The following is a 56191-nucleotide window of genomic DNA, read 5'->3' as shown; positions in this document are numbered from 1 at the left end:
TCCGGATGATGACTGCGTCATGACCACCGACGATCCCTGAAGCTCGCCGCCACCAGCGGCCTGACCGGGGGCGTTATTGCTGAGAAGGCATCGACGCGGCGGCATCCGGAGCGCCGGGCACGCATGCGCATTGACGCTCGGCGACCACGACCTTGAGAGACACATGGGCTTTTTCGACACATTGATGGCGCCGTTCACCTGGGCGGTGTCCTGGCTGTTGAGCATGTTCCACAACCTGCTCACCCTCTTCAGCGACGACGGCGCCTGGGCGGATTCCGGCTGGAACTGGCTGCTGTCCATCGTGATGCTGGTGATCGTCATCCGCATCATCCTCATCCCGCTGTTCGTCCGGCAGATCAAGTCTCAACGCGGTATGCAGGAGATCCAGCCGGAGATCCAGAAGCTGCAGGCCAAGTACAAGGGCAAGAAGGACCCGGTCTCGCGTCAGGCGATGGCTCAGGAGCAGCAGGCGCTGTTCAAGCAGCACAAGGTCAACCCCTTCATGATGTGTCTGCCCATTCTGGCGCAGATGCCGATCTTCCTGGCCCTGTTCTGGATGCTCAACCGGATGCGGCAGGACCAGTACCAGCAGGAGGGCTACGGGGCCCTCTCTGCCACAGAGGTCCAGTCCTTCGACAGCTCTGAGATCTTCGGCGTCGGCATGTCCGACATCTTCCTGCCGGCCTTCAACTCCAGCCCCACCGAGTGGAACGTCATCATCCTCACCGCAGTGATGATCGCGACCATGGTGCTCACCCAGTTCTTCACCCAGAAGCAGCTGATGAGCAAGAACATGTCTGAGGCGGCGATGACCGGTCAGGCCGCGCAGATGCAGAAGGTCATGCTCTATGCGCTGCCGCTGGTCTTCGTCATCGGTGGTGTGAACTTCCCCGTCGGTGTGCTGATCTACTGGACGGCGACCAACTTCTGGACCATGGGTCAGCAGTGGTGGGTCATCCGGAACAACCCGACGCCTGGCTCTCAGGCGGAGAAGGAGCTCAACCTGCGCCGTGCCGCGCGTGGGCTGCCTCCGATCCACGAGAAGAAGACCGAGGCGAAGAACGTGGAGGAGAAGCCCAAGCCCACCGGTCAGCACCGGGGCCAGAGCGCGCAGCCCTCCCGCAAGAAGAGGAAGAAGTGACGATGAGCGAGACGACCAAGGCCGTGTCTGAGGACAACGGTTCTGAGGAGACCGTGGAGACCCCGGATCAGCTGGACTATGCCGAGCAGCATGAAACCGCGGAGCTCTCCGAGCAGCAGGCAGAGGAATCCTCTGGGGGCAGTGTGGTCCGGGATGATTCAGCCCAGGACGGCGACGAGGAGCCGGAGTCCGATGAGGGTGCCGAGGATGAGGGCGATATCGCCGCTGACTACCTCGAGGAATTACTCGACATCGTCGACCTCGACGGCGATATCGACATCGAAGTACGCGGGGATCGCACGTTCATCTCCGTGGTCGCCGAAGGCTCCTCCGATGAACTCGATGATCTCGTCGGCGCTCGTGGTGAGGTCCTGGATGCCCTCCAGGAGCTCACGCGCCTGGCCGTGCTCACCGCCACCGGTACCCGTACGCGGTTGGTCCTCGACGTCGCCGGTCACCGGGAGCAGCGTCAGCAGCAGCTCAAGGAGCTTGCCGACGATGCCCTGGCTCGGGTCAGGGAGCATGGCGAGAAGGTCCACTTGGAGCCCATGAGCGCCTATGAGCGGAAGATCGTCCACGATTTCATCGCTGAGGATGGACTGATCAGTGAATCCGAGGGTGAAGGGAAGCGGCGCCACATCGTGGTCTCGGCGTCCTGAGCGTATTACTCGTGATCGCTGCCCTGCTTGAGAGGATCGGCACACTAGACGATGAGTTCTTCGACACCGCCGCCTGACAGTGATGTCTCCGCCAGCCAAGGTCAGTCCGGGTCCTTAGGCGATCAGGGGGAAACCGCTGATGCGGCGGCTCTGCCTCAGGGAGGGCCGCCTCCGGCCCTGACAGGCACAGAACAACGGGCTGCCGAACAGATCTTCGGTGACCGACTCCCTCTGGCTACGCGATATGTGGCCCATCTCTGCTCGACCGGAATCGAGCATGGGCTCTTAGGGCCTCGGGAGATCCCGCGGATGTGGTCGCGTCATGTGCTCAACTGTGCGGTGTTGGCCACCGAGCTTCCTTCCGGGGCGACAGTGGCTGATGTGGGTTCGGGTGCGGGCCTTCCCGGGATCGCCCTGGCGGTGGCCCGTCCCGATGTCATCTTTCAGCTCATCGAACCCATGGAACGTCGTGTGCAGTGGCTGGACACTGTGACTCGGGATCTCGGTCTGGATAATGTCACGGTGATCCGGGCTCGTGCGGAGGAAGTCGCCGATGAGGTGATGGCCGATGTGGTCACGGCGCGTGCTGTGTCAGCTCTGAAAAAGCTTTTACCTCTGACAGCACCGTTGATGGACGACGGCGGTGAGCTTCTGCTGCTCAAAGGCCGCAGCGCTGCTCAGGAGATCGATGCTGCGGCGAAGGTCCTGAAGAAGTATCGGCTCAGGCGGCCTCAGGCCGAACTCCTGGGCGAGGATCTGCTCGACGAACCCACTACCGTAGTGCGGATTCCCCGTCGCTAATCACCCGAAATCCCAGGTCAGCGGCATGTCATATCTGTGCCCTAGACTCGATCGATGGATGAGCCGCTAGCAGGCGGAGTACACCGCAGCGTAGCTGAGAGAGGATGTCCCAGTGGCAGGTCAGGATGTTTCACGGGAAACGCAGAGGCCGAGCGGAGCCGGCGGATCGATGATCGATGAGGTCGACGACTCCTCCCCCCTGGGTGCGGAACTGGCTCAGGAGAACCGACGACGGCGCGCCCTGGCCGAGACCACTCTTGAGCGCCCAGCACAGCCGCGAGTGTTGACCGTCTCCAATCAGAAGGGCGGCGTCGGCAAGACCACGACGACGGTGAACTTGGCGGCGGCATTGGCTGATCAGGGCTTCAACGTGCTGGTGGTGGATATCGACCCACAGGGCAATGCTTCGACCGCACTCGGGATACCTCATGGCGCGGATCGTGACTCGATCTACGAGGTGCTGATCGAGGACTTTCCCATCGCCGACGTCATCCAAGACTGTCCTGACATCGAACGGTTGCAGGTCGTTCCGGCGACGATCGATCTCGCTGGGGCTGAGATCGAGTTGGTCTCCCTGGTGGCACGGGAGCAACGCCTGCAGCGTGCCCTGACGGCATACCACAGCTACCGTGCAGAGCAGGGGCTGGACCGTCTGGACTATGTCTTCGTCGACTGCCCGCCATCCTTGGGGCTGCTCACCGTTAATGCATTGGTGGCCGCGCGTGAAGTGCTCATCCCGATCCAATGCGAATACTACGCACTCGAAGGTCTGAGCCAGCTGCTGCGCAACATCGAGATGATCCAGAAGCATCTCAACAACGAGCTGGAGATCTCGACCATTTTGCTCACGATGTATGACGGACGAACACGCCTGGCCTCTCAGGTGGCCGATGAAGTACGGGAGTACTTCCCCGAGAACGTGCTCAAGACATTGATTCCTCGCAATGTCCGCATCTCGGAGGCGCCGTCCTATCAGCAGAGTGTCATCAGCTACGATCCCACATCGACCGGTGCCTTGGCGTATTTGGAGGCAGCTGCGGAGATCTCCCAGCGTGGGGGTGAGCAGGGGCGCTGACTCCCACAGTGACCGGAGGACGAGGCCACCACCCTTTGAGGGTGGTGGCCTCGTGTCGTTTCACGTGGAACATCGTGCCGTGAACAGGGGGAAGTACCGTGGAACTTATGCGATGAGTCGGTCATCGGTGGATATGCAGTAGTCGTTGAACTGCTCGTCGAGATAACGACAGTGATCATTGGTCAGGCACCCTTACCGACGTCAGGTTTATGGCTGCTGCTGTCTTTGAGGACGGTGATCGGTGAGCAGCCGACGTTCGGAGCGCTCAAGACAGCACACATCCTGAGGTGTGGATCAGCGAGAACGTGGAGCAGCTAGTGCGAGTGCCTGACGCAGATATGGTTGCTGCTTCCTTGGCCAGCTCAGCGGAGCAACTCCGGGGCCGCGGGTATCCTGCGGGATCACTCGTCTGGGATGGCTACTTGTTCCACGTGAAACACTACGTCTCTCCCCTGGGGCTTTCACTATCTCTGATCTCTACGGTTCGATCGACGATCACGTCGCGCGTTGGAATATCCGCAGGTAGTGCCAGGAGATTCGAAGCATTCCAGACCAATGGTCCTTCTGCGTATGGATGCATCGTGGACAACTGCGTAGGACGGAGTCATCTGAGTAGTCGACACAGCTCGGATGTGCCTTAGCCACAAGTGCAGTCAGCTCTGAGCGCCGTTCCGCGGGGAATCTCCTCGACACTTGGATATCAAGAGTGTCGAGAGAACGAGTGGACCGTTGATGCACAAGGACAGCCGGGCAGTGGTTGGCCGGGAGTGTTTCACGTGGAACAGCACCTTGGGGGGCACTTGTCGTCTAGACGCGCAGCGGTCACGTCCGTATTCAGAAGTCGATCGTAGCCCGATGCAGTGGCAGTCAGGACATTGATGATCTCAGGTCGTATGTTTCCCGTGAAACCTCGCACCGGCTGGAGCGTTAGAAGTGTAGAGCCCCGATGCTCACAGAGAGCAGGAGTGGACCCCGCGACTCTCACCCACCGCTGACCGCTCCCACAGTGCTCAGATGTCCGGGTTGTCAGACTCCATCATTAGAATAGGAGGCTGACAGACAGGATCTCTTGCGGGAGATCTGCGATGAAGGGACGTGGATGAGCGAACGTAGGAGACGGGGTCTGGGACGAGGACTCGGAGCCCTCATCAACAGTGATTCCCGAGAACTGGAGGAGCAGGGTCACGTCGCTGAGGAGACATCGGCCGCTGCCCCTGCTGAACAGGCGGCGTCATCGGGTCAGCCGGATTCCCCCGAAGGCAGTGGAGAGCAGTCGGAGGTCGTTTCTGAGGCCGCATTCTCCGAAACCGCTAATCCCGGGTTGGCGAGTACGTCTGGACAGCCCGACGTGGACACCACGGCCCCCGCATCGGTCACTGGGGAAGATGCCCCTCCAGAATCCAGTGATCAGGACGAGTCTCTGGCGACTGCGGTTCCACGTGAAACATCACCGGCTCGATCGAGGAGGAGTTCCGAGGGCGGGGAAGCCGAGGATCCCGGTGGTGGCGAGGAGACGACCTCCACAGAGGACACTTCTCCGACAGCGTCTGATCCGCGCCCGATCGACGTGTTCTTCTCGGCGAAGTCACATCTGGGGACCCATCGGATCAGCCGACGTCCCGGACCGAGCAGCGGACGGACTACTGCCCGACGTCCTGCTAGCAACGGCCGCGTAGAGATGCCAGAGATCCGGGGGGCACGACGTTCACCCAGTGCGACGTCGGCGGTATCCCCGGTATCAGAGGCACCAGAGACAGTATCAAAAAGCTATGAAGACCATGACAGCTATGCGGTGAGCCGGGAGGCGGCGGTCTCCCGCAGCACCCCGAGGCACGACACGGCACCCTCTTCGGACGGTGAAGTCCCTTCAGACCCTTCAGCATGGACGGCGTCGATCGTTGCTTCTGGTGAGGTGGAGGGCGCAGAGTTCAGGGCTGTTCCTGTCAAAAGCATCTCCCCCAACCCACGGCAGCCACGTACTGAGTTCGATGAGGACCACATGGCCGAACTCGTGCATTCCGTGCGGGAGATCGGTGTGCTCCAGCCCGTGGTTGTCCGTCCTCTGGAGGAGGGCACCTATGAGCTGGTCATGGGTGAACGCAGATGGCGGGCCTCCTGTGAAGCAGGCCTGGAGACGATCCCCGCGATCATCCGGTCCACCAAGGACGATGAGCTGCTGCGCGACGCACTGCTGGAGAACATCCACCGGTCCCAGCTGAATCCTCTTGAGGAGGCCGCGGCCTACCGACAGCTGTTGGACGATTTCTCCTGCACCCAGGATGATCTCTCCCACCGTATCGGTCGCTCACGCCCGCAGATCAGCAACACCTTGCGTCTACTCCGGCTGCCGCCCAAGGTTCAGCGTCGGGTGGCAGCCGGCGTCCTCTCCTCTGGACACGCGCGCGCGCTGCTCAGCCTAGAGACCGAAGACTCCATGGATGAGTTGGCGCAGAGGATCGTAGCCGAAGGTCTTTCCGTCCGCGCCACGGAGGAGGCCGTGACCTTAGCTAAGCAGGGTGATGGGAAGGTTTCACGTGGAACGGCGGACCGGTTGCCTTCGACGGCGCGGTACCAACAGCTCGATGAGTACGCCGACGCGCTGACTGACCGTCTCGATACGCAGGTGAAGATCACCCTCGGCGCGAAGAAGGGGCGGATCGCCATCGACTTCGGTTCGATCGAGGACCTGCACCGTCTGATGGAGATGATGGGACCCCGCTCAGCGTAGTGTTCCTGTACCGCAGTCGTACCTTCATTGGTCGGGGTTGGTTGGTATTGGCAGTGGGGTCGGGATGGTCCGATCCGTGGTGTCACGACGAAGGGCCGGTCACACGTCATGGTGACGTGTGACCGGCCCTTCGTCGTGCAGGGACAGCTGGGAGATTCAGCTGCGGGGCTCAGCCGAGGAAGTCGGCGAACTCCTGCTCCATCGCGCCCTTGGGCTTGGCACCGATGGAGGTGTGGACGTGCTCGCCGTCCTTGAAGCCGTAGACGGCCGGAATAGAGGTGATGCCGAACTTCGCGGCGATCCCGGGATTGTCATCGACGTTGACCTTCACGACGTCGACCTTCTCGGGGTTCTCCTCGGCGATCTGCTCCAGCACCGGGGTCAGCTGGCGGCAGGGGCCGCACCATTCCGCCCAGAAATCCACGATGACGGGTTTCTCAGCCTGCAGCACGTCCTGCTCGAAGCTGTCGTCGGTCACATTCTTCAGGTCTGCCATGATCGGATCCTTTCAGCAGAGGGGGAGGGACTTGAAAGTCCTGGTCAGACGGTCTCGCCGACCCACGGGCGTTCCGCGATCTGCGAGGTGTGAGTATCAGCGAGGTAGTGTTCGACGTCGAGCGCGGCCACACAGCCGGAGCCGGCAGCAGTGATCGCCTGACGATAGGTGGGGTCCAAGACATCTCCGGCAGCGAAGACACCCGGCAATGAGGTCCGCGAGCTGCGGCCCTCGACCTTGACGACACCCTCACCGGTGAGCTCGAGCTGGTCCTTGAACAGCTCCACCCGAGGGTCATGACCGATCGCGACGAACAGTCCTGTCACATCGAGTGTGGACTCTGTGCCGTCGGCGGTGTTGCGCAGCGCCAGCTGGGAGACCTTGCCGTCGCCGGTGACCTCGGTGACCTCGGTATTCCACAGGAACTCGATCTTCTCTTCAGCCATCGCGCGGTCCACCATGATCTGCGAGGCGCGCAGCTGGTCACGACGGTGGATGACCGTGACCTTCGAGGCGAACTTCGTGAGGAACAGGGCCTCCTCCATCGCCGAGTCACCACCGCCGACCACAGCGATGTTCTGCTCGCGGAAGAAGAAGCCGTCGCAGGTGGCGCACCAGCTCACGCCGTGGCCGGAGAACTGCTTCTCACCCGGCACGCCCAGCTCGCGGTAGGCCGAGCCCGTCGCCAGAATCACCGCACGGGCATGCAGCACGGACCCATCACCGAGGGTGATCTCCTTGATCGGCTGATCCAGGCACAGCGCGGCAGCATCCTCATGCCTGACATCCGCACCGAAGCGCGTGGCCTGCTGCTCCATCTCCATCATCAGGTCCGGCCCCATGATCCCCTGCGGGAAACCGGGGTAGTTCTCCACGTCGGTGGTGTTCATCAGCTCACCTCCGGCTGTCACGGAGGAGGCCAGCACGACAGGCTTGAGATTGGCGCGCGCGGTGTAGACCGCGGCAGTATAGCCAGCCGGGCCGGAGCCGACGATGACGACGTCGTGGACCGTATCGGGAGTCTGTTCAGTCACTGATGATGTCCTTCGGTTCGTTCTGCAGGCCGGGCCGTCATCGACGCCGCAGCGGCGTCAGCCAGACCGGCCTTCCGCAGAGGGGAACCATCCTGGCCGCCGGAGTATTCCGGCAGGCTTCCCGTGCGCTCAGCTGACGTCGAGTTCGCGCAGATCCAGCCGATACGGCAGATCCGGGTTCTCCGGTTCCGAGTTCTCCGGCAGCTCGGTGACGTTGAGGATCACGTACTGCGCCTCAGCGGGCTCAGAGAGCTCGACGACGGCGGGCTCCTCACCGAAGCTTCCCTCGCCGACATTGGTGGCCCCCTCCAGAGTGGGCTCATCATTGACCAGCACCTCGAAGGCACCGCCCTGCTGAGCCGGATCCTGGTCCACGGTCACCTGCTGCACTTCACCGGGCTCCTCGAGCTCAGCGATCACGGCCATCTCCGAGGCGTAACCGCCGTAGGTGGCATTGCCGTAGTTGTACGTGCTCCAGGCGGTCGACTCGTCATCGTCGAGGAGGTTCTCCAGGTCCGCATCGAACTCCTCACCGAGCTCGGCGTTCTCCGGGACCTCGCGGGTCACCGAGGCGATGGAGAGCTCCGGCTGCTCCTCGCCGTCGTCGGAGCCCTCGGCCTGACCGTTCTCCTCTTCTTCACCGGAGCCCTCATCGGCGGTCTGATCCCCGCCGCCGAGCTGGGTGAAGATGATGATCGCAACGATCAGCAGGACCACACCCAGCAGGCTCAGCGCGATCCACCGGCCCGGCCCGGCACCGGTGCCTGTACTGCCCGTGCCTGTACTGCCGGCGCCGACGGGTTCCCGGCCGTCGCGGGGCTCATCCTCCTCGACGAAGGCCGCCGTACCGGGCTCCGGCTGCTCCGGGTGCAGTTCGCCGGAGACATCTGAACCGACGGCGGCAGAACCGGCGGCACCCAGCCCCGCCGCGGCGCCAGCGGAACCACCACGGTGCCTGTCGTACTCGGTGATCGGCTCGGCGGGTGGGTCGTCGATGACGTCCTCAGGGTCCGGATCATCGGCCCAGGGATCGACGACGGTGTCACCTGCGGGCTGAGCGCCCCGTGCCTCCTCGTGATCCCCCGTGGCGCCGGCGTCGTCGGGGGTCTCGCTCAGGGAAGGACGGGCGGCCTCGGCCTCTGACAGCGGCACATACTGACCGTCCTGTGCTGCGCGCACACCGAAGGCCTCCGGGGTATCAGCGGCGGCGCCGACCTCAGCGATGCTCAGATCAGCCAGAGCCGGGATGCCCGCCGCGATCCCCGAAGTCCGCTCCGGGCGACGGCGAGGCCGTGTAGGCCGTGGTGCGGGTACTGCCGAGACACCGGCCGCGGAGGCGGAGAACTCTTCGGGCTCCTCGGGTGCCGCAGGAGTGTGCTCCGGGCCCTCCTGGGGAGCCTCGGGAGCCTCGGTAGACGTTTCGGCAGGGATCTCCGCAGGGGAGTCAGTGTGGGAGTCAGTGTAAGACTCAGCGTGAGAGCCAGCGTAAGACTCAGCGGAGGACTCTTCCGGCAGCTCGACCTCCGAGGGCGCCGAACCTCCGGTGTCCTCGGGCAGATCGGTGAGCTCTTCGGGTTCCTCAGCGGCGTCGTCGTCGATGTGCTCGGGCAGCTCCGGCTGCGGAATCTCCGGCAGCTCGGCATCACGGTAGGCCGCCACCGGTGCAAGGGGCTCCTCAGCGATCCCGGCCCGCTGTTCCAGGGCCTCCTGGCCCTCATTCACAGCCGCTTCGGTCTCCGCGCGCTCCTGCTCAGCACTGGACGAGCGCGGCAGCTCCTGCCCGGGTTGCTGCCCGGGCTGTTGCGCCGTGCCAGCATGCTCAGCGGCCTCGTCATCTGTCCGCTCAACCCACTGCCCGGAGGAACCCGCGCTGGCGTGCCGCTCCGTCGACTCCTGGTCACCTCGCCAGGACGAGGCGACGTCGTCGTCACCAGTGGACCCCTCAGCCGCGGGGACCGCCTGCTCGGCCTCAGACTGCCCAGACTGCTCGGGTGGCCCAGGCTGCGCCGCCGCTTCCGCCTCATCCTCCCGGTTGCCGGCACCGCGAGACTCCGAGGTACCCAGCCGCCGGTTCAAGGTATCCGAGACCCGATCCAAGAACCCCGGACGGCGCTTCGCCGGACGACGACGCCCCGTCTCCGACTCAGACTCTGTCAGCGCGGCGTAATACTCCTCGTCGTCGTGATACGTCTCCGGTTCCATCACCCGGGACTGACCGAAGATCTCCGAACCCAGCGAATCGGTGAAGAACGGCTCCACATAGGGCGCGGCATCCGGAACCACAAGGTCCAGCAACCCGTTCGGATCCGTCAGCGAGGCGATCAGATACGTCCGATCCTCAGCCAACCCGAGGTCCAAGACCTGCACATCCGAGACCCGCTCCCCGGTGGCCAGCTCCTTGGCCGACGTGGCCACCTGCTTGGCATTCGAGCGCGAGGCCAGCAGAATGCTCACCTCACGGTTGAGCACCTGATCGGTCCCCTCGAAGACGATGTCCTGATCGGCCGAGGTGACCACATGGTGGGTGATGCGATAGCGACCTCCGACCACGTCGCCGACGGCGAAAGGCTGGGGCACGGCGGTCCTCCTGCGGGGCTGTCTCGGTACGGGTGCGGGCTGCGCCTCAGCTTACCGGCTCAGCCGGGCCAACGCCGGAATTCGCCGGGCCAACGGAGCGACGACGTCATCGAACTCCCGAACCCGCATCGCACGCAGCATCACCACGAACACCAGACCCATGACCACACCCACCACAGCGCAGGTCAGCAACGCCGTGGGGATGGACTGCCAGGCGAAGCCCCAGGTGTAGCCGCCGAACAGCCACAGCACCCCCGCACCGGCCACGCCAGAGACCAGCGCAGCCCACCCGGTGCGCGAATAGGCGCTGATCACCGAATCGAAGTCGAAACCGCCCCAGCGGCGGACCACCCACCGGTGGACGATGACGTACTGCACCACATGGGAGAAGGAGAACAAGCCGATCACCAGATACGGCAGCACGTGATTGGGCAGGAACGGACTGAGCCCGTAGGACACCGTCAGGCACATCGCAGCGATGATCCCGTGGACGACGAACGGCGTCTTCGCATCCTCCGCCGAATAGAACACCCGGATCAGATAGAAGTTCGCCGAGCGGAACGGCATGCCTAAGGCCAGCAGCACCAGCAGCTGACCGATCGCCGCACCCGAGAGGTGTGCGGTCTCCGCCCCACCACCGAAGAGTCGGCCCAGCGGCCCGGCCAGCACCAGCACTGCGACCATGCAGAACATCACCGGGATGGCGAACATCCGCAGACCCTCGTTGATGAGCTCCTTCGACCGCTCATACTTACCGGTGTCCATCGCCCGAGCCAGCTGATTGAACAGCACCGTGGCGATGGAGAGCACGAACACCGAATGCGGCAGCACCGTGATCAGCTGGGCCGCATTGGCCGCATACTCACCCGGCACTGAGGCCGCCGCCGGGCCCAGCTCATCACGGCTGGCCGTGGCGCCGGAGATCAGCCGCATATACGCCAGATTCGCCAGATTGCCGATGAGCATCGTCGCCAAGGTCCACCCGGCGATCTTGCCGGCCGAACGCAGACCCATACCCTTCCAGCCGAACTTCGGACGGACCGGGAACGGCAGCTGGCGCAGCGGCCAGAACAGCAGCAGCGCCTGGGAGATGATGCCGACAGTGTGCCCGGCACCGAGCCAGATGGTCTGCGTGGTGGTCCACTCCGCCAGCTGGTCACCCTCAGCGTGGTACGCGCCGAAGATCACGATGTAGGAGACGATCACGGTGATCGCGATGATGTTGTTCAGCACCGGCGCCCACATGTACCAGCCGAACTTCGCGTTCGCGTTGAGGATCTGCCCGACCACCGCATAGAGCCCGTAGAAGAACACCTGCGGCAGCGTCCACAGGGCGAAGGCGGTGCCCAGCGCCAGCATCTCCGGAGACCAGTCCAGCGTCAGCGCCGAGATCACCGGATAGGCGGCCAAGGTCAGCAGCGTGGTGGCGATACCGAGGATGATGACTGAGAGGGTCAGCAGCCGCGAGGTGTAGTCGGCCCCCTGATCAGGACGTTTGGCCGCCTTGATCAGCTGAGGCACCAACACCACGTTGAACATGCCCCCGGCCAGCAGCATGTAGATGATGTTCGGGACCGTGTTGGCCTTCTCGAAGATGTCCCCGACCATCGCCGTCGAGCCGATGGCGATCGCCAGCAGGGCCGTGCGTACGAAGCCCAGCAGGCGTGAGACCAGCGTGCCGGAGGCCATCAGGGCGCTGGCACGTGCCATGCCGCCTTCAGGTTCGTGGGAGGGGCGCGTGGACTCTGGCGCGGAGGCGGAGGCGGACTGACTCATCGGCGATGACTATAACGCGTGCGACCGGACAACAGCTCGACCACCTCTGCCCTACAGCGTGTCCGCGATGACCTGGCGCGCCATCGTGACGATGCGCCGCTCATTGGGGAAGGACAGCGTGCGGTCGAGATCCTCCAGAGCCACCCAGGCGACGTCGACGGCCTCATGATCCGGGTCCTTCTCCGTGGTCAGCTCCCCGCCGACGGCCTCGAGCAGGAAGTGATGCACCGTCTTGTGCACCCGGTGGGTGGGCACGGTGAACCAGTACTCGATGCTGCCCAGAGTGGTGAGGATGCTGCCGGAGATCCCCGTCTCCTCCTCCACCTCACGCACCGCGGCGCGGGCGAAGTCCTCCTCACCCTCCGGATGGCCCTTCGGTAAGCACCATTCCAGGCGTCCACCGCGGTTATAGCGGGCGATGATCGCCACCTCGAAACCGTGCGGGCCGGGGCGGATCACCACACCGCCGGCACTGACCTCCTCGACCGTGGGCAGGCCCCCTTCAGGGCGCGGCGGCTTCGGTACGGGCGCGCGGCGAGGACCCCTCTGCATGGTGGTCTGCATGGTCAGAGGGGTGAGCGGTTCACCTCCGGCACCCTGATCGTTCATGCACTCCACTCTAGCGGTGAGGTGCACAGGGAGCTGCGGTGGGAACCTGACCAGGGCGTTGCTGAGGGTCGGCGCAGGGTAGTGCAGGGGTGGCGCAGCGCCTGCGGAGGGCGGTGAGAAGCTGTGGGAGACTGAGAGGCGCTATGCCCTACCTCCCTGCTGGATTCCCCGACGGTGCCTGGCTGCCCGACGTCGTCGTCGAGCTCGGCGAACAGTTCGCCGCCCACGGCTTCGAGCTCTCTCTGGTCGGCGGGCCGGTGCGTGATCTGTTCTTAGGACGGACCTCTCCGGACCTGGACTTCACCACCGACGCCACACCCGATGAGATCATCGCCACGGTCCACGGCTGGGCGGATGCCCACTGGGACATCGGCCGGGACTTCGGCACCATCGGGATCCGCCGCGGCGACGACACCATTGAGGTCACCACCTACCGCGCAGAAGCCTATGATCTCACGTCCCGGAAGCCGCAGGTGCATTTCGGCAGGGACCTCGGTGATGACCTGGTGCGTCGGGATTTCACGGTCAACGCCATGGCGCTGCGGCTGCCCTCCCTGGAGCTGGTGGACCCGCACGGCGGAGTCCGGGATCTGGTGGCGAAGCGGCTGCGGACGCCGGCCACCGCTGAGGAGTCCTTCTCCGATGACCCGCTGCGTATGATGCGCGCCGCGCGTTTCGCCTCGCAGCTGGGCCTTGAGGTCACTGATGATGTGCGGGAGGCGATGACAGCGATGTCCGCACGGCTGGAGATCGTCTCCGCCGAGCGGGTGCGTGAGGAACTGGTCAAACTGATCTGTGGGCAGTACCCCCGCCGGGGGGTGGACCTGCTGGTGGAGACCGGGTTGGCCGATGTGGTGCTGCCGGAGATCCCGGCCCTGCGGCTCACTGATGACGAGCACCGACGGCACAAGGACGTCTACCAGCACTCGCTGCAGGTCCTGGAACAGGCCGCTGATCTGGAGACCGATGCCGAAGGGCCGGTTCCGGGGCCTGATTTCGTGCTGCGTTTCGCCGCGCTGATGCATGATGTGGGCAAGCCCAAGACCCGCCGGTTCGAATCCGGAGGCGGGGTGAGTTTCCGGCACCACGACGTCGTCGGGGCGAAGCTGACCCGCAAGCGGATGCAGGCGCTGCGTTTCGATAAGGAGTCCATCCGGGCGGTGAGTCGGCTGGTGGAGCTGCACATGCGGTTCTATGGCTACGGCGAGGCCGGGTGGACTGATTCGGCGGTGCGCCGCTACGTCACCGATGCCGGGGACCAGTTGGAGCGGCTGCACCGGCTGACCCGTTCCGATGTGACCACGCGGAACCGGCGCAAGGCTGCACGGTTGGATCACGCCTACGACGACCTCGAGGAGCGAATCGCGGTGTTGGCCGAGCAGGAGGAGCTGGCCAAGATCCGGCCCCACCTCGACGGCGAGCAGATCATGGCGGTGCTCGACGTTCCGCCCGGCCCCACGGTGGGGAAGGCGTACCGCTTCCTGCTGGACCATCGGATGGAGCACGGCCCGATCCCCGAGGATGACGCCGTCGAGCTGCTGCGGAGCTGGTGGTCCGAGCAGGCCACATGACCTCCCCCGGATATCGAGAATCCCTGGCTTTGTGAGTTCTCCCGCCGTATGTTCCACGGGATACCTCACAAACCCAGGGATCACCGGTCGGCGGTGTCACCCGGCGTCGGGCGAGAACAGATCCTCGATGCGGCAGTCGAAGGCGCGAGCGAGGTCGAAGGCCAAGGGCAACGAGGGGTCGTAGCGGCCCTTCTCCAGGGAGATGATCGTCTGGCGGGAGACGCCGAGCTCATCAGCCAGGCGCTGTTGTGACCACCCCAGTTCCCGGCGGTGTTCCGGCAGGGAGTTCTCCATCAGGACTCAGCCCGTTTGATCAGCTGGTAGTGGACTGCCCAGGCTCCCCAGATCAGCAGCAGCACGGCGGTCAGCACCAACGACGTCGGCGGTGCGGGCCACCACTGGCGCGCCTCGGCGATCAGGAACAGCGGGATGGCGGGTCCGAGGATGATCCCGACGGTGTAGAAGCATCGGACGGCGGCCTTGTCGAACCAGTCGTTCTCAATCGTCCGTTCCGGCCTGCTCACCGCGCCGCGCACCGTCGAGCGGTCGACCAGTGTCGCCCAGACGCCGGCACAGGCCACAGGAGCCATGACCGCGGTGCCGATGATGAGGAACAGGCCCAGGTGTTCCGCGGCTACCAGGGCTCCGAGCACCAGGCTGAACAGTGCCGCGAGCACGAGCCCTCCCAGCAGCGAGGCGGTGATCAGAGCAGTCTGCCCGCCGCCGAAACGGGAGCGTCCCCAGGCGGAGCGCGTCGACGTCGGGCTGGGTGTTTCCGTGCGCATGGCGGCCTCCTTGAAACGGATGACTCCACTATGCGCGTCAAGCAACCTTTACGTCAAGGGTGCTTGACGTTCACCTCTCCCACGATCGAGAATCCCTGGGTTTGTGAGGTATCCCGTGGAACATACGGCGGGAGAACTCACAAAGCCAGGGATTCTCGATACTGGGGGCGGAGGATGTCACGGACGACCACCCCCATCACATACAGCGTCACCGCCATATGCGCGACGACGGCGAGGACGAACACCGCCTCACCCATCACATGCTGTGACTCATACTCACCCACCCGAGCGGCCAAGTGCATCCAGATCGCCCAGAAATGCAGCACCTCCACCACCGACCAGATCAGCACATCTCGCCACCGCGGCGCCGCCAAAGCCAGCAGCGGCAGCAGCCAGATCACGAACTGCGGCGAATACACCTTATTGACCAGGATGAACGCCGCCACGATCAGCAGCAGAAGCTGCACCATCCGCGGTCGCCTCGGCGCCGCCAACCCCAGGGCCAGCACACCCACGCAGGCGAACAGGAACAGCAGGAAACTCCAGGTGGAGATGAACTGCGCATCCGGAACCGCCCACCCCCGGTCTCCGGCCAGAATCGACCACACATGCCACAGGGAGGAATTTCCCGCACCCCGTTCGTCGGAGAACTCGTAGAACTGCCCCCATGCCTGGAAACTGATCAGCATCGCCGGGACGTTGACCACCAGCCACGCGCCCACCGCGCCGAGCAGCGTGCGCAGAAACTCCGGCAGCCCGACCTCGGCGCGCGCGGTGTGACCCTGCCCCGGGCCATGAGCCCGCCCCGTGTCTCGGCCCAGCACAGTACGCACAGCCAACACGAACACCGCCCCGAGCATGAACAGCGGATAGATCTTGAACGCCGTGCCCACTCCGATCAGCACCCCCGCGGTCAGGTGCCTGCCGCGCAGATGAGCGAGAATCGCCAGCGCCAAGGCCGCAGCCGGCCACATATCCCAGTTGATGCCGGCAGTGAGCACGATCGGCGGGGCGATCGCCACGATGGCCGCATCCCAAGGACGCCGACCAGCCGCCTTCATCACCGCCAGCACCAGTACTACCCAGGCGGCCGCCGTCATCACGAAGCTGACATCCCAGTACAGCAGCGACTCGCGCTCACCCCAATAGTTCAGCAGCGGGGTCTGCTCCGGCGTCGGCCCGGTGGGGAACAGCCCCGCGATGGCTTGGGTCACCACTGCCGCGAGAGAGGCCAGCAGCCCGGTGAGCACCGGGTATTCGAACCACATATCCCCGCGGAACGGTGCCCACGGCGTGGAATCCAGCTCCCGGCCCGAGTACAGGGCCGCCACATCGGAGTAGCAGCCGTGGTGGTAGACGGCGACGCCGCCCCACCCCTCAGCGCGGCAGTGCCCCATGTGCAGCAGGGACAGCAGCACCCCGGCTAAGGTCAGCGCGATGAGTACCCACGTCACGGCTGAGCGTCGATGGGCCACGGCGTCCTGACTTCCAGGCTCCCGACCTCCGGAGGGCCGGATCCGCTGCCCGGCCGGGCCGCCGAACCGGTCGGAGAGCGCGCGCAGCAACGGATCGGACCGGGTCGGGGCATCGACGTCGGGCGCAGCGGTCTGGGCATCCGGATCGGGGGTGCGGGGCCGGGAAGATCTCATCGCGCACCAGCCTACGGCCGCTCATCGGTGATGCGGAGCCGCCCACGCACCGGCAGTGATGGAATAATGGCGCAGTCCCATCTGATCGCAATCGGCGCGCCGTGGCGCCGGACGAAGGAGTCATGACGTGGCAGGCAATCCGATCCGAGTCGCCGTCGTCGGGGTGGGCAACTGCGCCTCCTCCCTGATCCAGGGTGTGGAGTATTACCGCAGCGCCCCCGATGACCAGGATGTCCCGGGTCTGATGCACGTGCGCTTCGGGGACTATCACGTCGACGACGTGGAGTTCGTCGCCGCCTTCGACGTCGACGCCGCGAAGGTCGGCCAGGACCTCTCCAAGGCGATCCTCTCCTCCGAGAACAACACCATCCACCTCGCCGATGTCCCCGCCACTGAGGTCATCGTCCAGCGCGGGCCCACCGTCGACGGTCTGGGCCGGTACTACCGGGAGACGATCGTGGAGTCCGAGGAGGAACCCGTGGACGTGGCCGAGGCGCTGCGGGAGGCGGCCGTCGACGTCGTCGTCTGCTATCTGCCGGTGGGTTCGGAGCAGGCGGCGAAGCACTACGCCCAAGCGGCCATCGACGCCGGTGCGGCGTTCGTCAACGCGCTGCCGGTGTTCATCGCCGGGACTGAGGAATGGGCGCAGCGGTTCACCGACGCGGGGCTGCCGATCGTCGGCGATGACATCAAATCCCAGATCGGGGCGACGATCACCCACCGGGAGCTGGTGGCGCTGTTCGAATCCCGCGGCGTGCACCTGGATCGGACCTACCAGCTCAACGTCGGCGGGAACATGGACTTCAAGAACATGCTCGAACGTGAGCGGCTGGAGTCGAAGAAGACCTCCAAGACGCAGGCGGTGACCTCCAACACCTCCGCGGATCTGGCGGCCCGGGATGTGCACATCGGTCCCTCCGATTACGTCCAGTGGCTCGATGACCGCAAATGGGCCTACGTCCGATTGGAGGGCCGGACCTTCGGCGACGCACCGGTCTCTCTGGAGTACAAGCTGGAGGTCTGGGACTCGCCGAACTCGGCCGGGGTGATCATCGATGCGGTCCGTGCGGCGAAGATCGGCCTGGACCGGGGCATCGGTGGTCCGCTGGTCTCGGCGTCGAGCTACTTCATGAAGTCCCCGCCCGAGCAGCTCCATGACACCGAAGCCCGGGAGCGGGTGGAGGCGTTCATCCGCGGGGAGGTCGAGCGCTGACCCTCGCGGCGCATCCGCGCCTGGCGGTCGTCGATGCACTGCGCGGCTGTGCGCTGCTGGGCATCTTGGCCGTCAACATCTGGTTCTTCGCCTACCCTGCGCCGCTGGTCGACGGCGGCCGAGAGATCCCCATCGGCTCTGTCGCGGATGCGTCCACGGCGTTTCTGGTGACCCTGCTCTTCGAGGGCAAGGCCTATATGGTCTTCGCCTTCCTCTTCGGGCTCTCCTTCACATGGCAGTGGGCCTCGGCTGAGCGTGCCGGGGAGTCGGTGGTGGCGTGGTCGCTGCGGCGATTCCTTGTGTTGGCAGTGCTCGGGGTGATCCACGGGCTGCTGCTGTTCGTCGGGGACATTCTGCTCGCCTACGCGGTGCTGGGTGCTCTGCTGCTGGGGCTGCGCAGGCTCAGCACCCGGGCGGCGCTGCTGCTCGCCGCGCTGCTGTACCTGGTGACGGTGGTGCTCATGGCCGGTGCGGCGGGGGCGGAGATGCTGCATGAGCCGAGCGGGGGTGGTGCTGATGGTTCGGGGCGGGCAGGTGGTCTGGGCGGTATGGGCTCGGACAGCGAGGACGGCGGCTTGGCCGGTTATCTCGCAGCTCAGTGGCGCGACTATCCGGCAGTGGCGGCCTCGGTGCTGTTCGGGCAGGGTCCGCTGGTGCTCGCGGGGTTTCTCATCGGGCTGGTGGTGGGACGTTCGGGGATTCTGCCGCGGATCCTCGCTCGTGAAGTGCCGATGACCCGACTGCTCGGCCTGATGACGGTCGGCTTAGGACTGGGGTTGGGTCTGAGTGCGGCGGCCGCGATGCGCCAGCTGATGAGTGCAGACTCCGACGTCGGCGTCTCCGGCGGTGCTGATCCGTTGGTGACCACGTTGATCCTCGCCGCCGGTCCTCTGCAGGCCACCGGTTATGTCCTGGCGGGTCTGCTGCTGTTGCGCGCAGCTACGGCAGCCCCGGTGGTGCGCGCAGTGGCCCCGGCGGGGCGGATGTCACTGACGAACTACCTGACTCAGTCTCTGGTGCTTGCACTGGTCTTCTCGCGGGTGGGTCTGGATCTGGGCGGCGGATTCGGCAGTGCGCTCCCGGCTTGGGTGGTGGGGCTGCTGGCACTGATGCTCTGGAGTGGGCAGGTGGTGTTCTCCCTGCTGTGGATGCGGGTCTTTAGCACCGGCCCGGTGGAGGGTCTGGTCCGCGCGGTGACCTACCGTCGTCGTCCTGCCTGGCGCTGAGCCGGTGCCAGGGCTGTAGCTTTCCTCGGTGTTCCCGGGTCGTGAGAGGCTCTGGGTTCCACTCGTCATCGAGGGAGCAAAAGTTGCTGCGACACGCCGGTATGCGGCACCACCTTCTCTCCCTCGATGAGTTGCCCGCCGTCCCCCCTGATCGAGGGAGAGAAATTTACCTCGACACGCCGAAATCTGGGACAAGATTCTCTCCCTCGATGGGTCGCGGGGTGGGGCGGGGAGGATCGGCGCGGGGGAAGACCGCGTGGATGGACCGGACCGGGTGCACGGACCGGATCGGGGCAGGAAGAGTCAGTCGGAAGACTCGGATGAGGGAACCGGTCAGGCCGGGTGAGCGTACTCCTCAAGGATGACCTTCGTCCCACGCAGAGATCACCCTGTGGCCTGACGCCACAGGCCCGCGCCCTCCGTAGCGTGGGAGACGTACCGCAGAACCGCTCTGCAGCACGCCACAGGAGGGAGATCAGCCGTGATCACCGCCGAATCGCTGACCAAGACCTACGGCGCCAAGACAGCCGTGGATGACATCAGCTTCACCGCCGCCCCCGGCCGCGTGACCGGGTTCCTCGGCCCCAACGGCGCCGGAAAGTCCACCACGATGCGTATGGCCGTCGGCCTCGACACCCCCACCCGGGGCAGCATCACCGTCAACGGCAAACGCTTCGCCGACCATGCCGCCCCACTGCGTGAGGTCGGTGCCGTGCTCGACGCCGGGGCCACCCACCCCGGGCGCACCGCCCGCGGCCACCTGCGCATCCTCGCCGCCACCCACGGCATACCCCATTCCCGGGTGGACGAGGTCATCGGCATGACCGGCCTCGATCAGGTCGCCACCAAGCGCATCAAAGGCTTCTCCCTGGGCATGAACCAGCGCCTGGGCATCGCCGCCGCGCTGCTGGGTGACCCGGCCACCGTCATCTTCGACGAACCGGTCAACGGCCTCGACCCCGAAGGTGTGCGCTGGGTCCGCCGCCTCACCCGGCGCCTGGCCGATGAGGGCCGTACCGTGTTCCTCTCCTCCCACCTCATGGCTGAGATGGCTCAGACAGCTGATCACGTGATCGTGCTCGGCAAGGGCCGGATCATCGCCGATCTGCCCATCCACGAGCTCATCGACGGCACCGGAGAGGCCCGCACATTGGTCCGCTCCGAGCAGGCCGCCGAGCTGGCTCGGGCGCTCGCCGCCGACGGCGTCACGCTGACCAGCAGAGACGCCGAGAGCTTCGAGGTCACCGGGCTGGACGCCCGCAGCATCGGCCGCGCCGCCCTGCAGGCGGGGATTCCACTCCACGAGCTCACCCCGCTGCGCAGCTCCCTGGAGGACTCCTACATGCAGCTCACCGAAGACTCCGTGGAGTACCGCAGCGGCGGTCTCGACGAGCACACCGGTGCAGGCACCACAACCGTCACCGGCCCAGCGACCGGCGAGAGCGCCACCGCGCGTCCGGTTGCGGCCACTGACAGCGCAGACCACGAAGGAGCCCTGCGATGAATACCTCACCCCAGCACCTCGACACGCGCACTCCGCAGCAGACCTCGGATCGTCTGAGCACCGCAAGCTGCGACGACGGCCAGAGAGTCCGTCCCTTCACCTCGGATGCGTCCCTGCCGGGACTGTCCTTCGCGCGGATTCTGCGCTCGGAGCTCGGCAAGCTCACCGGTATGCGCTCCACTCTGTGGCTGAGCATCACCTCTGTGGTGATGACCGGTCTGATGGTCACCCTCATCCTCTACAGCTTCGGCTGGATGCTGCAGGAGGGTTCCGACTTCGTCGACTCCATGGGTGCGGAGCAGGCCGGTCAGGAGCTGCTGACCCAGGTCCTGATGGCAGGGCTGTTCTTCGCGCTGATCCTCATCGGATGCATCGGCGTCCTCTCCGTCACCTCTGAGTACGGTTCCGGTTCGATCCGCTCCACGATGGCCGCCGTCCCCCGCCGTCTGACCCTCGTGACGGCGAAGGCGACGGCGGCCGCGCTCACCGGCGCCGCCATCGGTGCGGCACTGATCCTCGGCGCCACACTCGCGGTGGTGCTGTTCCTCTCGGCACACGATCTCAGCCTCGCCTTCGGCTCAGCGGAGGTCTGGCAGATCATCGGGGCGAATCTCCTCGTCGTGGTCGTGGTGACGCTGCTCGGTTTCGGCCTGGGCCTGATCCTGCGCAGCTCGGCAGGCTCGATCGTCGTGCTGGCCGCGCTGCTGTTCATCGGTCCGATGGCGATGAGCATCATCGCCGGGCTGGTCACGGACAACCCGGTGGTCGATGCCATCAACACCTGGCAGTTCGGTGCCCTGATCGACTCGTTCCGTGACGTCGGCAGCAGCATGACTGTCCCCGAGATGGAGACGCTGGATCCGGCTCAGGCCGGCCTCGGCCTGCTGGTGTGGCTGCTCGTGGCCCTGGGGCTCGGCACGTGGCTGTTCCGCCGTCGTGACGTCTGAGTGCTGAGTCCTCATCTGTGCCGCCGGTCTGGGTAGTCTCGGCGGTATGAAGAATCCGACGACGCCGTCCGGTGCCGGCACCTTGCCTTCGGGGCAGGTGCCGGCACCGTTGCGTCGTCGTGGTCTGCGCGGCTGGGCCCGGGCACACCCGCGGGTGATGACGCTGCTCATTGTGGGGATCTACCTGCTCATCACGGGGTTCGCCGTGCGAGAGACCGTCGCAGACCTCGGAGCCACGGCGGTGTGGATCTTTGTGCTGGGGTGCCTGATCGCTGCCGCACTGCTGCTGCGGCTGCGCGCACCGCTGTGGGTCACCGCGGCAGTGACGCTGGGTGAGACGCTGCAGACTCTGATCTACCCCTGGTATTCCCCGCAGCTGTTGGGCCTGTGGTTCGCGCTCTATGCCGTGGGGCGCAGTCGTGGTCTGCTGCGGGGGCTGGTGATCGCAGTGGGCACCTCTCTGGTGGCTGTCTCACCGATGCTGCGCGCCCACAGCTGGTCCACAGTCCACGGCGGCCCCGCTCAGCAGGAGCGGTTCGCCATCGAGGCCGGGGCCGGTGGTGGGGATATGACCGTGGTGCTCATCCAGACCGTGCTGGTGCTGGTCGCGTTCTCCTGCGTCTCCGCGGCGTTGGGTGCGGCGGTGCGCCGCGGCCGGGAACATGAGCAGGAGGTCATGCAGTGGGCGGAGCATTCACGCGAGTTGGCGCAGATCGGTGAACGTAACCGGATCGCGCGGGAGATGCACGACGTCGTCGCCCATTCGCTCTCGGTGATGATCTCCTTGGCTGACGGAGCCCGGGTGGTGGCCCGCCGGGATCCTGAGCGCGCCAGCGAGGTGATGGGGGAGGTCTCCAGCACCGGACGCACCGCCCTGGGCGATATGCGCCGGGTGATCGGTGTGCTGCGGGCCGGTGACGACGTCGAAGAGGCTCGCCGCCCGGTGCAGGGTTCCCTGGAGGAGCTCTTCGCCGGATTCCGGCAGGCGGGGCTGCCCCTGGCGGTGACGACGAAGGGCCCGCCGCTGCCGCAGGATCAGGCGTTCGTCCTCACGGTGCATCGGATTCTGCAGGAGGCGCTGACCAATGTGCTGCGCTACGGCAAACAGGTCAGTGAGGTGCAGGTGACCATCGAGCATGTGCCCGGGCCCTCGGCGGCTGAGCGTGAGCGGCTGAGCAGCGACGGGCTCTCGGCCGCGGACCAGCGGGCGCTGGGCATGGCGCCCAGTGGTCAGCTGATGTTGACGATCGCCGACGACGGGCTGCTCGGTGAGACGCCGGCGCCCTCAGTGGGTTCGGGGCAGGGGATCCGGGGGATGGGTGAGCGTGCGGCGTTCTACAACGGGTCGGTGTATGCCGGTCCCGGTGCCCGGCGGGGTTGGATGGTCCACGCGGTGCTCGAACCCCCGGAAGGCGGGGGCGGGGTCGTCGGCTGAGGCCCCACGACGAGGTTCACGGGAGGGCTGAGGTTCATGGGAGAGCTGAGGTTCACTCGATGATGGAGATGACGGCAGAAGGAGAGACGGCGATGGCGGCAGACGAGCCTGATATGGCACGAGTGCCTGGTGCGGCGGAGCGGCCGGAACGCAGCCCCGGTCCCCTGCGGGTGATGCTGGTCGATGATCAGCACCTGCTGCGCATGGGGTTCCGGCTCATCATCGAAGGTGAGGAGGATGTGGAGGTCGTCGCGGAGGCCGGCGACGGCGCGGAGGCCCTAGAGGTGATTGGGGGTCTCGCCGCAGAACGCCGTCCTGATGTGGTGCTGATGGATGTGCGGATGCCCCGGATGGACGGTATCGAGGCCACCCGGCGGATTGTCGCGGAGTTCCCCTGTGCGCGGGTGATCATCCTGACCACGTTCGATCTCGACGAGTACGCCTTCGCGGGTCTGCAGGCAGGTGCCAGTGCGTTTCTGCTCAAGGACGTGACCCCGGAAGACCTGGTCAGCGCAGTGCGGGTGGTGGCTGAAGGCGACGCCGTCGTCGCCCCGCGCATCACGCAGCGACTGCTGGACACCTATGTCCGGGGCGGTGCTTCAGGTGGTGCTCCAGACCGTGCTTCAGGCGGTGCTTCGGGTACGGGAACCGGCAGCGCCGTGGGTTCCGGGGCTGTGGCGGGGCGCTCGCCGTCGAAGACTTCCCGGAAGGGTCCGCCCACCGGGGCCGAGATCGCCGCAGCCCGCGACGACGGCGTCCACCGGGAGGCGCTGACTCAGCGTGAGGCTGAGGTGCTGTTCTGCGTGGCCGAGGGGCTGTCCAATGCGGAGATCGCGGCGAAGCTGTTTCTCTCGGAGGCGACGGTGAAGACCCATGTGCGGCGGATTCTGACGAAGCTGCAGCTGCGTGACCGAGTGCAGGCGGTGGTCTATGCCTATGAGTCGGGGCTGGTCCGCCGGGAGGGCTGAGCGGCGTCGCTGACGGTTTTCTACACCCAGTAGAATACGCACAGTAGAGTTGACGTCGCGGACCGACCGTCGACGAGGACGTGCCGAGTGAGATGACGCAGAATCAGACTGCATGGGGGCGCTACGGGCGCGGGATGACCGCGTCCTGGCTCGCCGTGCTTACTGCCGCGTTCTCGCATACTGCCGCCGGGGCGGCGCTGCCTCATCCGGTGCTGATCCTCGCCGTCCTGCTGATCAGCGGGCCGATCGGGGTGCTGCTGGCGGGACGACGCCGCTCCCTGTTCTCGCTGGCCGCTGTGGTCACCGGTGCTCAGCTGCTCTTCCACGGCCTGTTCACGCTCTTCCCCCTGCATCTGGGGGAGTTGACGACTGTCGCCTCGAGTAGCGCCGCTAATACCGCCTCGAACGCCGGTGGTGTCAGTTCACTCGCTCCACACGGCCAGCACCGTCATTCCCCCGGGCACGCCGATGCGGCTATGCCTGGGGCGCCAGGAGCGCCGATGGAACACGCCGCCGGGTGGCATGAGGGGGCGTGGCATGAGGGGGTGCTGCATGAGGCCGGGCTGGTGATGATCCTCGCCCACCTGCTCGCTGCGGCAATGACGCTGTTCGGATTGCGGTACGGGGAGCTCGCCGTCGCGCGGGCGCTGGAGCTGCTCGATCTGCGCGCAGTGCTGCGGATCATCCGCGCCGAGCCGCGGCGGCTCCGGCCAGTGACCCGCCTGCCGGTGTGCACAGAGTACGCGCCGATCATCGGCCGCCTCCTCCGTGGTGTCCTGAAGCTCAGAGGTCCTCCGGCGGTCACTGCCTGAGCCACCGTGTGCCGTGCGCACACCCGTGTTCTCAGGCCTCGACCTATCTATACCCCTGATATCCCTCGCTGAGCGGCGCCCACGTGCGCCGCTGATCAGCGATGCCTGAGAGGACCCTTTCATGACCAAGACCATGAGCTCTGCCCTGCCATTTGCTCTGTTTTCTCCCCTGCCCTCTGCCGCCCGCCTCACCTCGCTGAGCTCCGCGGTGCTGCTGATCGGGGCCGGACTCACCGCCTGCACGGATTCCGATGAGGAGGCCGCCGAGGAGGTCGCGGAGTCGACAGCCCAGGCAGAGGAGGCGCCCCTGAGGGCCGAGGACACCTGGACCCGCGCCACAGATGCTGAGATGACCGGAGTCTTCGGTGAGATCACCAACTCCGGAGAGGAGGACGTCGAGATCGTCTCCGCCCGCTCCGCCGAGGCCGAGACGGTGGAACTGCATGAAGTCGTCGTCGACGATGACGGCGTGGAGCAGATGCGCCAGATCGAGGGCGGCTTCCCCGTGCCCGCCGGAGGTTCGCTGCAGCTGGAGCCCGGTGATGATCACCTCATGCTCATGGGCCTGGACCAGCAGCTGCACCCCGGTGACAGTGTGGAGATCATCCTCACGCTCTCCGATGACACGGAGCTCAGCTTCGAGGCGATGGTCAAGGACGAGGGCGGTGATGACGCCCCTTATGACGAGGAGGACAGCGCCGAGGACAGCGCCGAGGACAACAGCGCCGAGGACAGCAACACTGAAGACAACAGTGACAGCCATGGCAACGGGGATGACCACGATGACCAGGACCACTGACCAGGAGCCGGAGGGCGCATCGCCGGAGAGGGTCTCCCGCCGTCGGCTGCTGGCCACTGCCGGGGTCGGCGGAGCCGGAGCCCTGGCCAGTGCCGGGATCGGTGTCGGCACAGTGCTCGGAGTGCAGGCAGCCCGTGAGCCGCAGGAACGGTCGATTCAGTTCGGCGCCGACGTCGAACCCTTCCACGGTCCGCGTCAGGCCGGGATCACCACGGCCCCGCAAGCCCATCTGGTGTTCATCGCCCTGGACCTGCGTGAGGGCGCGGATGCGCGCTCCATCGTCAGGCTGCTGAGGCTGCTCAGCGATGATGCCGCCCGACTCACCGCCGGTGAACCGGCGCTCGCGGACACCGAACCTGAGCTGGCGCTGACTCCGGCCTCGATGACGGTGACCTTCGGATTCGGCCGGCGCCTGGTGGAGACCCTGTCTCCCGGGGCAGCCCCCGAGTGGCTGGAGGAGCTGCCCGAGTTCCGCATCGATGAACTGGATGAGGAGCTCTGCGGCGGTGATCTGGGGCTTCAGCTCTGCGGTGATGACCCCGTCTCCCTGGCACATGCCCGGCGGATGCTGCTCAAGGATGCCCGGCCGTACGCGCGGCCGCGGTGGATCCAGGAGGGTTTCCGGCCCGCGCGGGGCGTCCACCGTCCCGGGGTCACCCATCGCAACCTGTTCGGGCAGGTCGACGGTACGGTGCAGCCGACTGCCGGTGATGACGGCCAGGAGTTCGTGGTCTGGGGTCATCCGCCACAGCACCTCGACAGCCCGATCCGGCCCTGGATCGAGGGCGGCACGTCGATGGTGGTCCGGCTGATCCGCATGGACCTCGATGGCTGGGATGAGCTGGCCCGCAGCGGGAAGGAGGCCGCCATCGGCCGTGACCTCAGTGAGGGTGCCCCGCTGACCGGTGAGCACGAACATGATGCCGCCGACTTCGACGCCACGACCCCACTGGGGTTCCCGGTGATCGAGGAGAGCGCACATATGCGCCGGGCCCGAGCACAGAGTCCGGAAGAGCAGATGCTGAGGCGCAGCTACAGCTACGATCGCCCACCGGCAGGCGCAGGGATCAGCGACTCCGGTCAGCTGTTTATCGCCTTCCAGGCTGATGTGATCAGGCAGTTCCTGCCGGTGCAGCGGCGGCTCGCGGAGCTCGACCGGCTCAATGAGTGGACCACCCCGATCGGCAGTGCCGTTTTCGCCGTACCGCCGGGCTGTGCGCCCGGTGGGTACATCGGCGACGTACTGGGCTGAGCGGGGCACTCGCCAGCGGTGCCGCCACTGGGTGCATGTCGTTGCGGGTCTGTGCAGATTGGTGGAGGTCTGTACAGGTCTGTGTTCTGTGCAGGTCGGTGTGGTGCGCGGACGCCTACGATGGTGACTATGGCCGATTCGCGCACCGCACTGACCGCTTACCAGCTCATCGACGACCTCGGCGACTACGTGACCGCCTCGCCGTCGTCGTATCACGCCGCCGACGCCGCGGCCCGGCGGCTGGTCACCGCCGGATTCACCCAGCTCGGCGAGCACCAGGACTGGCCCAGTGCTCCCGGGCGCTATGTGGTGGTCCGCGACGGCGCGGTGCTCGCATGGATCATCCCGGAATCCGCGACGGCGACGACCCCGCTGCGGATCCTCGGTGCCCACACCGATTCCCCGGGATTCAAGCTCAAGCCCAAGCCCACCGTGCTCTCCCACGGGTGGGTCCAGGCTGGTACTGAGGTCTACGGTGGTCCGCTGCTGAACTCGTGGCTGGACCGGGAGCTGCGGTTGGCCGGTCGGCTGGTGACCCGCGACGGCGCCACCCACCTGGCTGCCACCGGTGCGGTGGCGCGCATCCCGCAGCTGGCCATCCACCTGGACCGGCAGGTCAATGACGGGCTGACCGTGGGCAAGCAGGCGCATACTGCACCGGTGCTGGGGCTGGCGGGGACTGCCGAGCAGGCGGCGCAGGCTGATGTGCTCGCCGTCGTCGCCCGGGCCGCCGGGCTCGAGGCGGGTGAGGTCGACGGGTACGACGTCGTCGTCGCCGATGCGCAGCCTCCGGCGCGGTTCGGCGCGGATCAGGAGTTCTTCGCCTCGGGGCGGCTGGACAACCTCTCCTCGGTGCACGCGGGGATCACCGCGCTGGAGCAGATCGCTGACACCGCCGATGCCGGTGCGGTGATCCCTGTGCTGGCGGCCTTCGATCACGAGGAGCTGGGCTCCGCCTCACGCTCCGGGGCCGCGGGGCCGTTCTTGGAAGAGGTGCTCGGGCGGATCTATGAGGGGTTGGGGGCCACGGTGGCGCAGCGGGCGCGGGCGTTCGGGGAGTCCTGGCACCTGTCCTGCGATGCCGGGCACGCAGTGCATCCGAACTACCCTGAGCGGCATGATCCGGCCAACCGGCCGCTGCTCAACCGGGGGCCGCTGCTGAAGATCAACGCCAATCAGCGCTACACCACTGATGCGCCGGGGGCTGCGATGTGGGCGCAGGTCTGCCGTGCCGCCGGGGTGCCGAGCCAGGAGTTCGTCTCACGCAATGACATCCCCTGCGGGTCCACGATCGGCCCGATCACCGCGACCCGGCTGGGGATCCGTACCGTCGACGTCGGGATCCCGCTGCTGTCGATGCATTCGGCGCGGGAGATGTGCGGCGTGGAGGATGTGGCGTCGCTGCGCGATGCCGTCGTCGGGTTCTTCACCACGGAACTCACCGTCTGACCCCACCCCTCCCTATCGAGAATCCCTGGGTTTGTGAGTTATCCCGCTGTATGTTCCACGGGAGAACTCACAAACCCAGGGATTCTCGATCCGGGTAGTGCGGGCACGGGATTGCCGGTACGATAGTGCAGGTTGTCTTCCTGGGGGTTCTGCGTGCCCGTACATCGGTGCATGCAGAAGTCCGCTCAGCGGAGACGCACGCATAGAACCTCCTGTTACGGAAAGCCCGTGACCGCCAGACCGAAGGAGGTGGGTTCAACACATGCGTCACTATGAACTGATGGTGCTCGTCGACCCCGAGGTGGATGAGCGCACTGTGGAGCCGACTCTCGGCAAGTACATGGAGATCGTCAAGAAGGACGGCGGCTCTGTGGACGAGATCGACGTCTGGGGCCGTCGCCGCCTGGCCTATGAGATCCGGAAGAAGCACGAGGCCATCTACGCCGTCGTGAACTTCCACTCGACCCCGGAGTCCTCGCACGAGCTTGAGCGTCTGCTCCGCCTCAACGAGACGATCATGCGCACCAAGATCATCCGTCCCGAGGACCAGCACATCGCCTGATCCTCGAGGTGGACGGACCGCAAGGTCCGACCCCTGTCAGGTACATCACCTAGGAGCTGAACATGGCCGGCGAGACCATCATCACCGTTGTCGGAAACCTCACCGCTGATCCTGAGCTGCGCTTCACCCCTTCGGGTGCGGCGGTCTCGAACTTCACCATCGCGTCGACCCCGCGGTTCTTCGACCGCCAGGCGAACGAGTGGAAGGACGGAGAGACGCTGTTCGTGCGCTGCTCGCTGTGGCGTGAGGCGGCTGAGAACGCGGCCGAGTCGCTCACCAAGGGCACCCGCGTGGTCGCTCAGGGTCGTCTGAAGGCCCGCTCCTTCCAGACGAAGGAGGGTGAGAACCGCACCAGCTGGGAGCTCGACGTCGACGAGATCGGCCCGTCCCTGCGCTTCGCCACTGCGAACGTGCAGCGGCAGGGCCGCGGCGGCGGAGGCGGTGGAGGATTCCAGTCCTCCGGCGGTGGCTTCGGCGGCGGCCAGCCCTCCGGCGGGTTCGGCGGAGGAAACTCCGGCGGACAGTCCGGCGGCTGGGACAGCTCCGGTCCCTCCAACGATCCGTGGGGCGGCCAGCCCTCCGGCGGCGGCTGGGACACCCCTGACAGCAACGAGCCTCCCTTCTGATCAGCTGATCAGGGGAATCCGACGTCAATGACGGCGGAGCGGCTCGAAAGACATCTGTACACCATCCCGCAGTGAAGGCTGCGGGCTCCGATCAAGTGAAGGAGCACCACGATGGCAAAGGCTGACATCAAGAAGCCCAAGCCCAAGGCGAACCCGCTGAAGGCTGCTGACATCAAGGTCATCGACTACAAGGACACCGCTCTGCTGCGGAAGTTCATCTCCGACCGAGGAAAGATCCGTGCGCGCCGCGTCACCGGCGTCTCCGTGCAGGAGCAGCGCAAGATCGCCCAGGCCATCAAGAACGCCCGTGAGATGGCCCTGCTGCCGTACTCCGGCGCGGGTCGCGGCTGATCCGGGACTGACTGGGAAGGAAAGGAACTACTGATATGGCAAAGCTCATCCTGACTCAGGAAGTCACCGACTTGGGTGCTGCGGGCGACGTCGTCGAGGTCAAGGACGGCTACGCACGCAACTACCTGCTGCCGCGCGGCTACGCGATGACCTGGACCAAGGGCGGAGAGAAGGACGTGGAGCGCCTGCGCGCCGCACGTGCCGCCCGCGAGATCGCCACCGTCGAGGAGGCTCAGCAGGTCGCCGAGAAGCTGCAGTCGGCACCGGTGCTGGTCGCTGTGAAGACCGGTGAGTCCGGGCGCCTGTTCGGCACCGTCGGCCCGGCGCAGGTCGCTGAGGCTGTCGAGGCCGCAGGCCTGGGCTCGATCGACAAGCGCACCGTTGAGATCCCGGAGCGGATCAAGGCAGTCGGCAGCTACTCCGCCAGCGTGAAGCTGCACGCCGACGTCTCGGCCACTCTCGACCTGCAGGTCGTCGCCGAGAAGTGAGTCTGCTGCGCTGAGAGGCCACTCTCGGTGCTTAAGCAATGAGGGCCCCGGATCTGAACTGGATCCGGGGCCCTTCTGTGTCAGGTCAGCTTGTGGCGAGCTCAGATCAGCTCGGGGCGAGCCCATGTGCGGGGGTTCCTGCCGGAATGCTATGAATGTGCGTCGGGCTGCACCATATGACGAGCCCGACGCACAGAGGTAGCGGAAGCATCTGCATTCCCGCTCTGAGACAGTCAGAGGGGTCTGGCGGGTGGCGCAGAGAGGTTCTTATTGAGCCAGCTGACCCAGCAGGCCCCAGAGCAGACCGAGCACGATGATCACAGCAGCAGTCGGGATCACCGTCCACAATCCGTGGAGTAGCCCCCGCCAGAAGCGGCGGGTGATCGCCCAGGCGGCGGCAGTGCCGGGGAGCATCAGGAGCAGAAATGCGGTGCCGAGGCCGAGGATCGCGGTGATGATGAAGAATGTCGAAGAGCCCTGATCCCCGTCGTAGCCCGCAAATGCACTGACGAGCCAGCTGAGCGTGCTGATGGAGATCAGCATGACACTGCCCACCGTCGCGGGGATGAACAGCGCACAGTAGAGGGCGATCGCGAGGCCCCACAACGGCCGCCCCCGGTTCGGTGGCTCCCAAGGATGGTACCCAGGAGCTGGATACGGTGCCGCAGGGTACCCCGGAACTCCGTTATCGGGCAGGCCACCACCAGGTGGGTACCCCGGGGCGCCATACCCCGGGGGACCTGCTGGTGGCTGCGGGGGGAGGGTCACTGACCCACCCACTCCAGGATCCCGGCCAGAGCCGCACGGGTACCGGTGGTCAGGGTCGGTTCGATCACCGGGCCGAAGAACGGCGAGTGGTTGACGGGGGTGTCCTCATCCACGGAGTCGAAGCCGCCGAAGAACCAGAACACGGAGGGCACACCGATGGCCGAGGCCAGACGCCCGAAATCCTCGGAGCCCATCCGCGGGGTGCCGAGAGTTGCGTTCTCGTCACCGAGAACGCCGCGTAGAGCGTCGAGGACCCGGTGAGAGGTCTCCTCGTCGTTGTGGTTCAGCGGGAACTCGTACATCGGTTCAATCGTAGGCTCTGGGGCTCCTGATGTCTGCGCCTCCGCGCGGATGATCCGCTCCACCGCGGCGAGCACCTGGGAGCGGACCTCCGCCTCCAGGGAGCGGATGTTGACTGTGAACTCCGCACGGTCGGGAATGATGTTCTCCTTCAGCCCGGCGTGGAAAGTCCCCACGGTGACCACCGCGGACTGCAGAGGACTGACTTCCCGGGAGACGATACCCTGCAGCCGCATCACGATCGCGGCTCCGAGGACGATGGGATCCACCCCGCTCTGCGGCTGCGAGCCGTGCGACTGCTTGCCGAAGACCGTCACCCGCAGTGAGTCGGCAGCGGCCATCGTAGGGCCGGGAGTCAGCTGGATACTGCCGGCGCGGTCCGGCCACACGTGCTGCCCCAGCACCGCCTCCGGATGCGGTGCCCGGTCCCAGAGCCCGTCGTTGATCATGGCCTGGGCGCCGGCACCGGTCTCTTCACCGGGCTGGAAGATCAGCACCACCGTCCCGGACCAGGCGTCTTTCTCGCGGACGAGCAGCCGAGCGGCGGTGACCAGTGAGGTGATGTGGGTGTCATGGCCGCATCCGTGCATCACCGGTACCTCCGTGCCGTCGGGGAGGGTGCCCTGCGCTTCGGAGGCGTAGGGCAGGCCGGTATCTTCGGCGATCGGCAGGCCGTCGGTATCGGCACGGAAGGCCACAGTCGGTCCGTCTCCGTTGCGCAGGACGCCGACGACGCCGGTGCCGCCGCAGCGGAAGTGTTCGATTCCGAGCTCCTCGAGCAGATTCTCGAGCAGCTCGGCGGTCTGGTGTTCCTGCATGGAGAGCTCCGGGTGGGCGTGGAGCTCCTTGTAGAGCTCCTCCATCCGGCGCTGCTCCTCAGCGGTCATCGCGAAGCGGTCGGTCACGGACACCGATGATGGTGTGGTCATATCTGCTCCTGTCTCGGAGCGGGCGCAGAATCGCCCGCAGGTCGGATTCCTTCGTTGGTGAGACCCCCGTGCTCAGCCATGAACTCGGCGGCGAGTTCGGGCCAGGCACGTAGCTGCTCAGGGGTCTCGGCGATGCCCAGAGTGGAATGTGGAAGCAGGCGGTGCAGCTCGTCGGCGGTGGAGAGGGGATGGGCGGCGTCGTCGGTCCAGGCCAGTATCTGGCAGGGCAGGTCCAACTGAGCCAGCCGCTGCGGATCCGGGAGATCGGTTTGGGCCGCACCACGGAACACGGAGGGCAGCAGCTCCCGGGAGACCGACGGCATCGTCTCCTTCGTCCGGTCTGCCTGGGCCGGGGGCGGTGGGGCCAGCCGTCCGAGCCGCGCGAAGGCCGCCACCCCCAGCGTCTCGACCATCCCCGCCGAACGTAGATAGTTCTTCGCCTGCCCAGCCCGGGTCTCCCATGCGGTGGGCGGCACCAGCAGGGTGAGGGAGCTGAACCTGCCGGGATCTTCCAGGGCGGCATACAGCAGAGTCGCCGCACCCATCGAGGGCCCGGCAGCAGTCACACGCTCTCCGGGGGCGACGACGTCGAGCACCTGCAGCAGGTCCTCCGCCAGCTGAGGCCACACATAGTCCTCAGGATTCGGCCGCCCCGTGGACTCCCCGTGTGCCCGAGCATCGATGTGCAGCGTACGCACGCCGGTCAGTGCCACGGTCATATCCAAGCCTGCCGCGCGCTCACGCGACGCCCTAGAGGTGAGGCCGTGCAGTTGGATCACGGGGGGTCCGTCACCAGTGCTGCGGACATGCAGCTGGGCTCCGGTGACCTGGAACATCCCCACAGGTTTCGCCTCTTTCGCCTTGGGCCGCGGCCCTGTGAGCGCCCCGCGACGACGCGCGGACAGGGATGCGTGACGTGGTTCTCTTCGCCTCTAGACTACGCGTATGCGGCTGACCTCTGTGGCCAGGATGCAGACCCAGACCGGCCGGGTCTCCAGCTTCTCCCTCACCGCCGACCCTCCGGCAGAACCGCTTGCGCCCGAGGATCAGCTGCCGATCTCCTTCGACCAGGCCCGCCACGTCGGATTCGGTTCCCGGCCTGGATCCTGGATGGCGGTGGCGATTCAGCTTCCCACCGCGGCGGATCAGGCGCAGATCGTTGCGGCGTGGATGGCAGTCATCGCGCGGCATCAGACCCTGCGCACCGTGTTCACGCACTCGGGTTCAGTGCAGCATCGGTCCGTCAACCAGGATCCCGGCACAGACCTCTCTGAGCCGGAGCTGCTGCTCACCGAGATGACAGTCCACCCGGGGTGCTGGGAGACACTCGCCGAGGAGGCCTCCGCCGCTGAGGTGCGCGAGACCTTACGCCGTCATTTCGACGACGTCTGTGAGCCCTTCGCCGCCCCCGCACACCGGCTCTGCGTGGTCGAGACACCGGAGCGCACCCCTCAGGTCATCATCGGCGCGGACCACTCGCACGTCGATGCCTGGTCGCTGCTGGTCCTGGCCCGGGACCTCACCGCATGTCTTGCTGATCTCCAGGCCGGGAGGCCTGTCGGCGCCGACCTGCCGGTGGCCCAACCCTTCGCGGCGCATACCGCCATGCTGGAGCAGCGCCCCGCCGCCTCCGCGGAGCTGACGGCCCGGTGGCGGGAGATCATCCGGGCAGGCGGTGAGGTGATGCCCACGTTCCCGCTGCCGTTGGGAGACCTGAGCGTTCCCTGCGAGGAGGTCGTCGAAATCCACGACGTCGTCGACGCTCAGGAGCTGGCGCAGTTGGAGGACTACGCGGCCTCTCATCAGGTCAGGCTCCTCGCGGTCGCCGTCTCGGTGCTGACACGGCTGGCTCTGCAGGACAGCGGACAGCCGTTGCGCACGGTGTTCCCGGTCCACAGCCGTGACACGGAGCAATGGTTCGACTCCGTCGGCTGGTTCATCACCAATGCCGTGTTGGAGAATGACGATCCCGACCTGCAGGCGTCCAAGGCCGCCGTCAGAGAGGCGATCCGCCTGGGGTCCACTCCGATGGAGCCCATCATGCGCCCCTACGGGGGGATGCCGGCCGCGCCGGGGATGTTCGCCATGTCGTGGTTGGATCACCGCCGGCTGCCCGTCGCCGTCGATGACGCTCTGGAACCGCAGCATGTCTCCGCGGTCATCCGTACTGATGGGGTGATGATCTGGTTCGTGGTCAATGAGCGGGGTCTGCATCTGCGATGTCGCTACCCGGACACCCTGGAGGCACGGATGACGATGCCGATCTGGCTGGAGGCCATCGTCGCGGGGATGCGCGAACCGCTGGAAGGCTGAGCCGTGCGCAATAGCTGGGGCCGTGCGCTATAGGCTGCGAGATCGACGGCGGAAGGCACAGCTGGAAAGCAGTAGAGGGGCGGACGCGGCGCAGAGCTCTCGGACGCGACCGGATCGCCGGGGTGTTCGGCAGAATCACGGACCGTTCCATATGGTCTCCCGTATGGTCCGGGCGTGATTCCCTTCCCTTCGCCGAACTCCCGGCGACCCGATGCAGGTGCCGCCCGGAGTGCATAGGCTCTCCGACCGGGCCCTACGGTCGGCAGATGACCGCATGGGACTCCTGCGCCGCTGTCCGCATGACGGCATATCAGCTGCCGTCACCGTCAGCCCCAGGGGCGGATGCACGCCAGATAGTCTCCGGCCAATACCCGCCCTGCGAACAGGGCCAGAACTCACGATATGACTCTGGGGCCGCTGGGGCAATCGTGACAATCCGCAGGGCTGTGGAAAATGTGTGAAGTGTGCGGCGTGTCCTGTGGGAAACGTGGGGACAAGCTGTGAGAAGGGCAGAAAACTCCCTTCGAATCCTGCGCTGACCTGGGGCGATGTAGCGACACGCCTGTGAGTTTAACTTTTTTCGCCCTCCCTGAGTCGGCCCGCGGCCCGCTTGCCGTCTACCTCATGTTAGGTGTATAGCAACCTCTCTCGCCCCATTCTCCACAAGTGATCCACAAGCTGTGGCCCGTTGTGCGTGGGGTGTGGGAATAGCTGGCGCACGGCGGGCGTTCTGGATCGCAGAAGTTCAAATTTGAAGGAATCTCCTCTGAGATCCTTCCCTCGGGTATCCAGCACTCACTCCAGGAGCAGACCATGCAGTTCGGCATCTTCAGCATCGGCGACGTCACCACCGACCCCACCACCGGACGCACGCCTACGGAGCATGAACGTATCCGCGCCACCGTCGCCATCGCGAAGAAGGCTGAGGAGGTGGGCCTCGACGTCTTCGCCACCGGCCAGCACCACAACCCGCCCTTCGTCGCCCCGGCCAACCCGCCGATCCTCATGGCGCACATCGCCGCCCAGACCGAACGCATCCGGCTCTCCACGGCGACCACGCTGATCACCACCACCGACCCGGTACGTATCGCCGAGGACTACGCCTACGCCCAGCACCTCACCGAAGGCCGCGTGGATCTGACCCTGGGCCGCGGCAACACTGGGCCGGTCTACCCGTGGTTCGGCAAGGACATCCGTGCCGGCATCCCGCTGGCGGTGGAGAACTACGCGCTGTTGCACCGGCTGTGGCGGGAGACCGACGTCGACTGGCAGGGCCGGTTCCGCACACCGCTGCAGAACTTCACCGCCACTCCGCGCCCGCTCGACGATGTCGCGCCCTTCGTCTGGCACGGCTCCATCCGGTCCCCGGAGATCGCTGAGCAGGCCGCCTACTACGGCGACGGGTTCTTCCACAACAACATCTTCTGGAACAAGGAGCACACCGGTCGCATGGTGGACATGTACCGCCAGCGGTTCGCCGACTACGGCCACGGGACTGCAGAGGAGGCGATCGTCGGACTCGGCGGACAGGTATTCATGCGCCCGAACTCACAGGACGCGATCCGGGAGTTCCGGCCCTACTTCGACAACGCCCCGGTCTACGGCGGAGGACCCTCGCTGGAGGACTTCACGAAGATGACTCCGCTGACGGTGGGGACCCCGGAGCAGGTGATCGAGAAGACGCTGAGCTTCCGCGAGTACGCCGGAGACTACCAGCGCCAGCTGTTCCTGATCGACCACGCCGGACTGCCCTTAGAGACCGTGCTGGAGCAGATCGAGATCCTCGGCGAGCAGGTGGTGCCGGTGCTGCGTCAGGAGGTCGCGGCACGAGCACCTCAGGGCACGCCCGAGGCGCCCACACATGAGTCGCTTCTGCGCCGGCGTCAGGCCGGTCTGGACCCGGTGCCCGGCGGCCGGACGGCAGAGGCAGCGGCCCACGGGTGAGGTGAGGCTGTCCGGCGGTGTGGTGGTCAGACAGTGAGGCTGTCAGACGGTGTGGCCGTCAGACGGTGAGCAGACGGTCCGGATCGACGACGGCGACGTGCCGACCGTCGCGCTCTAAGCGCCGGATCAGCTCGCGGATCATCCGCACCCCTGCTCCGGAGATCGAATCCACGCGGGTGAGATTCAGCTCCACCGTCTCCAGCAGCTCCCCGGAGTCCCAGCAGTCGACGACGGCGCGCAGCGTGCGCTCAGCCCCGGAGAACCGCAGGGTGCCCTGCAGGACCACTCTGGTCCGCAGCCCCAGCGGCGGGGTGCCGTCATCGGGAAGCAGCGCGTCTCCGGGATCGCCGCCGTCGCCGAGGGCGCCGTCGTCTGCGGGACTCATGGTGGCGTCATCGACGGTGCCGATCCACCGCACGGCGGTGTTCGAGGGCTGTTCGTTGCTCATCAGGTGCAGGCCCATATCCGCGGAGAGCCGCTCGAACATCTGCACGCCCTGGACCGAGTTGCCGACCGCGTCGAGACGCGGAGAGAAGCTGGCGATCCCGACCTGGCCCGGCAGCACTCCGATGATCCCCCCGGAGACCCCGGACTTCGCCGGAATGCCGATCTGCGCGAGCCACCGGCCTGAGCCGTCGTACATTCCGCAGGTCGCCATCACCGACAGCGTCTGACGCGCTGCGGTCGGTGAGACCACCCGCGCCCCGGTGACCGGGTTGACCCCGGAGTTCGCCAGGGTGGCGGCCATCAGAGCGATATCGGCCACGCTGACCAGCGCCGAGCACACGTCGATGTAGCCGCGGACGGCTTCGGCCGGCGGATTGGTGATGATCTCGTGATTGCGCAGCATATGGGCGATGGCCATATTGCGGTGGGCGGAGGCGAACTCGTCATCGGCGGTGGCGTAGTCGATGCTCAGGTCATGACCGGCGAAGGCGGAGAGCCCGCCGAGCACCCGGGCCACCCGCCGGCGCACGTCCTCAGTCCGGTGCTCGCCGCCAGGCGTGTGCGGGTCGGGATCCCAGACATCGGTGCGCACCAGCTGGTGGGAGGCGATGGCCCCGGCATTGATCATCGGGTTGTACGGCCGGCCCGTCCCGCCCTCCAGGGACAGCTCGTTGAAAGCCTCACCGGAGGGTTCGACGCCGACGGCCTGCAGCACACGGTCCAGGCCGATGTCATCGATGGCCAGGGCGTAGACGAAGGGTTTGCAGATCGACTGGATCGTGAACTGATGCTCCCGTGCACCGACGTCATAGACCGATCCATCGACGGTACTGATTGCCAGCGCGTGGACGTCAGGATCCGCGGAGGCGAGCGTGCCGATATAGTCTGCGACGTGCCCGGAACGGTCCGAGGAACAGGTGTCGAGCACCTCGTCGAGGTAGTCGGGGATCGGTGAACGCACAGTTCCTCCTCAGGCTGGTGCCAGTGTTATCCGTGCCAGCGCCATCGGTGTGAGCGCCACCGATACTCATACTGGTGCGCTCGGGCCGCCGGATGCTCTGCCGATGGGTGCTCTGCCGACGGTGAACACGTAGTGCTGACACCGCGTAGTCTAGAGCCCTGAGTCCAGCTGAACTGATCATCATGAGCTGAGGGGAGAGTCGGTGAGTCTGGAGGCCTACGACGCCGGGCCGGGCGGTGAATCCCGCATGCCGCCGCAGGACATCGTCGCCGAGCAGTCGGTGCTGGGCGGGATGATGCTCTCCAAGGACGCCATCGCCGACGTCGTCGAGGTGCTGCGCGGTGCGGACTTCTACCGACCCGCACATGAACTGATCTATGACGCGATCGTGGACCTCTACGGTCGGGGCGAACCTGCCGATGTGGTGACCATCTCCGATCACCTGACGAAGAAGCAGGAGCTGCAGCGGGTGGGCGGCCCGGCGTACCTGCATAATCTGGCGCAGTCGGTGCCGACGGCGGCGAACGCCTCGTTCTACGCTGACATCGTCCGTGAGCGGGCGATCCTGCGGCGGCTGGTCGAGGCCGGCACGAAGATCGTGCAGCTGGGCCACACCGCTGACGGTGAGGTCGATGCCATCGTCAACGAGGCGCAGGGTGAGATCTACAACGTGGCGGAGAACCGGCAGTCCGAGGACTACGTCTCCCTGGCCGATATCCTGCCGGCGACGATCGATGAGATCGAGACCAACGCCAGTCACGACGGCGGCCTGACCGGCATCCCCACCGGATTCCGGGAGCTCGACGAGCTGACCCACGGGTTCAGCGGGGGGCAGATGATCATCGTGGCCGCACGTCCGGCGATGGGTAAGTCCACGTTGGCGCTGGACTTCGCGCGCTCGGCGGCGGTGCACCACGGCATGACGGCGGCGTTCTTCTCCCTGGAGATGGGGCGGCATGAGATCGCGATGAGGCTGCTGTCGGCGGAGTCACGCATCCCCTTCCAGCACTTCCGCAACGGGAACTTCGAGGACGAGGAATGGCAGAAGGTCGCGGTGACCTGGGACAAGCTCAACGACGTCCCGCTGTATATCGACGATTCACCGAATATGTCGCTGATGGAGATCCGTGCGAAGTGCCGACGGCTCAAGCAGCGCCATAATCTGAAGCTGGTGGTGCTCGACTATCTGCAGCTGCTCAGTTCGGGTAAACGCGTGGAGTCTCGTCAGCAGGAGGTCTCTGAGTTCTCGAGGACGCTGAAGCTGCTGGCCAAGGAGCTCGACGTGCCGATCATCGCGCTCTCTCAGCTCAACCGCGGCTCCGAGCAGCGTACTGATAAGCGCCCGCAGGTCTCGGATCTGCGTGAGTCCGGGTCCATTGAGCAGGATGCGGATATGGTGCTGCTGCTGCACCGCGAGGAGGTCTACGACAAAGAGACCCCGCGTGCCGGTGAGGCGGACATCATCGTGGCGAAGAACCGTAACGGCCCCACCAAGGACATCACCGTCGCGTTCCAGGGGCACTACGCCCGCTTCCAGGACATGGCGCAGGACTACTGAGGGGCGGGCCACGGGACCAGGACCAGGGGTTGCCGGGTGCTCTGCTGTGATGCCCACGAACCGGCACCGCTCCCATGCGTGCAGAAAACTATGGAAAGACGTCGGATCGGTCCCAGGTCATAATTTTATGGACGAGTTAATTATGATGCTGGCATCCTAGAGGGTATGACCATAACTTTCGGAGAGGACCCCGTCAGAGCTCGAGTCCAGGCGCTGCTGGAGGAGCTCCAGTCCGGCGGCATCGTCGACCACCGACATGAAGGTGTCCACGTCGATCTGAAAGAGGACCTCTCTCGACGAGGCCCCCACGGAACGCTCATCCCCGGCGATCCCCGCAGCGAGGCCTCAGCGAAGTACCTGGCCTCAGAGGCCGCATGCATGGCGAACACCCCCGGCGGCGGAGCCCTCATCGTCGGGGTCGGAGACGCCGGGGAGCTTATAGGGACGAATCTTGATGTCCACTGGTTGCGACACCGCATATATGAGCTGACAGACCGAAGGCTGACGGTCGACACCTCAGAGGCTCTGATCCGGGGGACGCGTCTGCTCGTAGTCATCTCGCCTCAGGCCATGGAGCCGGTCAGATACAACAAGAAGATCCGCTGGCGAGTGCATGACAGATGCGAAGAGGTGGATCCGAATACTTGGTTCACACGTCAGATGCACCAACTCCGCTATGACTGGTCAGCAGCCCCCTCGACGGTGGCGATCTCAGAGGTGCGGCCTGCGGCGGTGGAGATCGCACGTTCGTTCCTCTACAACAGCGGAGAAGACCGGGCGCAGGAACTCGCCGCTGCTGAGACACCACAGCTGCTGCGGATGCTCAATGTGGTGGGAGAGGGCGAGGTCCTTACCAACGCAGGAGTGCTGGCTTTCGTAGGACGCGGCACCAATGCACTCGACTACACCCACCATGAGGTCGCCGGTGGTGACAGCACGGCACGGGTCAATCGGAGGGATAGGTCACTGCTGGAGGAGCTGGCAGAGGTTTTCCAGGTGTTCGAGGCGAACAATGCCACCCGGCACATCCATACCGGTCTGGTGGTCGGACAGCTTCGTGATATTCCGGTGCTGGCGGCACGAGAAGCGATCGTCAACGGTGTCGCACACCGGGAGTGGGGGAGCCACGGGGCTACGCGGGTAGAACACATCGGCAGGACCCTGCGAGTGACGAGCCCGGGCGGATTCTATGGGGGAGTCAACGAATCCAACATCATCACGCATCCCTCGGCCTCACGGAATGTGGCGCTGACGCAACTCCTTGCAGACCTGCGGGTGGCAGAGAGGCAGGGTGTGGGGGTGGATCGGATGGTGCGTGAGATGATCCGCCACGGTCATCAGAGGCCCACCATCCAGGAGATCGAGGGGCCGTACGTGCGGGTGTCCCTACTGGGTGATGCGCTCGATGAACCGTGGATGTCGTGGTTGAGCCGCCTGGATCCCCGACGAGAGGCGCAGGATGTCTCCTCGCTGCTCGTGATGAGTCACCTGGTACAGGCCTGGTGGATCGATGAGGCCTTCGCCGCTGACCTCATCCAACTCGCCGTGGAGGAAGCAGGTGCTGTCCTGCAGCGTTTGGCCGGCACGCAGATTGAAGGACAGGCGCTGGTCGAAGCCGTGGCCGGAGCTCCGGAGGACGCCGTGCCGGCATGGTCGCTCACAGCGCAGGCCAGGGACGTGCTGAGTCGGCTCGATGCGGAGGCCGGATTCGTACGGACCACACGTAGCAGGTCAGACGTGGCGGCGTCCTATGCTCGGCGTCGGGGTCGTATCAGCACCGCGGAGCTGGCCTCCATCGTCAACGGACAGGCTAGCAACATGGGGTCCCCCCTGAAGTCGCTGGAAGCTGACGGTCTCTTGGCGCCGTCTAATGAATCCCGTAGAGGCCGCGGCTTCTACTACCGCTGGGTGGGATGACTCGAAAGGGTGTCACCTCAGGGTGCCACCTCCGTGCCGACTCATGACCAGCGCGTGCCCTCCTTCCTGACACTGTCTCCTGTCTGACGTTGTCTCCTATCTGACGCTGTCTCCTGTCTGACACGGCATTACCCCGCCACCTTCTCCAACCGGGTCATCTCTTCGATGTCCCGCTGGGTCTCCTCGGAGGGCCGGAAGATCAGAGATCCGACCACGCAGATCAGGAAGTTCAGTGCCAGACCGATGGCTCCGCCGTGGATCCCGTAGACCGTGGAGTTGCCGGTCAGGGTGAGTGTGGCGGCCAGCGCGGCGCCGGCGAGCATCCCGACGAACACCGGCTTCGCGCTCAGACGCTTCCAGTACAGGCCCAGGATGAACGCCGGTGCCACCTGTACCAGGATCTCGAACTTCAGCACGAAGATCTGATACAGCGTGCCCGGCGGATTCCAGGCCACCCACAGCAGCAGTGCGATCATGACGATCCCCGCGAACTTGCCGACCAGCACTTTGGTGCGGTCGTCAGCGTCGGGTTTGATGTACTTGCCGAAGATGTCGTGGGAGACCATCGAGGAGAAGGACAGCAGGACTGAGTCCGCGGTGGAGACGATGGCACCGACGATCGCCCCGAAGAACAGGATCATGGTCCAGTAGAACACCGGGTGGAGTGAGGCGACGTCGTTGGCGAGCAGGCCCACCAGCTGTTCGGAGGCGCCGACGTCGAGCCCGGGGTAGAGGTCGATGCAGATGATGCCGACGATGAACACCAACCCGGAGGTGATGAACGGCATCCACGCCATCCGCCCCAGGGAACGCTTCAGCACCCGTTCCGACTGCGAAGAGTAGATGCGCTGAATCGCGTGCGGATACATGGCGGCACCGAAGGCGACGATGACGAGCATGGACAGCCAGTTGATGTTGGTGGCCATATCCGGCACACCGATCTTCTCGGGCTCGTTTGCCGCGATGTTCGCCGTCAGGTTCTCGATGCCTCCACCGGTGAGGATCAGGGCGCCGACGAGCATCACGGCGATGCCGATCATCAGCATGATGCCCTGCAGCGCATCGGTCACTGCGACTGCCTTCATCCCGCCCATCCATTCATAGGTGAGCATGACGATGATGAAGCCGATCACCGCCCATCCGTAGGGGATCGCACCGCCGGTCAGCCCGGAGACGGCGTGCCCGATGGCCACCAGCTGCTCCAACAGGTAATTAGCCAGTCCCCACAGCATCAGGATGATCGCGAGGACTGTCACGGCGGTCGAGCGGAACCTGTCGGAGATCCAGTCGGTAGGGGTGATGAACCCGCGACGGCGGCCCACCACATACAGCCGGGGTGCGAAGAGCAGGTAGACGGCGATGATGAGCGTGAAGAAGGGGATGGACTGCAACCAGGAGAAGCCCTCGCGGAAGGCCTGGGGTGCATAGCCGACCACTGTGTTGCCGCTGTACTGGGTCGCATACAGGGTGAAGAACAGGGTCACCATGCCCAAACCGCGGCCGGCGAGGTAGTAGTCGGTCACCGACTTGCCGATGTCGCGGCCGCGCCCGGCAAGCCACCCGACGAGAATCATCATCAGCGCATACATGGCGAGGATGATCAGGGAGTCGACGCCGCCGAAGACGAGCTGCGGCTGCTGCTGTGCCACGGTCATGCTGACTCACCCTCCTGAGTTGCTGGCCGTGCTGCCGCAGCGGTCTCCTCCTCTTCGACGATGTTCCACTGCGTCAGGCAGGCCCAGTGCAGGAATGCGCTGAGCGCGACGGAGAGCACCAGCACCAGGACCACCCACAGCGGCAGCCCGAAGATGAAGGGTTCGATCATCCCGGCGGGCAGGTACCAGGGGGCATTGACCGCGAACAGTCCGAGCAGGACCATCCATATCCAAGGCTTGCGGATGGGTTCTTTCATGTCACACCTCTTCGCCGACCGGGTCGGGGGAGTCGCATCGTGGGGGAGGGCCGGTGGCCGATGTCCTGCGGCGCTGCGGCGAGGGGTCGACGAGCTGATCGTCGGTGAAGTGGGTCACACCTCTGCGTGAAGTAAACACTAATTGTGCACAATCACGCAAGGTCGAGATCGAACTCCCTCATCAACGGCTGAATTCACAGGGCCAAGTCGATAGCCTATGGTGCAGATCACTCTCGATTGCATACACTGTGGCCAATCCGAGAACCCAGCATCCCTAAGGAGCCACCCGATGACGGACGCCCCACCTGTTCCCCAGACCTCGGCACCGCGCCCCGCCGGCCCACTCTCCGGCGTACGTGTCGTGGAGATGGGCCAACTCATCGCCGGCCCCTTCTGCGGCCAGCTCCTCGGAGACATGGGCGCCGAGGTGATCAAGATCGAAGAACCCCATCAGGGGGATCCGCTGCGCCAGTGGGGCCAGGCCGCCGACGATGGACACTCCCTGTGGTGGTCGGTGCTGGCACGCAATAAGAAGTCCGTCGCCCTGAACCTGCGCAGTGAGGAAGGTCAGGCGATCGCGCGGCGCCTCATCGATGATGCCGACATACTCATCGAGAACTTCCGTCCAGGGTCGCTGGAACGCTGGGGTCTGGGATATGAGCGCCTCGCGGAGACGAACCCCGGGCTCGTGCTGATCCGGGTCTCTGGGTTCGGGCAGACCGGCCCCTATGCCGAGCGTCCGGGGTACGGCTCCATCGGTGAGGCGATGGGTGGGCTGCGCTACGTCGTCGGTGACCCCTCCACCCCGCCGTCACGGGTCGGGATCTCGATCGGGGACACTCTGGCGGCGATGTTCGCGACGATCGGTGGTCTCAGCGCCCTGCATGAGCGCAGCGTCTCAGGGCGCGGCCAAGTCGTCGATGCGTCGATCTACGAGTCGGTGTTGGGTGTCATGGAGTCCCTGGTCCCTGACTGGGCGGTCGCCGGGGTGCAGCGAGAGCGCAGCGGGTCAATCCTGCCGAAGATCGCTCCGAGCAATGTGTACCCGACCAAGGATGGGCAGTGGATGATCATCGCCGCGAATCAGGACACCGTCTTTCGGCGGCTCTGCGCGGCGATGGGCGAGCCGGAACTCGCCGATGACGAACGGTTCGCCACCCACCTGGCCCGCGGTGAGCGTCAGGAGATGCTCGATGAGCGGATTGCGGAGTTCTCCCTGGGTCTCGATGCGCAGGAGTTGGAGGATACGCTGACGGCTCATGCGGTTCCCATCGGCAAGATCTTCAAGCCTGAGGATATGCTCCGGGACGCGCAGTTTGACCACCGTGGGTCGATCACCACCGTGGATGATTCCCGGCATGGGCCGGTGCGTATGCAGAACGCCTTTCCACGGCTCAGCCGCACCGACTCGGCCGTCCGGTGGTCCGGGCCGAGGCTTGGTGAGCACACGGCGCAGACCTTGCAGCAGCTGGGATTCGACGACGAGGCCATCGCCGCGTGGCGCACTGCCGGGGTGGTGCGCTGATGTGGAATCTTCCTGAGAAGACGCGGGTAGTGGAGGTCGGGCTGCGCGACGGCCTCCAGGCGGTGGAGGCCGGACTGACCACCGAACAGAAGATCGATGTGGTGCACCGGCTGATCGAGGCGGGGGTTCGTGAGATCGAGGTGGCCTCGTTCGCCCATCCGAAGGTGCTGCCGCAGCTGGCCGATGCGGAGCAGGTCCTTGCCCAGGTTCCCCGGACCTCGGGGGTCCGGTACCGGGCCCTGATTCCGAATCTGCGAGGTGCCCAGCGGGCTGCCGAGTGCGAGATCGACGAGGTCGCCGTGGTGATCCCGGCTGAGGACGGGATGGCGCTGAAGAACCAGGGCAGGACGACGGACCAGCTGCTGGGCGAGCTGTCAGCCATCGGCGAGCTGGCGCGTTCAGCAGGGCAGCGATTGGTGGTGGCAGTGGCCTGCGCCATGTTCTCTCCCTGTTACGGACCTGTGGAGCCTGAGCGTCGGAATCGGGTCCTTACGGCGGCACAGGACGCCGGCGCCGCCGGTGTATACCTGGCCACAACCACCGGGCAGGAGCACCCTCGTGAGCTGTACGACGCCGTGATCGAGACTCGCCAGCGGTTCCCCGAGGTGGAATGCGGAGTGCATCTGCACAATCGCAACGGTTTCGGTCCGGCCAATGCGTTGGCGGCTTTGTCCGCGGGGGCCCAGTGGGTGGAGAGTTCCTTCGCCGGCCTGGGTGGAGATATGTGGTTCCCGGGTGACCCGACGGTGCTGGGCAATATGGCCACTGAAGATCTTGTGCATCTGCTCGACGGGATGGGTGTGCACACCGGTGTTGATTTGGAGGCCTGCCGCAGCATCGCCGAATTCGTCATCGCGGAGACCGGCTTCCCGGTGAGCTCCTTCGTGATGCGCGGTGGCACTCGCGACGATCTGGCGACTGCCACCTGGCCTGAGTAATACCCTCGTAGTGTGATGACGCACGCAGTGGAGGAGCCCCGAGGTGGCTCGGTGACCGGGCAGCTGCTCGGCCTGCTCACCGACGGCACTATCGGGGCGGGTGAGCGGATCCGCGAAGCTGACATCGCCCAGCGGTTCGGGGTCAGCAGGACTCCGGTGCGGGACTCCATACGGGAACTGGCCGGTGCGGGAGTTCTGGTGCTCGAGCCCAATCGGGGTGCGCGTGTGCGGTCCTACTCGATCCGTGAGATCGAGCAGATCTACCGTTCCCGTGCGCTGGTGGAATCACATCTGGCAGCGTTGGCCGTGGCCGAGATGTCCGAGGAGGACATCTCCCACCTGAGGGCGTTGGCCGTGCAGATGCGGCAGATCAGTGAGCAGTCGGCTCGGCGCACTGAGCTGTCCCAGCTGAACAACGAGTTCCACAGGTATTACATCGGCCGTGTGGAGGGGCACCCTCTGATCGCCACGGCCGAGCAGCTGATGGTCCCCCTGCTGGTCTCGAAGGTGATGGTCACCTACGATCCGCGGCTCACCGCGATCAGCATGGACCACCATGATCAGCTGGTGACCGCTGCTGAGCAGGGCGATCCCGAGTGGGCGGCGTCGCTGATGCGTACGCACATCCTCAGCGGATGGAACCGGTACCGCAGCGTCGCGGAATGAGAGCCATCAGTAGGCGGGGCCTCAAGCGCCCGCCGAGCTGACTGGGGTCTGACGCTTCAGTTCGATCTCGACGAAGGCGCACTCCTCATCGGAGTCATTGACCACGTTGTGCCTCGTCCCGGCGCCGCGCGTGTAGCTGCGGCCCGGGACGAGGTGGTTCGACGTCGCCTCACCGGAGGAGTGAACCTGTAGTGTCCCGCCGGTCAACGGCACCACCACGTAGTCCCACTCATGGACGTGCTCGCCGGTCTGGGTGCCGGGTGCGAAGCGCCATTCGGTGACCCGCACGCGCTCGTCGTCGATCTGAACGGTGGCCTGGGCCGTGACATCGGTAATCATAGATGTAGTCCTATCAGACTCAGACCACTGGGGAACAGGGCAGTTCAGAAGGGCAGGGGGCTCGTCTCGGGCGGGAGGACGAGCAGTCCGACGATGCGCTGCTGCTCGTCGAAGGCGACCCTGCCCATCCGCTCACCGGCCTCGCAGGTCACCGTGGTGACGCCGACGACGGTGCCGAGGATCTGGTCGTCCTCCTCAATGCGTTCTCCGGCGGGGAAGGTGACGTGGGTGTCCTCGTAGGACTCCTTAGCGCCGAACTCCGTGAGCATCGAAGACCACACCATAGCGATCTTCGAGGCGGAGAGTTCTTCCCTGACCTCAGGGTGCATCATCTGCTCGAGGGCCTCGTAGTCGGCGGTGGCGATGAGGTCGAAGACCTGCTCGGTGCGCGTGCGGATCTGTGTCAGTGACATGGGAACTCCTGTGATCTTCCGGCCGTCGACCGGATCGATGACTTCTCCGAATCGTTTGAACGCTGCCTGACGGCTCATGCCGAGCATGTCGCCGATATCCGCCCAGGTGCGTCCTTCGCGACGGGCCTGGCGGACGCTCTGCCGGAGCTGTTCTTTGGCGTGGTCGAGGTTCTTTTGGGCTTCTCTGATCGCATCCATGCCACAAGTCAACCTTTGGTTGACGGATATGTCAACTAAAGGTTGACGTGAGTGCGGATCTCCCCTGTGCTCGCTAGACCATAGAGGCGTGCTCATCCGTCAGACGGTTTAGCGGCACCCGCGCCCGGCGCGTTACCTCATTCAGGACAACCCGCTCACCACGCCGTCGGCGGTGATGTTCATATCCAACGCCGCCGGATGCTTCGGCAGCCCTGGCATCGTCATGATGTCCCCGGTCAGCACGACGACGAACCCGGCTCCGGTGCGCACCTGCAGGTCCCGCACGGTCAGCGAGAAGCCTTCCGGGGCACCTCGCAGGGACGGGTCATCGGAGAATGAGTACTGGGTCTTGGCCACACACACCGGCAGCCGGTCCCATCCCTGGCGCGCATATTCGGCGAGCTTGCGACGGGCCGTGGTGGAGAATTCGACGCCGTCGCCGCGGTACACCTCGGTGACCAAAGTGCGGATCTTCTCCTCCACAGTCAGCTCAGCCGCATAGAAGGATCGCATCTGCGCCGGCTGCTCAAGGGCGCCGGAAACCTGCTGGGCGAGATCGGTCGCACCGGCACCGCCACGAGCCCAGGCCTCGACCACCGCACTGCGCAGCCCCCGCTCTTCGCACCAGGCCCGCAGCGCTGCCACTTCAGCGGCAGTGTCATGGACGAACGCATTGATCGCGATCACCGGTTCTGCCCCGGCCCGCTGCATAGTGCTCACATGGCGGTCGAGGTTCGCCAGCCCTCGCCGCAGCGCGTCGACGTCCTCGGCCTTCAGGTCCTCCTTGGCCACACCGCCGTGCATCTTCAGGGCCCGCACCGTGGCCACCATCACCACGGCATCCGGATAGCAGTCAGCCTGCGGGGCCTTGATGTCGAGGAACTTCTCCGCCCCGAGGTCTGCCCCGAAACCCGCCTCGGTCACGACGACGTCGGCCAGCTGACGGGCCGTCTGCGTGGCCCGCACTGAACTGCATCCGTGGGCGATGTTCGCAAACGGGCCGCCGTGGATCAGCGCCGGGTTCCCCTCCAGGGTCTGCACCAGGTTCGGCTGGATGGCGCGCTTGAGCAGCACCGTCATCGCTGCCGCGACACCGATGTCATCGACTGTCACCGGCTGCCGGTCATAGGTGCTTGCGACGGTGATCCGGCCCAGCCGGGACTTTAGATCCTCCAGATCAGTCGCCAGACACAGGATGGCCATGACTTCACTGGCCACAGTGATCGTGAACTGCTCCTCACGCGGCACTCCCTGCGCCGGGCCACCCAGACCAATGACCACCTGGCGCAGAGCTCGATCATTCATGTCCAGCACACGGCGGAAGTCGATGCGCCGCGGGTCGATGCCCAGTGCGTTGCCCTGCTGAATGTGATTGTCGATGCTGGCGGCGAGCAGGTTGTTTGCCGAGGTGATCGCGTGGAAGTCGCCGGTGAAGTGCAGGTTGATGTCCTCCATCGGCACCACCTGTGCGTAGCCGCCGCCAGTGGCTCCGCCCTTCATGCCGAACACCGGGCCCAGCGAGGGCTCACGCAGGGCGGCCGCCGTCTTCACTCCGATCCGGTTCAGCCCGTCGGTCAGCCCCACGGTCATCGTGGACTTGCCCTCGCCGGCAGGGGTGGGGGTCAGCGCGGTGACCAGGACGACCTTGCCCGCAGCGGGGCGGTCGTTGAGCTGCTCGGCATCGATCTTCGCCATGTGATGACCGATGGGATAGAGGGCATCATCACCGAGTCCCAGGTCATGGGCGACGTCGGTAATGGGCCGCAGGGTTGCTGCGGAGGCGATCTCGATATCTGAGGGGTGACTCATATCACGATCCTACGGTCCGTCACCGGGGTTCTCACAATGCATAGATCCCATCAGTGAATCCGCATGATCAATGTTTCTCTTGGGTAACTCTTCGTCCCCCGTTTACCGGAAGACCGCCTGTGGTCCACCTGGCTTCCCTACGGTGAGTCCGGTCTGGTGCGCCGTCGGGCGGCGGGCAGAACTATCACGGACTTTCAGCAGGGGGCTTCAACATGAGGCAGACGAGTGAGCGACCTCAGTCAGGTCGGAAAGCTCTGTCACTACTGACGATAATTATCATGGCGGCCCCGCACCGGCGCCTCGGCCGTTGAGTCCGCACCCGGCATCCAGACACCACTTCACGCTATATCACTCCGCATCACGCCACATCACACACCATGGGAGAACACCTATGCACATCCGCCGCCACGCCGTCGCAGGCTCCGCACTGACCCTGACGCTGCTCGGCCTGACCGCCTGCGGAGGCGGGGAGAACGGTTCCGACGTCGAGTCGGACACCGTCGTCAGCTACAACACTCCCACTGAGTGGGCCAACTGGGGCGGGGTGCTGCAGAGCTTCACCGATGAGACCGGCATCGATGCCCCCAATGACCCGAAGAACTCCGGCCAGACTCTGGCCGCCCTCTCCGCCGAGCAGGACGCACCGGCCGCCGACGTCGCCTACTACGGCATCGTCTTCGGACTCGAAGCCGTCGAGGAAGGGCTCGTCACCACCTACGAGCCGGAAGGCTTCGACGAGATCCCCGACGACCTCAAGGACCCCGAAGGCCACTGGTTCACCGTCCACCAGGGCGCCATCGCCATGCTCGTCAACACCGATGAGATCGGCGATGCCGAGGTCCCGCAGTGCTGGGAGGATCTCACCGACCCGCAGTACGAAGGCATGGTCGGCTACCTGGACCCCGCCCAGGCAGCCGTCGGCTACTCCGTCCTCACCGCCGCGAACCTCGCCCTCGGCGGCGACTTCGACGACCCCGAGCCCGGCCTGGAATGGGCCGAAGCGATGAGCGACAACGGCGTCTCCAATCCGGCCCAGACTGCTACCTCCTCGGTCCAGCAGGGTGAGATCCCCATCCTCATCGACGCCGACTTCAACGGATACCAGATGGCCGCCGAAGGCTCGCCCATCGAGGTCGTCTACCCCTGCGAAGGTTCGCTGAGCATTCCCTACACGATGAGCCTGGTGGAATCAGCCCCGCACGAGGACGCCGGGAAAGAACTGCTGGACTACGTGCTCTCAGACGAGGCGCAGAGCCAGTTCGCCGAGAGTTTCCTGCAGCCGGTGCGCGACGTCGAGCTGCCCGAGGAGGCCGAAGAGGCGTTCCCGCCGCAGGATGAGTACGACGAGATCGTCCAGGGCGCAGACTTCGAGCAGATGAATGAGGTCCAGGACGAGATCGTCGAAGAGTTCGAGCAGCGCGTCCGCTGATGCGCCGTTCCGATCTCCCCCGAGCCCTCTGGTTGGGACTGCCGCTGCTCGTCGTGCTGGGGGTGCTGCTGATCTGGCCGCTGCTCACCCTGGCCCTCGAGAGCCTCACCCTGCCCGAGGGAGGGTTCGGCGTCGAACGGTACTGGCAGGTGCTGACCAGCTCACGGTACATGTCCTCGCTCGGGCTCACCGCGGTGCTCGCGGTCTCCTCCACGCTGCTCGCGCTCATCGTCTGTGTGCCCGCGGGCCTGTATCTGAGCTCCGATGACACTCTCTTCGGACGGATCATGGCCGTGGCGCTCACCCTGCCGCTGAGCCTGCCCGGCATCGTCATCGGGTTCTTCATCATCCTGATGGTCGGCAACACCGGAGTGGTGCCGCTGGCGCTGGAGAGCGCAGTGGGCCAGCGGCACCTGCAGATCGCCTACACGTGGACGGGGCTGACCCTGGCCTACTTCTACTTCCAGATCCCGCGTGTGGTGATGGTGGTCCGCGGTGCCGCCGCCGGAGTCCGGCCCGAGGCGATCGACGCCGCACGCAGCCTGGGAGCCTCGACACTGACGATCTACGGGCGAGTCATCCTGCCGGCCCTGCGCCCAGCGCTGGCCAGTGCGGCCGCGCTGTCCCTGGCCACCGGATTCGGGGCCTTCGGCACGGCGGCCACGCTCACATTGGGTCAGCGGGTCATGCCCCTGGAGATCGCCGCAGCCTTCACCGACAACTTCCAACCCCAATTGGCGGCGACATTGAGCCTGATCCTGGCGACCATCACCACTGTCGTCCTCGTCGGTGTCAACGCCTGGGGCGACCGCAAGGTGGTGAGCGCCAGAATATGAGCGTCATCGACGACGCCACCGCCGGGCCCCGTACGGACCCGGCCAGTCAGCCGACCCCCCAGCGTGCTCCCCGCGGTGAGCGCAAGCAGCTGGACTCGGTGGGGCACGTGGGGCGGTTCGCCGCCGTGCTGGCCAGCGTGATCACGTTGATCCCCCTGCCGGTGGTCATCCTCGTCGCCCTCAGTGAGTCCTGGGTGCAGGGCCCTCTCGCCGGGCTGACGATGGAGTGGCTGACGGCCGCCTGGACCCGCATGGGCGATGCGGTGCTGGTCAGCCTGCGGATCGCCGTCATCGTGCTGATCATTGATATGGCGGTGGCCCTGCCCGCCTCCTGGCTGGTGGCCCGCTACCGCTTCCCGGGGCGCAGCCTCATCCGGTCACTGTCCACCCTGCCCATCGCCGTGCCGGGCATCGCCATCGGGCTCGGGCTGATCCTCACCTTCCCGGAACTGCGCCCGACCGGCTGGCTGTTGGTCGGTGGCCACATCCTCTACACCATGCCGTTCCTCTTCGGCACGCTGCTGCCGGCGATGTCCGATCCGCGCCTGCAGGAGAAGGAGACGGTCGCCTCCTCCCTCGGAGTGGGGCCGCTGCGGCGCTTCTTCACCGTCACCGCACCCGGAGTGCGCACTGCTCTGCTGGCGGGCACCCTGATGGTGCTGACCCTGTCCCTGGGAGAGTTCAACGTCTCCTTCTTCCTCTTCACACCTACGGAGCAGCCGATGCCGGTGTCCCTGTTCGACTCCTATCTGACCGGGAGGATCGAGTCCGCAGCAGCTCAGACCGTGCTGTTCCTGGCGCTGGTGATACCCCCGGCGATCGCGATGGAGAAGCTCGGCGGAGCGAAAGCGGGGCAGGCATGACGGCATCGGCAGAACAGGCCACCGTACTGCAAACCACCGCACTGCAGGCCACGGCACTGCAGTGCCGGGGTATCAGCTACCGGTATCCGGGCACCACCCGCGCGGCCTTGGAGGACATCGACGTCGACACCCCGGCCGGGTCGATCACCGCGCTGGTCGGGCCCTCGGGCTGCGGGAAGACCACGTTGCTGAAGCTCGTCGGTGGGGTCCTGCGCCCGAACCAGGGGAGCATCCGAATCGGGGAGCGGGATATGACCCGTGTGCCGGTCCAGCGACGGCAGATCGGCTGGGTGCCGCAGCAGTATGCGCTCTTCGATCACCTCGATGTGAAAGCCAACATCGCCTTCGGACTGCGCGCCCAGAAGCGGCCCTCCGCGGAGCGCCGACGTCGGGTGGCTGAGCTGCTGGAGCTGTGTCAGATCCAGGATCTCGCAGATCGGTCTGTGGATGACCTCTCCGGTGGGCAGCGCCAACGCGTCGCGATCGCCCGCGCCTTGGCCCCGTACCCGCAGGTGCTGCTGCTCGATGAGCCGCTGGCGGCCCTGGACCCGCAGCTTCGAGGACGGTTGCGTGCTGATCTGAGCGCCATGATCCGCGCGGCCGGGGTCACCACCATCATGGTCACCCATGATCAGGACGAGGCGCTGGCGATGTCCGATCATCTGGTGCTGATGAATGCGGGGAGGATCGAACAGTCCGGCACCCCGGAACAGGTGTGGCACCGTCCCGGGACCTCCTGGGCGGCGGAGTTCCTCGGCGGGGCCACTGTGGTCGCCGTCGAGGACCGGCCCCGGGCTGGCCGGGTGCGGATCTCTGCCGGTGTGGAGATTCCGGTCCGCGATGACGGCGGCGATGGTGTGGCCGTACGTGCCCTGGATTTCGCCGCAGCACCTGCCTCGCAGGGTGAGGTTCCCGACGTCGGCGGAGAGCTTGCGCTCGGTACGGTGCTGGCGATGGAGTTCGGCGGGGACCGCTACCGCGGCCGGGTGCGCTTGGAGACGGGGCTGGAGCTTCCGTGCACTGCGAGTGAGTATATGGAGGTCGGCACGCAGGTGAGTGTGCGTGCGACACATCATCGAGAGATTCCTGAGGTGACACTATGACCGCGACCCTGACCGTCCTCGGAGCATCTGCCTGCGCCCCGACCCCATTGGGCCCGGCCTCCGGGTATCTGCTGGAACACTCCGGTGGGGGATTGCTCATCGACTGCGGGCCCGGTGTGGTGGCCCGGCTGGCCGCGGAGGGGCTGCTGGATCGGGTGACTGCGGTGCTCGCCTCACATTCGCACGCTGACCACTGCGCGGACCTGACGGTGCTGGCCTATCGGCGGTCTTTCCCTACGGTGCAGCGCGCGCTGCCGCTCTATGCTCCGACGGATTTTCCGGGCAAGCTCGACGGCCTGGATGAGGTCTTCGGCATTCCCAGCCTGAGCACGATGCGCACACCACTGCGTTCGCAGTTCGACCTCATCCAGGTGGAACCGGGGCAGAGCCTGCAGATCGACGGGCTGAGCGTGGAGACCATCCGAGCTGACCACCCGGTGCCGACCTTGTCCATGCGGTTCCCTGACCTCGGGTTCGTCTACACGGCCGATACCGGATACACCGAAGAACTGGTGGAGCTGTCCCGGGAGGCCAGGCTGCTGCTGGCCGAGGCCACCTATCGGGCGGCCGACGGCATTGACGTCACCGGGCATGGGCACCTGGACGGGCACACCGTCGGTGATCTGGGGGCCGCCGCTGAGGTGCGGCATCTGGCAGTCACCCACCTGGCGGACCCCGCCCAGACGGCAGACATCGAAGCTGAGGCCCGAACCCGGTTCGGCGGTGAGCTGACGATGGTCAAGCCGGGGATGACCTTCGAACTCTGAGGTACTGGGGGTCCTACGGCGGTTCAGCGCGGCGGATCCTGACGCAGCCATTCCTCCAGTGTGGTGGGATCGACGGTGGCCTCCTCAGGGATCAGGCCGCCGTTAGCCGTTGCTCGCCCCAAATAGGGCAGCTCCCGCAGCACCTTCGGGCGTCGGCCGGACATCTCTCCGCGGGCATCAAGAATTCTCCGGACGACCTCGAGCGTGGTCATCTCTTCCGGCCCCTTGACGGCTATGCAACGATCACCTGCCCGGCTGTCTTCGATCTCATCGACGACGAACTCCGCCGCCCCGGCAGCGGTGAGCGGAGCCATGCGCATCGTAGGCAGCACGGTCACCGGTCCCAAGCTGGCTCGCCGCACGACGTCGTCCATGAGCTCGAACCACTGGGTGGAGAGCACGATCGTGGTGTCGACGTCGGCATCGGCATACGCGCGTTCCTGCGCGGCCTTGCCACGGTAGTAGCCGAAGAGCCGATGCACTTGCGGGTTCGCCGCACCGGCGATCGACACGCACACGATCCGTGACACCCCGACCTTCTGCGCCGCCGCTGTCAGCTGCCGGGCGCAAGTGGTGAAGAACTTCGCTGCCCGCCGCCCGGAGAGAGTCTCGATGTTCAGTGCATCGACCACGGCATCAGCGCCAGCCATCGCCGTGTCCAGACCGGCGCCGGTGGAGACATCCACGCCGAGGCCCCGGCTGAGCGGCACCACCTCGTGACCCCGCCTCCGCAGCTCTTCTCCGATACGACGGCCGATGGTCCCTGTTGCTCCGGCGACGACGATCCTCATAGGGCGAGCGTATACGTTCGGCGTTCCCCCGACGACGGCGTTCCTCTCTCGATATGGGTCTCGATATGGCCGCACTGAGCTCGGAAGAGCCGAGATTTCTGTCGCCTAGTCATTGAGTCATCTTGGTGGGGCCGGCGAGTAACCAGCAACAGGACATCAGATGTGCTACGGATAGTGCTACGCTCGGATCATGGCTACGATCACGCACCGCGAACTCCGCAACAACTCAGCGGATGTGCTGCGTCGTGTCGCTGCTGGAGAAGCGATGGAGGTGACGAATCACGGCGTCGTCGTCGCGTATCTCTCCCCTACCGCGACGCCAGTGCTGCCCTTCCCGGTTTCGCGCCCTGCTCGGAGAAGCGGTGGTTGGTCAGCCCTCCCGAAAGTTGCGCTCAAACGTTCCGTGAGCGAGATCATTGATGACGAGCGCGAGGATCGCTGATGACGACTGCCGCTGCTGCATCGACGATGACCCGGGTGATCTATCTCGACACCTCAGCGGCGGTGAAGCTCATCAGCGATGAGCAGGAGTCGGACGGGCTGCGCAGCTATCTTGACGAAGGACCGACCCTCGTTTCCAATGATCTCCTGGAAACCGAGCTGCGCCGGATCGGAATACGACACAACATTGATCAGGTGTTGATCACCACCGTCCTCGATGGTGTGACGCTGACTCCATTGACCAGGGACCAGTTCCGGGAAGCGGGGCTGTATCCGCAGGTCGGTCTCCGCAGTCTCGATGCGCTGCACCTCGCCGGTGCGCTTCGTGTCGAGGCTTCAGCAATCTTGACCTACGACATCAGGCTTGCCGAGGCTGCCCGTGCGCACGGGCTGGAGGTCCTCGCACCGGAGTGAGTCACGCTTCCGCTCGATACGCCTAGGGCGTGTCTCCTATGTGCGTAGGCAGGCGATGATGGCGCAGAGGACTACTC

At 65.7% G+C, this 56191-nt stretch carries 53 protein-coding genes (1 of these 53 cut by a window edge); 35 read left to right on the top strand and 18 right to left on the bottom strand.

Annotated elements, in window-relative coordinates:
- From yidD to RIL96_RS09160, 6 genes are all read left to right on the top strand, one after another.
- On the top strand, window positions 1-40 hold the final stretch of the coding sequence (gene yidD / locus RIL96_RS09185; RefSeq protein WP_310548719.1) for a membrane protein insertion efficiency factor YidD. 443 nt of this gene lie to the left of the window's left edge; 40 of the gene's 483 nt are visible here — the last part of the coding sequence; its start codon lies beyond the left edge, outside the window; the stop codon is at window positions 38-40.
- A gap of 123 nt (window positions 41-163) precedes the next feature.
- The gene (gene yidC, locus RIL96_RS09180; protein WP_310548718.1) at window positions 164-1141 is read left to right on the top strand and encodes a membrane protein insertase YidC; all 978 of its coding nucleotides are present in this window, start codon (window positions 164-166) and stop codon (window positions 1139-1141) included.
- Window positions 1142-1143: 2 nt separating this feature from the next.
- Window positions 1144-1800, top strand: coding sequence for a Jag family protein (locus RIL96_RS09175; protein ID WP_310548717.1), 657 nt, complete (start codon window positions 1144-1146; stop codon window positions 1798-1800).
- A 51-nt stretch (window positions 1801-1851) separates the two neighbouring features.
- Window positions 1852-2601: a 16S rRNA (guanine(527)-N(7))-methyltransferase RsmG gene (rsmG, locus tag RIL96_RS09170; RefSeq protein WP_374761876.1), complete on the top strand. Its 750-nt coding sequence runs from the start codon at window positions 1852-1854 to the stop codon at window positions 2599-2601.
- Window positions 2602-2770: 169 nt separating this feature from the next.
- The gene (locus RIL96_RS09165) at window positions 2771-3676 is read left to right on the top strand and encodes a ParA family protein (RefSeq protein WP_310548716.1); all 906 of its coding nucleotides are present in this window, start codon (window positions 2771-2773) and stop codon (window positions 3674-3676) included.
- A 1561-nt stretch (window positions 3677-5237) separates the two neighbouring features.
- Window positions 5238-6404, top strand: coding sequence for a ParB/RepB/Spo0J family partition protein (locus RIL96_RS09160; protein WP_445482783.1), 1167 nt, complete (start codon window positions 5238-5240; stop codon window positions 6402-6404).
- Between the two features lie 169 nt (window positions 6405-6573).
- Here the strand turns inward: RIL96_RS09160 and trxA are convergent, their stop codons facing one another.
- From trxA to RIL96_RS09135, 5 genes are all read right to left on the bottom strand, one after another.
- A complete protein-coding gene (trxA, locus tag RIL96_RS09155; RefSeq protein WP_310548714.1) occupies window positions 6574-6900 on the bottom strand; it encodes a thioredoxin in 327 nt (108 codons plus the stop codon).
- A 44-nt stretch (window positions 6901-6944) separates the two neighbouring features.
- Window positions 6945-7934, bottom strand: coding sequence for a thioredoxin-disulfide reductase (trxB, locus tag RIL96_RS09150; RefSeq protein WP_310548713.1), 990 nt, complete (start codon window positions 7932-7934; stop codon window positions 6945-6947).
- Window positions 7935-8063: 129 nt separating this feature from the next.
- A complete protein-coding gene (locus RIL96_RS09145) occupies window positions 8064-10511 on the bottom strand; it encodes an ICP22 family protein (RefSeq protein WP_310548712.1) in 2448 nt (815 codons plus the stop codon).
- Between the two features lie 51 nt (window positions 10512-10562).
- Complete coding sequence (gene murJ / locus RIL96_RS09140; RefSeq protein WP_310548711.1) at window positions 10563-12287, bottom strand: murein biosynthesis integral membrane protein MurJ; 1725 nt, start codon at window positions 12285-12287, stop codon at window positions 10563-10565.
- A 51-nt stretch (window positions 12288-12338) separates the two neighbouring features.
- Entirely contained in the window at window positions 12339-12839 is a 501-nt protein-coding gene (locus RIL96_RS09135) for an NUDIX hydrolase (protein ID WP_310548749.1), read from the bottom strand.
- A gap of 200 nt (window positions 12840-13039) precedes the next feature.
- Between RIL96_RS09135 and RIL96_RS09130 the strand changes: the two genes are divergently transcribed.
- Window positions 13040-14467: a CCA tRNA nucleotidyltransferase gene (locus RIL96_RS09130; protein WP_310548710.1), complete on the top strand. Its 1428-nt coding sequence runs from the start codon at window positions 13040-13042 to the stop codon at window positions 14465-14467.
- 96 nt (window positions 14468-14563) lie between these two features.
- Here the strand turns inward: RIL96_RS09130 and RIL96_RS09125 are convergent, their stop codons facing one another.
- The 3 genes from RIL96_RS09125 to RIL96_RS09115 form a co-directional block, all read right to left on the bottom strand.
- Window positions 14564-14761 (bottom strand): helix-turn-helix transcriptional regulator, encoded by a 198-nt coding sequence (locus RIL96_RS09125; RefSeq protein ID WP_310548709.1) that lies wholly within the window; start codon window positions 14759-14761, stop codon window positions 14564-14566.
- A complete protein-coding gene (locus RIL96_RS09120; protein ID WP_310548708.1) occupies window positions 14761-15252 on the bottom strand; it encodes a hypothetical protein in 492 nt (163 codons plus the stop codon). The genes RIL96_RS09125 and RIL96_RS09120 overlap by 1 nt, the downstream gene beginning before the upstream one ends.
- 137 nt (window positions 15253-15389) lie before the next feature.
- The gene (locus tag RIL96_RS09115; RefSeq protein ID WP_310548707.1) at window positions 15390-16901 is read right to left on the bottom strand and encodes a glycosyltransferase family 87 protein; all 1512 of its coding nucleotides are present in this window, start codon (window positions 16899-16901) and stop codon (window positions 15390-15392) included.
- Between the two features lie 127 nt (window positions 16902-17028).
- Here RIL96_RS09115 and RIL96_RS09110 point away from each other — a divergent pair, with 127 nt between their 5' ends.
- The 14 genes from RIL96_RS09110 (at window position 17029) to rplI (ending at window position 30533) form a co-directional block, all read left to right on the top strand.
- Window positions 17029-18114, top strand: coding sequence for an inositol-3-phosphate synthase (locus RIL96_RS09110; RefSeq protein ID WP_310548706.1), 1086 nt, complete (start codon window positions 17029-17031; stop codon window positions 18112-18114).
- 65 nt (window positions 18115-18179) lie between these two features.
- A complete protein-coding gene (locus tag RIL96_RS09105; RefSeq protein ID WP_310548705.1) occupies window positions 18180-19340 on the top strand; it encodes a DUF418 domain-containing protein in 1161 nt (386 codons plus the stop codon).
- Window positions 19341-19821: 481 nt separating this feature from the next.
- Window positions 19822-20844, top strand: coding sequence for an ABC transporter ATP-binding protein (locus tag RIL96_RS09100; RefSeq protein ID WP_310548704.1), 1023 nt, complete (start codon window positions 19822-19824; stop codon window positions 20842-20844).
- Window positions 20841-21791 (top strand): ABC transporter permease subunit, encoded by a 951-nt coding sequence (locus tag RIL96_RS09095; protein WP_310548703.1) that lies wholly within the window; start codon window positions 20841-20843, stop codon window positions 21789-21791. Before RIL96_RS09100 ends, RIL96_RS09095 begins: the two co-directional genes overlap by 4 nt.
- A 46-nt stretch (window positions 21792-21837) precedes the next feature.
- Window positions 21838-23226 (top strand): sensor histidine kinase, encoded by a 1389-nt coding sequence (locus tag RIL96_RS09090; protein WP_310548702.1) that lies wholly within the window; start codon window positions 21838-21840, stop codon window positions 23224-23226.
- 113 nt (window positions 23227-23339) lie between these two features.
- Complete coding sequence (locus RIL96_RS09085) at window positions 23340-24194, top strand: response regulator (RefSeq protein ID WP_310548748.1); 855 nt, start codon at window positions 23340-23342, stop codon at window positions 24192-24194.
- 92 nt (window positions 24195-24286) lie between these two features.
- Window positions 24287-25006 (top strand): hypothetical protein, encoded by a 720-nt coding sequence (locus RIL96_RS09080; RefSeq protein ID WP_310548701.1) that lies wholly within the window; start codon window positions 24287-24289, stop codon window positions 25004-25006.
- Window positions 25007-25127: 121 nt separating this feature from the next.
- On the top strand, window positions 25128-25805 hold the full coding sequence (locus RIL96_RS09075) for a copper chaperone PCu(A)C (protein ID WP_310548700.1): 678 nt from the start codon (window positions 25128-25130) through the stop codon (window positions 25803-25805).
- Window positions 25789-27057: a Dyp-type peroxidase gene (locus RIL96_RS09070; protein ID WP_310548699.1), complete on the top strand. Its 1269-nt coding sequence runs from the start codon at window positions 25789-25791 to the stop codon at window positions 27055-27057. Before RIL96_RS09075 ends, RIL96_RS09070 begins: the two co-directional genes overlap by 17 nt.
- A gap of 129 nt (window positions 27058-27186) precedes the next feature.
- Window positions 27187-28506, top strand: a complete 1320-nt coding sequence (locus tag RIL96_RS09065) for a M18 family aminopeptidase (RefSeq protein ID WP_310548698.1) — start codon at window positions 27187-27189, stop codon at window positions 28504-28506.
- Window positions 28507-28768: 262 nt separating this feature from the next.
- Window positions 28769-29068, top strand: a complete 300-nt coding sequence (gene rpsF / locus RIL96_RS09060; protein ID WP_310548697.1) for a 30S ribosomal protein S6 — start codon at window positions 28769-28771, stop codon at window positions 29066-29068.
- A 62-nt stretch (window positions 29069-29130) separates the two neighbouring features.
- Window positions 29131-29694, top strand: coding sequence for a single-stranded DNA-binding protein (locus tag RIL96_RS09055; RefSeq protein WP_310548696.1), 564 nt, complete (start codon window positions 29131-29133; stop codon window positions 29692-29694).
- A 111-nt stretch (window positions 29695-29805) separates the two neighbouring features.
- A complete protein-coding gene (gene rpsR, locus RIL96_RS09050) occupies window positions 29806-30045 on the top strand; it encodes a 30S ribosomal protein S18 (RefSeq protein WP_261624929.1) in 240 nt (79 codons plus the stop codon).
- 35 nt (window positions 30046-30080) lie between these two features.
- Window positions 30081-30533, top strand: a complete 453-nt coding sequence (gene rplI / locus RIL96_RS09045) for a 50S ribosomal protein L9 (RefSeq protein WP_310548695.1) — start codon at window positions 30081-30083, stop codon at window positions 30531-30533.
- Window positions 30534-30800: 267 nt separating this feature from the next.
- Here rplI and RIL96_RS09040 read toward each other — a convergent pair whose 3' ends face one another.
- The 3 genes from RIL96_RS09040 to RIL96_RS09030 all read right to left on the bottom strand — a co-directional run bounded on the left by RIL96_RS09040 (window position 30801) and on the right by RIL96_RS09030 (window position 33366).
- On the bottom strand, window positions 30801-31076 hold the full coding sequence (locus RIL96_RS09040) for a hypothetical protein (protein WP_310548694.1): 276 nt from the start codon (window positions 31074-31076) through the stop codon (window positions 30801-30803).
- Between the two features lie 221 nt (window positions 31077-31297).
- The gene (locus RIL96_RS09035; RefSeq protein WP_310548747.1) at window positions 31298-32488 is read right to left on the bottom strand and encodes an amidohydrolase; all 1191 of its coding nucleotides are present in this window, start codon (window positions 32486-32488) and stop codon (window positions 31298-31300) included.
- A gap of 38 nt (window positions 32489-32526) precedes the next feature.
- Window positions 32527-33366, bottom strand: coding sequence for an alpha/beta fold hydrolase (locus RIL96_RS09030; RefSeq protein ID WP_310548746.1), 840 nt, complete (start codon window positions 33364-33366; stop codon window positions 32527-32529).
- A 109-nt stretch (window positions 33367-33475) separates the two neighbouring features.
- Between RIL96_RS09030 and RIL96_RS09025 the strand changes: the two genes are divergently transcribed.
- Both RIL96_RS09025 and RIL96_RS09020 read left to right on the top strand, forming a co-directional pair.
- Complete coding sequence (locus RIL96_RS09025; protein WP_310548693.1) at window positions 33476-34843, top strand: condensation domain-containing protein; 1368 nt, start codon at window positions 33476-33478, stop codon at window positions 34841-34843.
- An 813-nt stretch (window positions 34844-35656) separates the two neighbouring features.
- Complete coding sequence (locus RIL96_RS09020) at window positions 35657-36787, top strand: LLM class flavin-dependent oxidoreductase (RefSeq protein ID WP_310548692.1); 1131 nt, start codon at window positions 35657-35659, stop codon at window positions 36785-36787.
- Between the two features lie 58 nt (window positions 36788-36845).
- Here RIL96_RS09020 and glsA read toward each other — a convergent pair whose 3' ends face one another.
- The gene (gene glsA, locus RIL96_RS09015) at window positions 36846-38195 is read right to left on the bottom strand and encodes a glutaminase A (RefSeq protein ID WP_310548691.1); all 1350 of its coding nucleotides are present in this window, start codon (window positions 38193-38195) and stop codon (window positions 36846-36848) included.
- A gap of 247 nt (window positions 38196-38442) precedes the next feature.
- On the opposite strand from glsA, the gene dnaB reads away from it, so the two are divergent.
- Both dnaB and RIL96_RS09005 read left to right on the top strand, forming a co-directional pair.
- On the top strand, window positions 38443-39753 hold the full coding sequence (gene dnaB, locus RIL96_RS09010) for a replicative DNA helicase (RefSeq protein WP_310548745.1): 1311 nt from the start codon (window positions 38443-38445) through the stop codon (window positions 39751-39753).
- A gap of 165 nt (window positions 39754-39918) precedes the next feature.
- Window positions 39919-41670, top strand: coding sequence for an RNA/DNA-binding domain-containing protein (locus tag RIL96_RS09005; RefSeq protein ID WP_310548690.1), 1752 nt, complete (start codon window positions 39919-39921; stop codon window positions 41668-41670).
- Window positions 41671-41798: 128 nt separating this feature from the next.
- On the opposite strand, the gene RIL96_RS09000 is transcribed toward RIL96_RS09005, so the two are convergent.
- Window positions 41799-43325, bottom strand: coding sequence for a sodium:solute symporter family protein (locus RIL96_RS09000; protein WP_310548689.1), 1527 nt, complete (start codon window positions 43323-43325; stop codon window positions 41799-41801).
- Window positions 43322-43582: a hypothetical protein gene (locus tag RIL96_RS08995; RefSeq protein ID WP_310548688.1), complete on the bottom strand. Its 261-nt coding sequence runs from the start codon at window positions 43580-43582 to the stop codon at window positions 43322-43324. Before RIL96_RS08995 ends, RIL96_RS09000 begins: the two co-directional genes overlap by 4 nt.
- A gap of 289 nt (window positions 43583-43871) precedes the next feature.
- Here RIL96_RS08995 and RIL96_RS08990 point away from each other — a divergent pair, with 289 nt between their 5' ends.
- Genes RIL96_RS08990 through RIL96_RS08980 form a run of 3 tightly spaced genes read left to right on the top strand, consistent with a single transcriptional unit; the run spans window position 43872 to window position 46711 of the window.
- Window positions 43872-45107 (top strand): CaiB/BaiF CoA transferase family protein, encoded by a 1236-nt coding sequence (locus RIL96_RS08990; RefSeq protein WP_310548687.1) that lies wholly within the window; start codon window positions 43872-43874, stop codon window positions 45105-45107.
- Entirely contained in the window at window positions 45107-46045 is a 939-nt protein-coding gene (locus RIL96_RS08985; protein ID WP_310548686.1) for a hydroxymethylglutaryl-CoA lyase, read from the top strand. The genes RIL96_RS08990 and RIL96_RS08985 overlap by 1 nt, the downstream gene beginning before the upstream one ends.
- Window positions 46046-46060: 15 nt before the next feature.
- A complete protein-coding gene (locus RIL96_RS08980; protein ID WP_310548685.1) occupies window positions 46061-46711 on the top strand; it encodes a GntR family transcriptional regulator in 651 nt (216 codons plus the stop codon).
- Window positions 46712-46732: 21 nt separating this feature from the next.
- On the opposite strand, the gene RIL96_RS08975 is transcribed toward RIL96_RS08980, so the two are convergent.
- The 3 genes from RIL96_RS08975 to RIL96_RS08965 form a co-directional block, all read right to left on the bottom strand.
- Entirely contained in the window at window positions 46733-47050 is a 318-nt protein-coding gene (locus tag RIL96_RS08975; RefSeq protein ID WP_310548684.1) for a cupin domain-containing protein, read from the bottom strand.
- A 44-nt stretch (window positions 47051-47094) separates the two neighbouring features.
- Window positions 47095-47661: a DUF3887 domain-containing protein gene (locus tag RIL96_RS08970; protein ID WP_310548683.1), complete on the bottom strand. Its 567-nt coding sequence runs from the start codon at window positions 47659-47661 to the stop codon at window positions 47095-47097.
- Between the two features lie 141 nt (window positions 47662-47802).
- Window positions 47803-49470 carry a formate--tetrahydrofolate ligase gene (locus RIL96_RS08965; RefSeq protein ID WP_310548682.1) on the bottom strand — a complete coding sequence of 556 codons (1668 nt, stop codon included), beginning with the start codon at window positions 49468-49470 and terminating at the stop codon, window positions 47803-47805.
- Between the two features lie 391 nt (window positions 49471-49861).
- Between RIL96_RS08965 and RIL96_RS08960 the strand changes: the two genes are divergently transcribed.
- The 5 genes from RIL96_RS08960 to RIL96_RS08940 are packed head-to-tail and all read left to right on the top strand — an operon-like array spanning window position 49862 to window position 54468.
- Window positions 49862-50899 carry an extracellular solute-binding protein gene (locus RIL96_RS08960; RefSeq protein ID WP_310548681.1) on the top strand — a complete coding sequence of 346 codons (1038 nt, stop codon included), beginning with the start codon at window positions 49862-49864 and terminating at the stop codon, window positions 50897-50899.
- The gene (locus RIL96_RS08955; protein WP_310548680.1) at window positions 50899-51735 is read left to right on the top strand and encodes an ABC transporter permease; all 837 of its coding nucleotides are present in this window, start codon (window positions 50899-50901) and stop codon (window positions 51733-51735) included. Before RIL96_RS08960 ends, RIL96_RS08955 begins: the two co-directional genes overlap by 1 nt.
- Window positions 51732-52598 (top strand): ABC transporter permease, encoded by an 867-nt coding sequence (locus RIL96_RS08950; RefSeq protein WP_310548679.1) that lies wholly within the window; start codon window positions 51732-51734, stop codon window positions 52596-52598. The genes RIL96_RS08955 and RIL96_RS08950 overlap by 4 nt, the downstream gene beginning before the upstream one ends.
- Window positions 52595-53701: an ABC transporter ATP-binding protein gene (locus RIL96_RS08945; protein ID WP_310548678.1), complete on the top strand. Its 1107-nt coding sequence runs from the start codon at window positions 52595-52597 to the stop codon at window positions 53699-53701. The genes RIL96_RS08950 and RIL96_RS08945 overlap by 4 nt, the downstream gene beginning before the upstream one ends.
- Window positions 53698-54468: an MBL fold metallo-hydrolase gene (locus RIL96_RS08940; RefSeq protein ID WP_310548677.1), complete on the top strand. Its 771-nt coding sequence runs from the start codon at window positions 53698-53700 to the stop codon at window positions 54466-54468. Before RIL96_RS08945 ends, RIL96_RS08940 begins: the two co-directional genes overlap by 4 nt.
- A gap of 23 nt (window positions 54469-54491) precedes the next feature.
- Here the strand turns inward: RIL96_RS08940 and RIL96_RS08935 are convergent, their stop codons facing one another.
- A complete protein-coding gene (locus RIL96_RS08935; RefSeq protein WP_310548676.1) occupies window positions 54492-55259 on the bottom strand; it encodes an SDR family oxidoreductase in 768 nt (255 codons plus the stop codon).
- 190 nt (window positions 55260-55449) lie between these two features.
- Between RIL96_RS08935 and RIL96_RS08930 the strand changes: the two genes are divergently transcribed.
- Window positions 55450-55701 carry a type II toxin-antitoxin system Phd/YefM family antitoxin gene (locus tag RIL96_RS08930; RefSeq protein WP_310548675.1) on the top strand — a complete coding sequence of 84 codons (252 nt, stop codon included), beginning with the start codon at window positions 55450-55452 and terminating at the stop codon, window positions 55699-55701.
- Complete coding sequence (locus RIL96_RS08925; protein ID WP_310548674.1) at window positions 55701-56114, top strand: type II toxin-antitoxin system VapC family toxin; 414 nt, start codon at window positions 55701-55703, stop codon at window positions 56112-56114. Before RIL96_RS08930 ends, RIL96_RS08925 begins: the two co-directional genes overlap by 1 nt.
- Window positions 56115-56191: the final 77 nt, after the last annotated feature.

This window comes from Nesterenkonia aerolata (genome assembly GCF_031470965.1).
In the GTDB taxonomy this organism is placed as follows: domain Bacteria; phylum Actinomycetota; class Actinomycetes; order Actinomycetales; family Micrococcaceae; genus Nesterenkonia; species Nesterenkonia aerolata.
The sequence above is the reverse complement of the archived record's forward strand: the minus strand, read 5'-3'. Positions and strand labels throughout refer to the sequence as shown.

Bases quoted from the DNA above. Each gene is read 5' to 3' on its own strand.
- yidC (WP_310548718.1), top strand. From the start codon at position 164: ATGGGCTTTTTCGACACATTGATGGCGCCGTTCACCTGGGCGGTGTCC.
- RIL96_RS09175 (WP_310548717.1), top strand. From the start codon at position 1,144: ATGAGCGAGACGACCAAGGCCGTGTCTGAGGACAACGGTTCTGAGGAG.
- rsmG (WP_374761876.1), top strand. From the start codon at position 1,852: ATGAGTTCTTCGACACCGCCGCCTGACAGTGATGTCTCCGCCAGCCAA.
- RIL96_RS09165 (WP_310548716.1), top strand. From the start codon at position 2,771: ATGATCGATGAGGTCGACGACTCCTCCCCCCTGGGTGCGGAACTGGCT.
- trxA (WP_310548714.1), bottom strand. From the start codon at position 6,900: ATGGCAGACCTGAAGAATGTGACCGACGACAGCTTCGAGCAGGACGTG.
- murJ (WP_310548711.1), bottom strand. From the start codon at position 12,287: ATGAGTCAGTCCGCCTCCGCCTCCGCGCCAGAGTCCACGCGCCCCTCC.
- RIL96_RS09135 (WP_310548749.1), bottom strand. From the start codon at position 12,839: ATGCAGAGGGGTCCTCGCCGCGCGCCCGTACCGAAGCCGCCGCGCCCT.
- RIL96_RS09130 (WP_310548710.1), top strand. From the start codon at position 13,040: ATGCCCTACCTCCCTGCTGGATTCCCCGACGGTGCCTGGCTGCCCGAC.
- RIL96_RS09125 (WP_310548709.1), bottom strand. From the start codon at position 14,761: ATGGAGAACTCCCTGCCGGAACACCGCCGGGAACTGGGGTGGTCACAA.
- RIL96_RS09120 (WP_310548708.1), bottom strand. From the start codon at position 15,252: ATGCGCACGGAAACACCCAGCCCGACGTCGACGCGCTCCGCCTGGGGA.
- RIL96_RS09115 (WP_310548707.1), bottom strand. From the start codon at position 16,901: ATGAGATCTTCCCGGCCCCGCACCCCCGATCCGGATGCCCAGACCGCT.
- RIL96_RS09095 (WP_310548703.1), top strand. From the start codon at position 20,841: ATGAATACCTCACCCCAGCACCTCGACACGCGCACTCCGCAGCAGACC.
- RIL96_RS09090 (WP_310548702.1), top strand. From the start codon at position 21,838: ATGAAGAATCCGACGACGCCGTCCGGTGCCGGCACCTTGCCTTCGGGG.
- RIL96_RS09085 (WP_310548748.1), top strand. From the start codon at position 23,340: ATGGCACGAGTGCCTGGTGCGGCGGAGCGGCCGGAACGCAGCCCCGGT.
- RIL96_RS09080 (WP_310548701.1), top strand. From the start codon at position 24,287: ATGACGCAGAATCAGACTGCATGGGGGCGCTACGGGCGCGGGATGACC.
- RIL96_RS09075 (WP_310548700.1), top strand. From the start codon at position 25,128: ATGACCAAGACCATGAGCTCTGCCCTGCCATTTGCTCTGTTTTCTCCC.
- RIL96_RS09070 (WP_310548699.1), top strand. From the start codon at position 25,789: ATGACCAGGACCACTGACCAGGAGCCGGAGGGCGCATCGCCGGAGAGG.
- RIL96_RS09065 (WP_310548698.1), top strand. From the start codon at position 27,187: ATGGCCGATTCGCGCACCGCACTGACCGCTTACCAGCTCATCGACGAC.
- rpsF (WP_310548697.1), top strand. From the start codon at position 28,769: ATGCGTCACTATGAACTGATGGTGCTCGTCGACCCCGAGGTGGATGAG.
- RIL96_RS09055 (WP_310548696.1), top strand. From the start codon at position 29,131: ATGGCCGGCGAGACCATCATCACCGTTGTCGGAAACCTCACCGCTGAT.
- rpsR (WP_261624929.1), top strand. From the start codon at position 29,806: ATGGCAAAGGCTGACATCAAGAAGCCCAAGCCCAAGGCGAACCCGCTG.
- rplI (WP_310548695.1), top strand. From the start codon at position 30,081: ATGGCAAAGCTCATCCTGACTCAGGAAGTCACCGACTTGGGTGCTGCG.
- RIL96_RS09040 (WP_310548694.1), bottom strand. From the start codon at position 31,076: ATGCTGATCTCCATCAGCACGCTCAGCTGGCTCGTCAGTGCATTTGCG.
- RIL96_RS09035 (WP_310548747.1), bottom strand. From the start codon at position 32,488: ATGACCGCTGAGGAGCAGCGCCGGATGGAGGAGCTCTACAAGGAGCTC.
- RIL96_RS09030 (WP_310548746.1), bottom strand. From the start codon at position 33,366: ATGTTCCAGGTCACCGGAGCCCAGCTGCATGTCCGCAGCACTGGTGAC.
- RIL96_RS09025 (WP_310548693.1), top strand. From the start codon at position 33,476: ATGCGGCTGACCTCTGTGGCCAGGATGCAGACCCAGACCGGCCGGGTC.
- RIL96_RS09020 (WP_310548692.1), top strand. From the start codon at position 35,657: ATGCAGTTCGGCATCTTCAGCATCGGCGACGTCACCACCGACCCCACC.
- dnaB (WP_310548745.1), top strand. From the start codon at position 38,443: ATGCCGCCGCAGGACATCGTCGCCGAGCAGTCGGTGCTGGGCGGGATG.
- RIL96_RS09005 (WP_310548690.1), top strand. From the start codon at position 39,919: ATGACCATAACTTTCGGAGAGGACCCCGTCAGAGCTCGAGTCCAGGCG.
- RIL96_RS09000 (WP_310548689.1), bottom strand. From the start codon at position 43,325: ATGACCGTGGCACAGCAGCAGCCGCAGCTCGTCTTCGGCGGCGTCGAC.
- RIL96_RS08995 (WP_310548688.1), bottom strand. From the start codon at position 43,582: ATGAAAGAACCCATCCGCAAGCCTTGGATATGGATGGTCCTGCTCGGA.
- RIL96_RS08990 (WP_310548687.1), top strand. From the start codon at position 43,872: ATGACGGACGCCCCACCTGTTCCCCAGACCTCGGCACCGCGCCCCGCC.
- RIL96_RS08985 (WP_310548686.1), top strand. From the start codon at position 45,107: ATGTGGAATCTTCCTGAGAAGACGCGGGTAGTGGAGGTCGGGCTGCGC.
- RIL96_RS08980 (WP_310548685.1), top strand. From the start codon at position 46,061: ATGACGCACGCAGTGGAGGAGCCCCGAGGTGGCTCGGTGACCGGGCAG.
- RIL96_RS08975 (WP_310548684.1), bottom strand. From the start codon at position 47,050: ATGATTACCGATGTCACGGCCCAGGCCACCGTTCAGATCGACGACGAG.
- RIL96_RS08970 (WP_310548683.1), bottom strand. From the start codon at position 47,661: ATGGATGCGATCAGAGAAGCCCAAAAGAACCTCGACCACGCCAAAGAA.
- RIL96_RS08965 (WP_310548682.1), bottom strand. From the start codon at position 49,470: ATGAGTCACCCCTCAGATATCGAGATCGCCTCCGCAGCAACCCTGCGG.
- RIL96_RS08960 (WP_310548681.1), top strand. From the start codon at position 49,862: ATGCACATCCGCCGCCACGCCGTCGCAGGCTCCGCACTGACCCTGACG.
- RIL96_RS08955 (WP_310548680.1), top strand. From the start codon at position 50,899: ATGCGCCGTTCCGATCTCCCCCGAGCCCTCTGGTTGGGACTGCCGCTG.
- RIL96_RS08950 (WP_310548679.1), top strand. From the start codon at position 51,732: ATGAGCGTCATCGACGACGCCACCGCCGGGCCCCGTACGGACCCGGCC.
- RIL96_RS08945 (WP_310548678.1), top strand. From the start codon at position 52,595: ATGACGGCATCGGCAGAACAGGCCACCGTACTGCAAACCACCGCACTG.
- RIL96_RS08940 (WP_310548677.1), top strand. From the start codon at position 53,698: ATGACCGCGACCCTGACCGTCCTCGGAGCATCTGCCTGCGCCCCGACC.
- RIL96_RS08935 (WP_310548676.1), bottom strand. From the start codon at position 55,259: ATGAGGATCGTCGTCGCCGGAGCAACAGGGACCATCGGCCGTCGTATC.
- RIL96_RS08930 (WP_310548675.1), top strand. From the start codon at position 55,450: ATGGCTACGATCACGCACCGCGAACTCCGCAACAACTCAGCGGATGTG.
- RIL96_RS08925 (WP_310548674.1), top strand. From the start codon at position 55,701: ATGACGACTGCCGCTGCTGCATCGACGATGACCCGGGTGATCTATCTC.